The sequence below is a fragment of the Celeribacter arenosi genome (assembly GCF_039539485.1).
Taxonomy (GTDB): Bacteria; Pseudomonadota; Alphaproteobacteria; order Rhodobacterales; family Rhodobacteraceae; genus Celeribacter; species Celeribacter arenosi.
The window spans coordinates 108,008-163,652 of record NZ_BAABDF010000005.1 but is presented as its reverse complement, the minus strand read 5'-3'; the positions used below and the strand labels follow the sequence as shown (position 1 = coordinate 163,652).

Annotated in this window: 51 protein-coding genes and 1 tRNA gene; 24 read left to right on the top strand and 28 right to left on the bottom strand. The window is 62.1% G+C overall.

The window, feature by feature from the left end; all coding sequences use genetic code 11:
* Positions 1-284 precede the first annotated feature (284 nt).
* The 6 genes from ABD815_RS05875 (at position 285) to ABD815_RS05850 (ending at position 7,260) form a co-directional block, all read left to right on the top strand.
* Entirely contained in the window at positions 285-542 is a 258-nt protein-coding gene (locus ABD815_RS05875) for a DUF4212 domain-containing protein (RefSeq protein ID WP_344844857.1), read from the top strand.
* A gap of 12 nt (positions 543-554) precedes the next feature.
* Positions 555-2,294 (top strand): sodium:solute symporter family protein, encoded by a 1,740-nt coding sequence (locus ABD815_RS05870; protein ID WP_344844854.1) that lies wholly within the window; start codon positions 555-557, stop codon positions 2,292-2,294.
* A 102-nt stretch (positions 2,295-2,396) separates the two neighbouring features.
* Positions 2,397-4,214, top strand: coding sequence for a putative nucleotidyltransferase substrate binding domain-containing protein (locus ABD815_RS05865; RefSeq protein ID WP_344844851.1), 1,818 nt, complete (start codon positions 2,397-2,399; stop codon positions 4,212-4,214).
* A gap of 9 nt (positions 4,215-4,223) precedes the next feature.
* Positions 4,224-4,739, top strand: a complete 516-nt coding sequence (locus tag ABD815_RS05860) for a hypothetical protein (protein ID WP_344844849.1) — start codon at positions 4,224-4,226, stop codon at positions 4,737-4,739.
* Between the two features lie 45 nt (positions 4,740-4,784).
* Positions 4,785-5,174 carry a response regulator transcription factor gene (locus ABD815_RS05855; protein WP_344844847.1) on the top strand — a complete coding sequence of 130 codons (390 nt, stop codon included), beginning with the start codon at positions 4,785-4,787 and terminating at the stop codon, positions 5,172-5,174.
* Positions 5,164-7,260, top strand: coding sequence for a 3'-5' exonuclease (locus ABD815_RS05850; RefSeq protein ID WP_344844845.1), 2,097 nt, complete (start codon positions 5,164-5,166; stop codon positions 7,258-7,260). The genes ABD815_RS05855 and ABD815_RS05850 overlap by 11 nt, the downstream gene beginning before the upstream one ends.
* Here ABD815_RS05850 and ABD815_RS05845 read toward each other — a convergent pair.
* Positions 7,257-7,832, bottom strand: coding sequence for an NUDIX hydrolase (locus tag ABD815_RS05845; RefSeq protein WP_344844842.1), 576 nt, complete (start codon positions 7,830-7,832; stop codon positions 7,257-7,259). The two genes, ABD815_RS05850 and ABD815_RS05845, sit on opposite strands and share 4 nt — an antisense overlap.
* Positions 7,833-7,978: 146 nt before the next feature.
* Between ABD815_RS05845 and ABD815_RS05840 the strand changes: the two genes are divergently transcribed.
* The 4 genes from ABD815_RS05840 (at position 7,979) to ABD815_RS05825 (ending at position 11,090) form a co-directional block, all read left to right on the top strand.
* Complete coding sequence (locus ABD815_RS05840; protein ID WP_344844839.1) at positions 7,979-8,179, top strand: heavy-metal-associated domain-containing protein; 201 nt, start codon at positions 7,979-7,981, stop codon at positions 8,177-8,179.
* A 94-nt stretch (positions 8,180-8,273) separates the two neighbouring features.
* A complete protein-coding gene (locus tag ABD815_RS05835; RefSeq protein ID WP_344844836.1) occupies positions 8,274-9,170 on the top strand; it encodes a 2-dehydro-3-deoxygalactonokinase in 897 nt (298 codons plus the stop codon).
* 100 nt (positions 9,171-9,270) lie between these two features.
* Positions 9,271-10,107 carry an SMP-30/gluconolactonase/LRE family protein gene (locus ABD815_RS05830; protein ID WP_344844834.1) on the top strand — a complete coding sequence of 279 codons (837 nt, stop codon included), beginning with the start codon at positions 9,271-9,273 and terminating at the stop codon, positions 10,105-10,107.
* Positions 10,104-11,090 (top strand): aldose epimerase family protein, encoded by a 987-nt coding sequence (locus ABD815_RS05825; RefSeq protein ID WP_344844831.1) that lies wholly within the window; start codon positions 10,104-10,106, stop codon positions 11,088-11,090. The genes ABD815_RS05830 and ABD815_RS05825 overlap by 4 nt, the downstream gene beginning before the upstream one ends.
* Here the strand turns inward: ABD815_RS05825 and ABD815_RS05820 are convergent, their stop codons facing one another.
* On the bottom strand, positions 11,091-12,323 hold the full coding sequence (locus ABD815_RS05820; RefSeq protein WP_344844828.1) for a urate hydroxylase PuuD: 1,233 nt from the start codon (positions 12,321-12,323) through the stop codon (positions 11,091-11,093). It lies immediately after the preceding gene.
* Between the two features lie 2 nt (positions 12,324-12,325).
* Positions 12,326-12,685: a hydroxyisourate hydrolase gene (uraH, locus tag ABD815_RS05815; RefSeq protein WP_344844825.1), complete on the bottom strand. Its 360-nt coding sequence runs from the start codon at positions 12,683-12,685 to the stop codon at positions 12,326-12,328.
* A gap of 146 nt (positions 12,686-12,831) precedes the next feature.
* On the opposite strand from uraH, the gene puuE reads away from it, so the two are divergent.
* The 4 genes from puuE (at position 12,832) to ABD815_RS05795 (ending at position 15,862) form a co-directional block, all read left to right on the top strand.
* Positions 12,832-14,250: an allantoinase PuuE gene (puuE, locus tag ABD815_RS05810; protein WP_344844823.1), complete on the top strand. Its 1,419-nt coding sequence runs from the start codon at positions 12,832-12,834 to the stop codon at positions 14,248-14,250.
* A 13-nt stretch (positions 14,251-14,263) separates the two neighbouring features.
* A complete protein-coding gene (locus ABD815_RS05805; RefSeq protein WP_344844820.1) occupies positions 14,264-15,094 on the top strand; it encodes a bifunctional allantoicase/(S)-ureidoglycine aminohydrolase in 831 nt (276 codons plus the stop codon).
* Positions 15,091-15,570, top strand: coding sequence for an ureidoglycolate lyase (locus ABD815_RS05800; RefSeq protein WP_344844818.1), 480 nt, complete (start codon positions 15,091-15,093; stop codon positions 15,568-15,570). Before ABD815_RS05805 ends, ABD815_RS05800 begins: the two co-directional genes overlap by 4 nt.
* 215 nt (positions 15,571-15,785) lie before the next feature.
* Positions 15,786-15,862 (top strand) — tRNA-Met (locus ABD815_RS05795).
* 70 nt (positions 15,863-15,932) lie between these two features.
* Here ABD815_RS05795 and ABD815_RS05790 read toward each other — a convergent pair.
* Entirely contained in the window at positions 15,933-16,589 is a 657-nt protein-coding gene (locus ABD815_RS05790) for a DUF2238 domain-containing protein (protein ID WP_344844815.1), read from the bottom strand.
* A gap of 41 nt (positions 16,590-16,630) precedes the next feature.
* On the opposite strand from ABD815_RS05790, the gene ABD815_RS05785 reads away from it, so the two are divergent.
* A complete protein-coding gene (locus tag ABD815_RS05785; RefSeq protein ID WP_344844813.1) occupies positions 16,631-17,326 on the top strand; it encodes an endonuclease/exonuclease/phosphatase family protein in 696 nt (231 codons plus the stop codon).
* A gap of 65 nt (positions 17,327-17,391) precedes the next feature.
* On the opposite strand, the gene ABD815_RS05780 is transcribed toward ABD815_RS05785, so the two are convergent.
* From ABD815_RS05780 to ABD815_RS05755, 6 genes are all read right to left on the bottom strand, one after another.
* Entirely contained in the window at positions 17,392-19,443 is a 2,052-nt protein-coding gene (locus tag ABD815_RS05780) for a DEAD/DEAH box helicase (RefSeq protein WP_344844810.1), read from the bottom strand.
* A gap of 182 nt (positions 19,444-19,625) precedes the next feature.
* Positions 19,626-20,582, bottom strand: a complete 957-nt coding sequence (locus ABD815_RS05775) for an ABC transporter permease (protein ID WP_344844808.1) — start codon at positions 20,580-20,582, stop codon at positions 19,626-19,628.
* Positions 20,579-21,622 carry an ABC transporter permease gene (locus tag ABD815_RS05770; protein ID WP_344844804.1) on the bottom strand — a complete coding sequence of 348 codons (1,044 nt, stop codon included), beginning with the start codon at positions 21,620-21,622 and terminating at the stop codon, positions 20,579-20,581. The genes ABD815_RS05775 and ABD815_RS05770 overlap by 4 nt, the downstream gene beginning before the upstream one ends.
* Positions 21,619-23,148 (bottom strand): sugar ABC transporter ATP-binding protein, encoded by a 1,530-nt coding sequence (locus ABD815_RS05765; protein ID WP_344844799.1) that lies wholly within the window; start codon positions 23,146-23,148, stop codon positions 21,619-21,621. Before ABD815_RS05765 ends, ABD815_RS05770 begins: the two co-directional genes overlap by 4 nt.
* Before the next feature lie 65 nt (positions 23,149-23,213).
* Positions 23,214-24,350 carry a sugar ABC transporter substrate-binding protein gene (locus ABD815_RS05760; protein ID WP_344844795.1) on the bottom strand — a complete coding sequence of 379 codons (1,137 nt, stop codon included), beginning with the start codon at positions 24,348-24,350 and terminating at the stop codon, positions 23,214-23,216.
* Positions 24,351-24,463: 113 nt separating this feature from the next.
* Positions 24,464-25,177 carry a FadR/GntR family transcriptional regulator gene (locus tag ABD815_RS05755; RefSeq protein WP_344844790.1) on the bottom strand — a complete coding sequence of 238 codons (714 nt, stop codon included), beginning with the start codon at positions 25,175-25,177 and terminating at the stop codon, positions 24,464-24,466.
* A gap of 264 nt (positions 25,178-25,441) precedes the next feature.
* On the opposite strand from ABD815_RS05755, the gene ABD815_RS05750 reads away from it, so the two are divergent.
* Positions 25,442-26,347 (top strand): SMP-30/gluconolactonase/LRE family protein, encoded by a 906-nt coding sequence (locus tag ABD815_RS05750; RefSeq protein ID WP_344844785.1) that lies wholly within the window; start codon positions 25,442-25,444, stop codon positions 26,345-26,347.
* Positions 26,348-26,355: 8 nt separating this feature from the next.
* On the opposite strand, the gene urtE is transcribed toward ABD815_RS05750, so the two are convergent.
* The 6 genes from urtE to urtA form a co-directional block, all read right to left on the bottom strand.
* A complete protein-coding gene (urtE, locus tag ABD815_RS05745) occupies positions 26,356-27,054 on the bottom strand; it encodes an urea ABC transporter ATP-binding subunit UrtE (protein WP_344844782.1) in 699 nt (232 codons plus the stop codon).
* A gap of 4 nt (positions 27,055-27,058) precedes the next feature.
* Positions 27,059-27,799, bottom strand: coding sequence for an urea ABC transporter ATP-binding protein UrtD (gene urtD, locus ABD815_RS05740; RefSeq protein WP_344844779.1), 741 nt, complete (start codon positions 27,797-27,799; stop codon positions 27,059-27,061).
* Positions 27,796-29,028 carry an urea ABC transporter permease subunit UrtC gene (gene urtC / locus ABD815_RS05735; RefSeq protein WP_344844776.1) on the bottom strand — a complete coding sequence of 411 codons (1,233 nt, stop codon included), beginning with the start codon at positions 29,026-29,028 and terminating at the stop codon, positions 27,796-27,798. The genes urtD and urtC overlap by 4 nt, the downstream gene beginning before the upstream one ends.
* The gene (locus tag ABD815_RS05730) at positions 29,028-29,507 is read right to left on the bottom strand and encodes a GNAT family N-acetyltransferase (RefSeq protein WP_344844771.1); all 480 of its coding nucleotides are present in this window, start codon (positions 29,505-29,507) and stop codon (positions 29,028-29,030) included. The genes urtC and ABD815_RS05730 overlap by 1 nt, the downstream gene beginning before the upstream one ends.
* A gap of 3 nt (positions 29,508-29,510) precedes the next feature.
* Positions 29,511-31,463 (bottom strand): urea ABC transporter permease subunit UrtB, encoded by a 1,953-nt coding sequence (urtB, locus tag ABD815_RS05725; protein ID WP_344844766.1) that lies wholly within the window; start codon positions 31,461-31,463, stop codon positions 29,511-29,513.
* A gap of 66 nt (positions 31,464-31,529) precedes the next feature.
* On the bottom strand, positions 31,530-32,864 hold the full coding sequence (gene urtA / locus ABD815_RS05720; protein WP_344844763.1) for an urea ABC transporter substrate-binding protein: 1,335 nt from the start codon (positions 32,862-32,864) through the stop codon (positions 31,530-31,532).
* A 556-nt stretch (positions 32,865-33,420) separates the two neighbouring features.
* Between urtA and ABD815_RS05715 the strand changes: the two genes are divergently transcribed.
* Entirely contained in the window at positions 33,421-34,797 is a 1,377-nt protein-coding gene (locus ABD815_RS05715) for a bifunctional enoyl-CoA hydratase/phosphate acetyltransferase (protein ID WP_344844876.1), read from the top strand.
* A 3-nt stretch (positions 34,798-34,800) separates the two neighbouring features.
* Entirely contained in the window at positions 34,801-35,967 is a 1,167-nt protein-coding gene (locus tag ABD815_RS05710) for an acetate/propionate family kinase (RefSeq protein WP_344844760.1), read from the top strand.
* Here ABD815_RS05710 and ABD815_RS05705 read toward each other — a convergent pair.
* Together ABD815_RS05705 and ABD815_RS05700 are read right to left on the bottom strand one after the other, a co-directional pair.
* Positions 35,964-38,486, bottom strand: a complete 2,523-nt coding sequence (locus ABD815_RS05705; RefSeq protein WP_344844756.1) for an ABC transporter permease — start codon at positions 38,484-38,486, stop codon at positions 35,964-35,966. The genes ABD815_RS05710 and ABD815_RS05705 overlap by 4 nt on opposite strands.
* Positions 38,483-39,169 (bottom strand): ABC transporter ATP-binding protein, encoded by a 687-nt coding sequence (locus tag ABD815_RS05700; RefSeq protein ID WP_344844751.1) that lies wholly within the window; start codon positions 39,167-39,169, stop codon positions 38,483-38,485. Before ABD815_RS05700 ends, ABD815_RS05705 begins: the two co-directional genes overlap by 4 nt.
* Here ABD815_RS05700 and ABD815_RS05695 point away from each other — a divergent pair.
* Positions 39,168-39,875: an arylesterase gene (locus tag ABD815_RS05695; RefSeq protein WP_344844748.1), complete on the top strand. Its 708-nt coding sequence runs from the start codon at positions 39,168-39,170 to the stop codon at positions 39,873-39,875. The two genes, ABD815_RS05700 and ABD815_RS05695, sit on opposite strands and share 2 nt — an antisense overlap.
* Here ABD815_RS05695 and ccoS read toward each other — a convergent pair.
* The 8 genes from ccoS to ccoN all read right to left on the bottom strand — a co-directional run bounded on the left by ccoS (position 39,866) and on the right by ccoN (position 47,852).
* Positions 39,866-40,027, bottom strand: a complete 162-nt coding sequence (gene ccoS / locus ABD815_RS05690; protein WP_344844744.1) for a cbb3-type cytochrome oxidase assembly protein CcoS — start codon at positions 40,025-40,027, stop codon at positions 39,866-39,868. The genes ABD815_RS05695 and ccoS overlap by 10 nt on opposite strands.
* Entirely contained in the window at positions 40,024-42,213 is a 2,190-nt protein-coding gene (locus ABD815_RS05685) for a heavy metal translocating P-type ATPase (RefSeq protein ID WP_344844741.1), read from the bottom strand. The genes ccoS and ABD815_RS05685 overlap by 4 nt, the downstream gene beginning before the upstream one ends.
* Before the next feature lie 15 nt (positions 42,214-42,228).
* The gene (locus tag ABD815_RS05680; protein WP_344844737.1) at positions 42,229-42,705 is read right to left on the bottom strand and encodes a FixH family protein; all 477 of its coding nucleotides are present in this window, start codon (positions 42,703-42,705) and stop codon (positions 42,229-42,231) included.
* Position 42,706: 1 nt separating this feature from the next.
* Positions 42,707-44,155 carry a cytochrome c oxidase accessory protein CcoG gene (gene ccoG / locus ABD815_RS05675; protein ID WP_344844735.1) on the bottom strand — a complete coding sequence of 483 codons (1,449 nt, stop codon included), beginning with the start codon at positions 44,153-44,155 and terminating at the stop codon, positions 42,707-42,709.
* A 286-nt stretch (positions 44,156-44,441) separates the two neighbouring features.
* Positions 44,442-45,293 (bottom strand): cytochrome-c oxidase, cbb3-type subunit III, encoded by an 852-nt coding sequence (gene ccoP / locus ABD815_RS05670; RefSeq protein ID WP_344844731.1) that lies wholly within the window; start codon positions 45,291-45,293, stop codon positions 44,442-44,444.
* The gene (locus tag ABD815_RS05665; RefSeq protein WP_344844729.1) at positions 45,290-45,499 is read right to left on the bottom strand and encodes a cbb3-type cytochrome oxidase subunit 3; all 210 of its coding nucleotides are present in this window, start codon (positions 45,497-45,499) and stop codon (positions 45,290-45,292) included. The genes ccoP and ABD815_RS05665 overlap by 4 nt, the downstream gene beginning before the upstream one ends.
* A 13-nt stretch (positions 45,500-45,512) precedes the next feature.
* A complete protein-coding gene (gene ccoO, locus ABD815_RS05660; protein ID WP_344844727.1) occupies positions 45,513-46,238 on the bottom strand; it encodes a cytochrome-c oxidase, cbb3-type subunit II in 726 nt (241 codons plus the stop codon).
* A 15-nt stretch (positions 46,239-46,253) separates the two neighbouring features.
* Positions 46,254-47,852: a cytochrome-c oxidase, cbb3-type subunit I gene (gene ccoN / locus ABD815_RS05655; RefSeq protein WP_344844725.1), complete on the bottom strand. Its 1,599-nt coding sequence runs from the start codon at positions 47,850-47,852 to the stop codon at positions 46,254-46,256.
* 289 nt (positions 47,853-48,141) lie between these two features.
* Between ccoN and ABD815_RS05650 the strand changes: the two genes are divergently transcribed.
* The gene (locus tag ABD815_RS05650) at positions 48,142-48,981 is read left to right on the top strand and encodes a universal stress protein (RefSeq protein ID WP_344844721.1); all 840 of its coding nucleotides are present in this window, start codon (positions 48,142-48,144) and stop codon (positions 48,979-48,981) included.
* Positions 48,982-49,065: 84 nt separating this feature from the next.
* Here the strand turns inward: ABD815_RS05650 and fnrL are convergent, their stop codons facing one another.
* Positions 49,066-49,806 (bottom strand): transcriptional regulator FnrL, encoded by a 741-nt coding sequence (fnrL, locus tag ABD815_RS05645; RefSeq protein ID WP_344844719.1) that lies wholly within the window; start codon positions 49,804-49,806, stop codon positions 49,066-49,068.
* 66 nt (positions 49,807-49,872) lie between these two features.
* Between fnrL and hemN the strand changes: the two genes are divergently transcribed.
* From hemN to ABD815_RS05630, 3 genes are all read left to right on the top strand, one after another.
* The gene (gene hemN, locus ABD815_RS05640) at positions 49,873-51,228 is read left to right on the top strand and encodes an oxygen-independent coproporphyrinogen III oxidase (RefSeq protein WP_344844716.1); all 1,356 of its coding nucleotides are present in this window, start codon (positions 49,873-49,875) and stop codon (positions 51,226-51,228) included.
* 68 nt (positions 51,229-51,296) lie between these two features.
* Positions 51,297-52,697, top strand: coding sequence for an FAD-binding oxidoreductase (locus ABD815_RS05635; protein ID WP_344844711.1), 1,401 nt, complete (start codon positions 51,297-51,299; stop codon positions 52,695-52,697).
* Positions 52,694-53,905 carry an MFS transporter gene (locus ABD815_RS05630; RefSeq protein ID WP_344844708.1) on the top strand — a complete coding sequence of 404 codons (1,212 nt, stop codon included), beginning with the start codon at positions 52,694-52,696 and terminating at the stop codon, positions 53,903-53,905. The genes ABD815_RS05635 and ABD815_RS05630 overlap by 4 nt, the downstream gene beginning before the upstream one ends.
* A gap of 1 nt (position 53,906) precedes the next feature.
* Here ABD815_RS05630 and hemC read toward each other — a convergent pair whose 3' ends face one another.
* Positions 53,907-54,851 (bottom strand): hydroxymethylbilane synthase, encoded by a 945-nt coding sequence (gene hemC / locus ABD815_RS05625; protein ID WP_344844705.1) that lies wholly within the window; start codon positions 54,849-54,851, stop codon positions 53,907-53,909.
* 101 nt (positions 54,852-54,952) lie between these two features.
* Here hemC and ABD815_RS05620 point away from each other — a divergent pair.
* Positions 54,953-55,645: uroporphyrinogen decarboxylase family protein (locus ABD815_RS05620; protein ID WP_344844700.1), on the top strand; the 693-nt coding region annotated here is incomplete at its 3' end.

Genomic DNA, 55,645 nt, shown 5'->3' with positions numbered 1-55,645 from the left:
CGACACAGGCGCAATGGGCGACATCTCAACCCTCGCCGACCCTTCCGTCGTCGAAGAGCTCATTGCGAATTCAGTCTACCAAAAATCTGCCTAGTTTTTACGCAGATATGGTATAGAAAAATGGAACCCTCACGACATCATGGGGGTGACAACAAGCCCCGGCCCCGAAAACGGGGCCGATTGGGAAGGGAAGCGCACCGGCACGAACCGGGCGCGATTTGGATGGTCCCGCGCTTCGAAGCAACAGATTCGACACGGGATCGGGGACATAAGGGAGGACCGCAATGACGGACAACTCACAATCAAATGCCTACTGGGCTGCGAACAAACGGATCATCGGCATCAGCCTCGTGATCTGGTTCATTTGCTCCTTCGGATTCGGCATTCTTCTTCGCCCGATGCTTTCAGGCATCAAAATCGGCGGCACAGACCTCGGTTTCTGGTTTGCCCAGCAGGGATCGATCCTGGTGTTCCTGGTTCTGATCTTTACCTACGCCTGGCGCATGAACCGACTCGACCGTGAACACGGCGTCGAAGAATAAGGAGCACACAGAATGGACCAGTTTACCCTCAACCTGCTGGTAGTTGGCGCGACCTTTGCGCTCTACATCGGCATCGCGATCTGGGCCCGTGCGGGTTCCACATCAGAATTCTACGCCGCAGGCCGCGGCGTCCACCCTGTTCTCAACGGGATGGCAACAGGCGCTGACTGGATGTCGGCGGCTTCCTTTATCTCGATGGCCGGTATCATCTCCTTTGGCGGCTACGACACCTCCGCCTACCTGATGGGCTGGACCGGCGGCTATGTGCTACTCGCCATGCTGCTCGCGCCCTATCTGCGTAAATTCGGCAAATTCACGGTTCCCGAGTTCATCGGCGACCGTTTCTACAGCCAAACGGCACGAACCGTGGCCGTTATCTGCCTCATCGTTGCATCGCTCACCTACGTGATCGGTCAGATGACCGGGGTTGGCGTTGCATTCTCGCGCTTCCTCGAAGTTGAAAACACAACCGGCCTGTTCATCGGCGCGGCGATCGTTTTCTTCTACGCCGTTCTGGGCGGCATGAAGGGCATCACCTACACGCAGGTTGCCCAGTATGTCGTTTTGATCATCGCCTACACCATTCCGGCGATCTTCATTTCGCTTCAGATCACAGGCAACCCGATCCCGGCTCTTGGCCTGTTCTCGGATGTCAAAGAAACCGGTGAACCTCTCCTGACCACGCTGAACGGCCTGATCACGGATCTTGGTTTCTCCGAATACACCAAACAGTCCGACACAACGCTGAACATGTTCCTGTTCACCGTGTCCCTGATGATCGGTACCGCGGGTCTGCCGCACGTTATCGTGCGCTTCTTCACGGTGCCAAAAGTGGCTGACGCGCGTTCTTCCGCGGGTTGGGCTCTTGTGTTCATCGCACTGCTTTACCTCACAGCACCTGCTGTTGCGGCAATGGCACGCCTGAACCTGGTCAACACGTTCTACCCGAACGGGACCGCCGCAGAAGCGGTGTCGCTCGAGTCGATCGAGAACGACGAACGCCTCAACTGGGTGCGCAACTGGGAGCAAACCGGACTGCTCGCGTTTGACGACAAAAACGGCAACGGCTTGATCGAATACAACGCCTCTGCCGAAAACGAACTGACGGTGAACCGCGACATCATCACCCTTGCCAACCCCGAGATCGCCAACCTTCCAGGTTGGGTCATCGCGCTCGTGGCTGCTGGTGGTCTTGCTGCAGCGCTCTCCACCGCGGCGGGTCTTTTGATGGCTATCTCGTCGGCTGTCTCCCATGACCTTATCAAGGCGCAGATCAACCCGGCCATCTCCGAGAAAGGCGAACTCCTGTCCGCCCGTATCGCGATGGGTGTGGCAATTGCAATCGCCACCTACCTCGGCCTCAACCCTCCGGGCTTTGCCGCTCAAACCGTGGCGCTTGCCTTCGGTCTGGCAGCTGCATCGATCTTCCCGGCTCTGATGATGGGCATCTTCTCCAAGCGCATCAACAACAAGGGCGCCGTTGCAGGCATGCTCGCAGGTCTGATCGTAACCATCGTCTACATCTTCCTGCACAAGGGTTGGTTCTTTGTCGCCTCGACAGCTTCCTTCTCGGACGCTGATCCGCTGCTGCTGTCGATCAAATCGACATCCTTCGGCGCTATCGGTGCGATGATCAACTTTGCGGTTGCCTATGTCGTCTCCAACGCGACCGAAGAGCCGCCGGTAGAGATCCAGGCATTGGTCGAAGACATCCGCGTGCCACGTGGTGCCGGAACTGCAGTCGATCACTAAGAACAGGGTTCGGGCTGGCCTCTGTGTCGGCCCGACGCCATAGTGAGGCGCGGCGGATTTTTACCGCCGCGCCTTTTCCATTCGACGCGTAGGAATTAGCAGATGAAGAATGCCGACAAGATCATCGCCTTCCTTCAAACCTCCCACCCCTATGACGTTCTCGCAACCGCTGAGCTGGACACGTTGGCGCGGGCCTTCTCGCGTAAAACCTATGCCGCGGGCGAGACTATCTATGCGCATGGGGACATGCTCGACGGGCTCTACCTGATCAAAGACGGCAGCGTTGAAATCACCGATGTGAACGGCGCGCAGGTATCGCTCCTGCAGAAATCCAACCATTTCGGGGAACGCGGATTGTTGCGCGATGGCTTTGCCGCGACGACGGCCCGTGCGGTCGACGCGGTGACGGTTCTGGTTCTGCCTTTGCACGATTTTCGCGCCGAGATCGATCGCAACCCCGCCTTTGCGCGCTACTTCAATCGCGGACAGGCGCGTCCCCAATCTGCCACGGGTCTCATGACGCAACGGGTCTCTGACCTGATGGCGCGCGCGCCGATTACCTGCACACCACACACCACGATTGCCGACTGCGCGCGCATTATGCGCGACCGCAAGGTCTCCTCCGTCGCCGTGCTCGAAGGTGACGAGCTTGTCGGGTTGGTGACTGTGCGCGACATGACCAGCAAAGTGCTCGCGGAGGCGCGTGACATTTCGGGTCCGGTGTCGGGCATCATGACCAAAGCGCCGATTAGCGTGGAGTCCGCCGCGCTCGGCACCGACGTCATCCACATCTTGCTTGAAAACCAAATCGGCCACCTCCCCGTCGTCGATGGGGGCGCACTGGTCGGCATGGTGACCCAATCGGACATCACCCGCTATTTCGGGTCATCGCAAACGCAGATGATCTTTGATCTGAGCACAGCTGAATCCGTGGCCGACCTCGCCGCTGTGACGGCGCGTCTGCCGGAATTTCTCATGCAACTCGTCGGGGCGCATCTCGCCCATGATGTGGTGACGCGTAAGGTGACCGACGTCGCCGATATCGTGACGCGCCGCCTGATCGCCTTGGCCGAGCGTGAATTCGGCCCCGCCCCCGTTCCCTTTCTGTGGGCCGCTTGCGGCAGTCAGGGCCGGCGCGAACAGACCGGCGTTTCCGATCAGGACAACTGCCTGATCTTTGACAACGCTGCGACGGCTGACGACATGGTGTATTTTCGCAAACTCGCACGCTTTGTCTGCGATGGCCTCGACACCTGTGGCTACGTCTATTGCCCCGGCGAAATGATGGCGATGACCGAGCGGTGGTGCCAACCTCTGTCGGTTTGGGAAAGCTATTTCGAGGGCTGGATCCGCGCGCCCGACAATCAGGCGCAGATGTTGGCCTCTGTCATGTACGACCTGCGCCCCATCGCGGGCGACGAGCGCCTGTTCCGCCCACTACAAGCCGCCGCTTTAGACGCCGCATCCAAAAATTCGATCTTCGTGGCCCATATGATTGCGAACTCCCTCAAACACACGCCGCCTCTGGGATTGCTGCGCGGGTTTGCCACAATCCGCTCGGGTGAACACCGCAATACGATCGATATGAAACACAATGGCGTCGTGCCGATTGTCGACCTCGGGCGGGTTTACGCTCTGCAGGGCAAACTCGATGTTGCCAACACCCGTGCGCGCATCGATGCGGCCATTGAGGCCGGTGTGGTGTCCCAAACCGGCGGGCGTGATCTTTTGGCCGCCTATGACATGATCGCCGCTGCGCGCCTCGAACATCAGGCAGCACAGGTGCGTAGTGGCGAAAAGCCGGACAATTACCTCACGCCATCTTCACTACCCGCCTTTGAGCGGTCCCACCTGCGCGACGCATTCGTCATCGTGCGCACCATGCAATCCTCGCTCAGCTCATCTGCTGCGCGCACCTAGGACGGTCATATGCTCGTTGAATTTCTAGCCACCATTTCGCTGGGCGCCGGCGCCGCCGGCATCGTCATGTTGCTGCGCCATCTGTTGCGGATCGATCTGCCCAAATGGGCGATGCCTGCGGCGGCGGGTGTGGCGATGCTCGCCTTCACGATCTGGAGCGAAATGACGTGGTTTGATCGCACGACTGCCGCGCTTGGCCCCGACAAAATCGTGGCCCAAACCGTCGAAGGCAAAACGATCCTGCGCCCATGGACGTTGATCTCCCAGCCCGTGAGCCGCTTCCTCGCGCTCGACAAAGGCAGCGCAGTGATCAGGGACGGGATGGTTCTGACAGACATTTACGCCGTTGCCCGCTGGCAGGATGGCGCCATCGTGCCCGCCGCCTTTGATTGCCTGTTGGCGCGGCGCGCGGACCTGTTCGCGGGGCGTGAGGGCGATGTGGATGACGTGCTCGAAGGGGCCGATTGGATATCCGTGGGGCGCGACGATGCGCTGCTGCGCGTGGCCTGTGACGACATAAGATAGCGGGCAAAAACGGGCGCCGCACCACAAGAGAGGAGGAATGAGAATATGCAAGAATTGCCGCGCATCCTGCTCGTGGAGGACGAAGTGAACATCGCGCTCGCGATCGAGCATCTGCTCACGCGGGACGGCTATGATGTGACCCGGGTGAGCAATGGCAGTCAGGCATTGCCCAACATCCGCGCGCTCTCGCCTGCGCTCGTGGTGCTCGATGTCACCCTGCCGGAAATGTCGGGCTACGAGATCTGTCAAAGGCTGCGCCGTGATCCCACGCTGCCCGATACGCCCGTGTTGATGACCTCCGCGCGTGCCTCCGAGGCCGAGCGGCGCAAAGGCATGGCGATGGGCGCGAATGCATTTCTCACCAAACCCTTCGCAACCAAAGACCTGCGCGCCCTTGTGCGGCTCCTGCTCGGAGGCACGGCTGATGAAAATTGAAAACTGGTCCCTACGCCTTCGGGTTTTCTTGTTTTTCGCCTTTCTCGCGGCTGCCTCCATCGTCGCGATTTGCGCGGGGCTTTATGTCGGGTTCCAACGGCTCGACAGTGCGACCGCGCGGGACGGGTTCGTCTTTGCCGGTGCGCTGTCCAGTTTCGCAATCCTCGGGCTGACGGTCTGGATTTGGCTGATGTTTGACGAAAACGTCGCCAAGCCGATCCAGAACCTCGCGGGGGCCATGCTTGCGCGCGCCCATGCGGATGTGGATGAGCACCTCGACGAAGGCACGGCCAAATACCTCGGCGATCTGGCGCCTGCCGCACGTGCGGTCACCGAAAACCTCAGCGCGACACGCAACAAGCTGGCGGAAACGGTTGCTGCCGAGACGACGCGGCTGGTTGAAGAGAAGGCGCGACTGGCCGCGCTGGCCGCCGAAATGCCCCATGGTGTTGTGCTGCTTTCGGGTTCGCACAGGATCGCATTTTACAACGGGGCGGCGGCGGAAATCCTCGACACTGACCATGCGCCGGGTCTGGATCATCCGGTGTTTGACTTTCTGCGGCCTGGTCCGATCCTGTCAGCTTACAACAGGCTCTGTGCGGGTGAAGGCGGGGCGGGGCATGTCCTGCCACTGACAATTTCGACGGTGCAGGGAGGCACGACCTTGGCTGCGCGCATGCGCCTGATGCGCGCGCCGAGCGAGGCCGATGAAAACCCCGCCTATGTGCTGACGCTGGACGATGTGACGGCCGATCTGGAAACCCACGCGGAACGTGAGGCCCTGCTATCGCGCCTCTTTGCCCGCCTGCGCCCGTCCATCGCGGCGATCCAGACCCTGAACGATGCGCGCTCTGCGGTGCCGAAAGACGATATCGAACGGTCGCTCGAAAAAGAGATCAATACGCTTTTTGTCGAGGTCACGGGATTGGCCGATGCCTATGAAGTGGCCAAGGCCGATTGGTGGCCGATGGATCGCGTGCTCGCCTCCGATCTGTGTGAAGCTCTCAGCGCGCGGTTGCAAGGCTCGGGCATCGCGTTGACCGCCGATGTGATAGACCCGATGGAACTTACGCTCGACAGCATTCAGATCGTCGCCCTGCTCAACCACATCAGTGAGCGGTTGACGGGTGAGAATGCGCGCGGGTTGTCGTTTTTGATCTCGCGCGACGACGTCGGGGGGGCGATGCTCGCGCTCGGGTGGTCGGGTGAGCCATTGTCTGTCGACACGCTCGAAAGCTGGCTCGACGAACCTTTGGAGTCCGGTTTGGCCAATCTGACGGGGCGTGTCATTCTGGATGCGCATGGCACGGATATCTGGCCGGAGTTCGGGCGCGGATCGCGGGCGGTTCTCAAACTGCCGATCCGCGATGCCCACCGGATCAGGAAGTCTCCCACCAAACGCAAGGGCAGTGCGACCTACGACTTTGATCTGCTCAGCAAGACCCCGCCCGCCGCGCTGTTGGACACGCCGCTCACCGATCTGACCTATGTCGTGTTCGATACCGAAACCACGGGGCTGCTGCCGTCGCAAGGTGACGAGATTTGTCAGGTCGCGGCCCTGCGTGTCGTGAACGGTCGGGTGGTGGAAACCGAACGGCTCGACAAACTCGTCAACCCCGGCCGCCCGATTCCGGCGATGGCGACAGAGGTCCACCACATCACCGACGAGATGGTGCGCCACGCGCCGCGGATCGACGTGGTCGGGCGTGAACTGCACAGCTTTGCGCGCGGATCGGTCTTGGTCGCCCATAACGCACCTTTCGACCTCGAATTCCTGCGCCGCCACGAAGACGACATCGGTCGAAGCTTTTCCAATCCGGTGATTGATACCGTGCTGCTCTCGGCGATTGTTTTCGGGCAGAGCGCGGAACATACGCTCGATGCGATCAGCGTGCGGCTCGGCGTGACGATCCCGCCAGAGGCGCGTCACACCGCGATGGGGGACACGATTGCCACGGCGGATTGTTTCAACAAGATGCTGCGCATGGCGTCCGAAAGGGGCCTGCTTACCTTTGGTGATTTGCTCGCCGAAATGCGCAAACACAAACGCCTGTTGAAGGACGCGAACGCCGACCACATCGCCTAGGTCAGGGCGCGCACCCGTCCCACCGATCCGCGATGGTCGTAAAACGGGACGTGGTCGGGTGCGCCGGACGTCGCCTCTATCTCCGCCAAAACGATCCGCGTCACAAAGGGCAAATCAAACGCACGGGCCTCAAGGGGTGACAACCATTGCAAATGCGACAGCTCGTCCTCCGCGCGGGAGAAATCGTCGGGGTCTGTTTCGAGATGGGCCGCGTCCGCGAGGAAGAAACGCGCATCGAAGCGGCGCGGGCGACCAGGCGGGGTGACGGCGCGAAACACGAAACTAAGCGCGGCGGCGTCTCTCAGGACCAATCCCGTCTCCTCACGAAGTTCACGCAGCGCCGCGACTGCAAGCGCGCCTGCCACCGCCCGATCGGCATCGATGCACAAACGGCGCAGACACGCAGGCGCGAGCGTGCCGATGGGCGTGGCCTCGAAATCCGCCGCATCAACCGCACCGCCCGGAAAGACAAATTTGCCCGGCATAAATACCGCGCCATGCCCCCGTTGGCCCATCAACACGCGCCCGTCGTCGCGTTGGAGAACCACTGTGGCCGCGTCCCTGATCTGCATCGCTTTGTCCATGGGACCAGACTAGTCGTGTGTGCGGTCAGGAAAAAGCCGCCATGCGCAGGTGCGCCTTGAAAGTTGCCCATCGCGGGTTCAATTTGGGTGAGAGGCCCCGATGTGGGCTAAAACGACCGGCGAAGGAGCCACAGATGTCCGTTTTTTCCGTACCCGACATGAGCTGCAGCCACTGCGTGACCACGATTACCGAGGCTTTGGAAGCTGTGGATGATGCGATCGAGGTGACACCCGATCTCGAAAAGCGGTCGATTTTGATCAGAACGCAGGCGGGCGACGAAGCCGTTATGAAAGCCCTTCTGGACGCAGGCTACCCCGCGCAAAAACAGAGCTAATCACCCTCTGCGCGTGGATGGACGTTGCGTGGGAGCCCTTCGCGCGCCATAACTCGTCCCGCTTACAAGGACCGCGTCGATCGGAAGGGGCCGCATGAAAACCGAGTGGATCGCTGTGGATTGGGGCACGACTGCGCTGCGCGCTTGGGCCATGGTCGGGGGTGCCGTCGTTGACCTCCGCCACTCCGACCGTGGCATGGGCCGGTTGCAGCCGAGCGAATTCGAAGCCGCGCTCCTCGATCTGGTTTCCGACTGGCTCGGCGCAGAGGCGACGCCCGTGGTTGCCTGCGGTATGGTGGGGTCGCGGCAGGGGTGGGTCGAGGCGCCATATTCCCGTGTGCCCTGCAAACCGCTGACCACCACCGTCACAGCCCCCACCACCGACCCCCGTCTGCGCGTTGACGTGATTTCGGGACTGGCGCAGGACACGCCGCCCGATGTGATGCGCGGCGAAGAAACCCAGATCGCTGGTTTTTTGGCGCTGAACCCGTCGTTTGACGGTATCCTATGCCTGCCCGGCACCCACACCAAATGGGTTCACATGAGCGCGGGCGAGGTGGTGTCATTTCGCACCGTGATGAGCGGCGAAGTCTTTGCCGCGATTTCCACACAGACGGTTTTGCGCCATTCGCTCGACACGCAGGAAATGGACCGCGAGGCCTTTGATGCGGCGTTATCCGAAACCATGACAAGACCCGAAACCTTTGCGCGTGATCTCTTTGGCCTGCGCGCCGCGGACCTTCTGACCCAAGCGCCCCCGCAGGTCGCGCGGGCGCGGTTGTCGGGCGGGTTGATCGGGCTCGAACTCGCCGCGACCAAGCCCTACTGGCTCGGCCAACCGGTGGCCATCATCGGCGCACCGGCACTCAGCGCGCTCTATGAGCGCAGCCTGCGCGCGCAAGGCGTCATTTGTGAGCAGGCGGACGCTGATGAGGTGACCCGTGCGGGCCTTCATGCCGCCTACCTGCGCATCCAAGGCATAGCGTCGTGACCCTATCCCGCATCGCCAAATCGCGACACACACGAAACCACAGTACCCGCGTCGGCGGCACATAGCCCCGTCCCGACGGCGGTCCAAGAGGAGACAATACGTGACCTACGAAATTTTCGATGACCGCGTCTGTGCGTTGGGCGAAGGCCCTTTGTGGCATCCCGAACGCGAACAGTTTTTCTGGTTCGACATCATCGGGCACAAATTGCTGACGCGCGAGAACGGCGAAGCCAATGAGTGGCAGTTCGACGAATTCATTTCCGCCGCAGGATGGGTTGATCGTGAGACACTGCTGGTGGCCTCGGAAACCTCGCTCTCGACGCTCAACTTGGAAACCGGCGAGACGTCCTTTGTTGCGTCTCTGGAATCCGACAATCCGGTGACGCGCTCCAACGACGGGCGCGCGGATCCCTATGGCGGGTTCTGGATCGGCACCATGGGCAAGAACGCCGAAGCCGGTGCAGGCGCGATTTACCGCTACTATCGCGGGCAGCTGCGCAAGCTGTTTGACAAGATCACCATCTCAAATGCGATCTGTTTTTCTCCCGACGGAAAGACCGCCTATTTCACCGACACCAGAGTGGGCGACATCATGTCCGTGCCGCTCGGCGACGAAGGTTGGCCGAGCGCAAAGCCGCAAGTGTTTATCAAAGACGCAGCCCACCCCGACGGGGCCGTCGTGGATGCGCAAGGCAACCTTTGGAATGCGGTGTGGGGCGGGCACGGTGTGAGCGTCTACTCCCCACAGGGCGAGAAACTGCGCCACTACGATCTACCCGCCGCGCAGACCACCTGCCCCGCATTTGGCGGCGCGGATGGCACAACGCTCTACGTAACCTCGGCGGCGGTGGGCCTCGAAGAGGGCGGCGATCAGGGCAAAACATTCAGCATCGAAACCGGCATCAAAGGCCAGAAAGAACATCGGATCATCTTATGAGACATCCATTCGGTAAAACCAAAAGCGGGCATGACGTGGAAGCTCTGTCGATCCACGCAGGCGACATCACGGTGACGATCCTGACCCTCGGCGCAATCGTGCAGGACGTGCACCTCAAGGGCGTGCCCCATTCCGTCACGCTGGGCAGCGAAGACCTCGCGGCCTATGACGGTGGGGAGCTGACCTATTTCGGCGCTCTCGTGGGGCCGGTGGCGAACCGCATCGCCAATGCCCGCGCTCCTCTGGGCGGGGACGTTCTGAGCCTCGTGGCGAACGAAGGCACGACCTGTTTGCATGGCGGTCCCGATGGAATGGAGACAGAAATCTGGACCGTGGAGAGCCTGTCGGAAAGTGCGCTGACGCTGACCCTCGACTTGCCGGATGGCAAGGGCGGGTTTCCCGGCAACCGGCAATTGCGGGTGCGCTATTCGGTCGACGCGCCGGCGCATCTGCGCATGAACGTGGAGGCCACGAGCAACAAGGACACGTTGCTCAACATCGCCAACCACTCCTATTGGAACCTCGACGGGCGGTCGACCAATACCGGCCATACGCTACGCGTGAATGCCGACCGCTATCTGCCGGTCGATGCGGCCTCTATCCCGACGGGTGTGGTTGATGTGTCGGGCGTCTACGACCTGCGCGAGGGGCGCGAATTCACCGCGGGCACGCCGGTTTACGATCACAACTACTGCCTGAACGGCGCGCAGGGGACGCTCAAACATGCCTGCACGTTGACCGGCAAATCCGGCCTATCGATGCGTATGGACACCACGGAAGTGGGCCTGCAGGTCTTTGATGCGGGTCATGTGTCGAGCGGGAAATTCATCGGCCACGGTGGGCATCCCTACCCTGCTTTTGCGGGGATCGCGCTAGAGGCCCAAGGGTGGCCGGACGCGCCAAACCATTCCGATTTCCCGTCGATTGAAGTCTCTGCAGGCAAGACCTACCGTCAGGAAACGGTGTGGTCGTTTAGCCACTGATCACCCTTCCACACCTGCCGCGTACCATGCGCGGATTGCGGCGCGGGCCTCTTCCTCCATGTAGGTGAGGTTCGCGGGTGGCATGGCGTGGGTGACGCCCGACTGCAGCCATATCTCTTTGGCGTGGGTGGCCACCTGCGCGGCTGTTTCCAGACGCACGCCTTTGGGCGGGGATGCCATGCCATCCCAAACGGGCTCGCGCGCGTGGCACATCGAACAGTTGATGGTGATCAGCTCGTGGATGTCCTCGAACCCTTCTGCGCTGGCAAAACGCTGCGCGACGGGGCCCAGAGACGACAGGTCTTCATCCATATCGTCCTGCCCGTAAATGCCCGCCGTGGAGAGCCACATGACGGCCGCAAAGAGCGCCGCCGTTGCCCCCCAAGTCCACCACAACATGCCACGGCGCGCGTGCATGGTGTTGAAGAAATGACGGATTGTGACCCCCATCAGGAACACCAGCGCCGCGATGAGCCAGTTATACTCGCTCGCGAAGGCCAGCGGGTAGTGGTTGGCCAGCATCATGAACAGAACCGGCAGGGTGAGGTAGTTGTTATGGGTCGAGCGCTGCTTGGCGATTTTGCCGTATTTCGCATCCGGCGTGCGATCGGCGCGCAGGTCCTGCACCACGATCTTCTGGTTCGGAATAATGATCAGGAACACGTTTGCCGTCATCACCGTGGCGGTAAATGCACCCAGATGCAGGAAGGCGGCGCGCCCTGTGAAGACCTGCGTGTAGGCCCAGGCCATGACGACGAGGATGATGTAAAGAAAGATCATCAGCCGTGTGTTGTCGTCGCCGAATTTCGATTTGCAGATCAGGTCATAGGCGACCCATCCAAAGACCATGGACCCCAGCGATATCGCGATACCCGCCCAGATGGGGATGTCGAGGATGTTGGGGTCGATGAGGTAGAGTTCGGCCCCGAGGTAATAAACGAGGATCATCAGCGCAAAGCCCGACAGCCACGTCGAATAGCTTTCCCATTTGAACCAGATCAGGTCGTCGGGCATGCGGGCCGGCGCGACCATGTACTTCTGGATAAAGTAGAAACCGCCGCCGTGGACCTGCCATTCCTCGCCCGACACGCCTTTGCGGCGGTCACTGGAGGCACGCAGCCCGAGGTCGAGTGCGATGAAGTAGAACGACGACCCGATCCAGGCGATCGCGGTGATCACATGGACCCAGCGGACGGCGAATTCGAGCCATTCAAATAGTATTGCGCTCAGCATGATTAGCTTCCCCGATAGGTAGAATAGCCGTAAGGCGACAGCAGCAAGGGCACGTGGTAATGGGCCTCTGGGTCGTTCATGCCAAACCGGATCGGGATGGCGTCGAGGAACAGGGGCTCCTGCGCATCAAGACCGCATGCGCGCAGGTAATCACCGGCGGAAAACACCAATTCGTACTGCCCGGTTTGAAACGCCTCCCGCGGCAGGATCGGCGCATCTGTGCGCCCGTCCTCATTGGTCACGCTCTGCGCGATTTTTTGACGCTCTTCGCCAACCAAGCGATAGAGTTCGATGGTCAGCCCCGCTGCGGGGCATCCGCGCGCGGTATCCAGAACATGCGTTGTCAGGTATCCCTCGGCCACGTTGGTGCCTCTTTTTGATGCAGGTTGAATGCCACGCTGCCGGAAAGAGGCGGTCGACGCAATCGCAACGGTACTTTGAGCTTAACGAGACTTGTGGTTTTTTAAGCAATTGGTCAAATTTCCATCGCAAGCAAAGGAATTCGCCCATGTCCCCGCCCCGTTATCCCCGCAACATGATCGGCTATGGTGCCCATGCGCCGCACCCGAAATGGCCCGGAAATGCGAAAATCGCGGTGCAATTCGTGCTGAATTACGAAGAGGGCGGCGAGAATAACGTGTTGCACGGCGATGCGGGTTCGGAGGCGTTTTTGTCCGACATCGCGGGCGCCGCGCCTTGGCCCGGGCAGCGGCATTGGAACATGGAGAGCATCTACGAATATGGCGCGCGGGCGGGGTTTTGGCGGCTGCACCGACTATTCACACAGGCGCAGATTCCGGTGACGATTTACGGCGTGGCGACGGCTCTTGCCCGCTCGCCCGAACAGGTTGCGGCGATGCAGGAAGCGGATTGGGAAATCGCCTCTCACGGCCTCAAATGGGTCGAACACAAAGACATGCCCGAGGCCGAAGAACGCGCCGCGATTGCCGAGGCCATCCGCCTGCACACCGAGGTCACAGGTGAGCGTCCGCTCGGGTGGTACACCGGGCGGTGTAGCGAAAACACCGTGCGTCTGGTCGCCGAAGAGGGCGGGTTTGCCTATGTTTCGGACACCTACGACGACGATCTGCCCTATTGGCTGGAGGTCGGGGATCGCGACCAGTTGATCATTCCCTATACGCTGGAAGCCAACGACATGCGCTTTGCCACCGCGCCGGGATATATCACCGGAGAGCAGTTTTTTACCTACCTTAAGGACGCCTTTGACGTGCTCTACGCCGAGGGCGAAACCGCCCCCAAAATGATGTCGATCGGCCTGCATTGCCGCCTGATCGGGCGGCCGGGGAAATTGGCGGGACTGAAGAAGTTTATCGAATATATCCAAGGGTTTGAGGGGGTATGGAAGCCGCGCCGGATTGATATCGCGCAGCATTGGGCGCAGGCCCATCCCCACACCCGCCGCGAGCGTGCGTCGCAGATGGATCGCGCGCGATTTGTTGACCGCTTCGGCGGTATTTTCGAACATAGCCCATGGGTCGCCGATCGTGCCTATGACCTCGAACTGGGGCCCGCGCATGACACGTGGCAGGGGGTGCATTCCGTGCTCTGCCGTGCCTTTCGAACCGCCAGCGAGGACGAACGTCTGGGCGTTCTGACCGCCCACCCCGATCTGGCGGGGAAACTCGCGCAGGCCAAACGGTTGACGCGCGAAAGCACCAGCGAACAGGCCTCGGCGGGGCTCGATATGCTCAGCGATGAAGAGCGGGCGACATTCGAGGATCTGAACGCGCAATATGTTGCGCGATTTGGCTTCCCCTTTATCATCGCGGTAAAAGACAATACCAAGGCGTCGATCATGCACGCCTTCAAAACCCGTCTGGAACATGCGCGCGACGTCGAGTTTGCGGCGGCCTGTGCGCAGGTCGAACGGATTGCATGGCACCGTCTAAAAGACGCAGGTCTATGAAAAGAAAGAACAAATGAGCCACGAGTTCACCTATTACGCGCCCACAGGGGGCTTGCCCGATCAAAACCAGAACGCACGCGAACGGGCGGTTTTCACCAACGCCTATACCGTGATCCCGCACGGCGTTCTGTCCGACATCGTGGTCAGCTATCTGCCCGGTTGGGAGCGCACGCGGACATGGGTTCTGGCCCGCCCGCTCAGCGGCTTTGCCGAAACCTTTGCGCAGTTGATTGTCGAGGTTTCGCCGGGGGGTGGATCGTCCAACCCCGAACCGGACCCGCTGGCGGAATGTGTGATCTTTGTTCTGGCCGGACATCTGCGTTTGACCATCGGGGCGCGGGCCTATGAAATGGACCCGGGCGGCTATGCGTTTATCGCGCCGGGCGAGAAATATACGGTCTCCAACGATTTTGACACACCGGCAACTTTCGTATGGATTAGAAAGCGTTACGAGCATGCGCCGGGTATTGATGTGCCCGAAAGCTTTGTCACCGCGGATAACGAAAAGCCGCCTGTGGAGATGCCGAATACCTCCGGTTACTGGTCCACTTCGCGCTTCGTTGACCCCCATGATTTGCGCTATGATTTCCATGTGAACATCGTCACTTTCCTGCCCGGCGGGACCATTCCCTTTGCCGAAACCCATGTGATGGAACACGGGCTATATGTGCTGCAGGGGCGCGGTGTTTACCTGCTCAATCAGGACTGGGTCGAGGTGACGGAGGGCGATTTCCTATGGCTGCGCGCGTTCTGCCCGCAGGCCTGTTATGCCGCCGGACGCAGGCCGTTCCGCTACCTCCTCTATAAGGATGTGAACCGCCATCCAAAGCTACATCTGGCATGAGCCGCCGGATCCCGATTTCGCCCCTGAGTGCGCAGAGCTTTGCGCCCTATGGGGATGTTCTGGAGGCCGAGGGCGCGCCCGATAAACTGATAAACGACGGAAAATGCAGGCGTTTTCACGATCGCGCAGATTTGGATTTCGGGGATGGCGGGCGTGCGGGCGTGTCGATTTTTCACGCCGAGCTGCGCGCCCTGCCGTATGAATTCGACCTGATCGAGCGCCATCCCGACGGCTCTCAGGCCTTTGTCGCGATGAGCGCGGACCCGTTTCTGGTGATCGTCAGCGATGGCCCAGAGGCGCAGCCGAAGGCGTTTTTGACCAATGGAAAACAGGCGATCAATTTCCATCGCGGCACGTGGCACGGGGTTTTGACGCCTCTGTCGGGCAGCGGGATTTTTGCGGTGGTCGACCGGATCGGGGACACCGCGAACCTGCAAGAACACCGGTTCGACGCGCCGTGGGTCGTGGTCGCCTGAGGCCCGTTTTTAGGGGCGTGTTGGTCGTGTTTTAACGACTTTGTGGCGCGTCTTTGCAGGGTTTTACATCCCGCGAATTTGCCGTTTTACATCTTTTACATGTTTTAAAACATCCCATCCGCGCGCGGCGGTGATGGCGGCGCGGATGGTGGCGCGAAAAGGTCCAGATTTCCTCTTGACCCCCTGCCCACGAGCGACTACCTACGCGGCACTTCGGCGGAGTAGCTCAGTTGGTTAGAGCAGCGGAATCATAATCCGCGTGTCGGGGGTTCAAGTCCCTCCTCCGCTACCAAATCCCCCCTTTTTGTTTAATGTGACCGCGATATCGCGGGGCGCCTGTGGCGTGGCCCGGCGCTTTGGCGTCACTTTTTGCGGCGTAGTTTGCGGTAGAAGCGTTTGTTGGCTTCTACGAATTGGTCGGTGATGCGGCCGAGGCCTCGGATTTGGAGGCCTTTGAGGTAGAGGAAGCCCGAGAGGGCGCCGATGGCGGCGCCGATCGTGTCGATGATGAGGTCTTTCATCGTGTCCACGAGGCCGGATTTCTGCATGTTCATGGCAAAGAGTTGGTCCATGGTGAACTCGAAGACCTCCCAGAGCGCGCCGATGGACAGGCCGACGCAGAAGGCGAGCACGCCCAGCGCCCAGGGCGGGGCTGCGTAACGGTCGCCCTCAAACAGCATGAAGATCAACAGGAACCCCATCAGGCCGAAGCTGAGCGCGGAGATGAAGTGGAGGACCACGTCCCACCACCAGAAGCGTTCGTAGAAATCGGAGACCTCGCCCAGAAACAGGGCCGCGAAGATGAAGACGACGATGGCGGAGAGCAGCGCGCGCGGCAGGTTGATGCCGAGGTAGCCCGCAAAGCGGCGCGGCAGGAGCGTCAACACGAGGGTCGAGAGCGCCACGAAGACGGCGGACCATGTCTGGGTCGCGATGCCGGTCACGGCCTCTACCGTGAGAATGGCCTGAATGACCAGAACCACGATGGGGCTTTTGAGGCGGTGTTTGAGGTTTACCATGGGGCCTTCTAAAGTGGGGGTCTTAACCCAATATAGGTCTCATGTCCGCCATCACACCCCTTCGTCTGGCCAGTTACAACATCCGTGCCTCTCTGGGCACAGATTTGCGGCGCGATCCGTTGCGGGTGTTGGAGGCGATTTCGGCGCTGCAGGCCGATGTGGTGGTCTTGCAGGAGGCCGATCACCGGATGGGGGCGCGCCCTGCCGCCCTGCCCCGCGACATGATCGAGAGCCACACCGGATTGCGCCCCGTGCCCGTGGCCGAGAATGCGGTGAGTTTGGGGTGGCACGGGATCGCTGTGCTCGCGCGGCCCGATTTGGAAGTCAGCGATATCCACCGCTATCCCCTGCCCGGATTAGAGCCGCGCGGGGCGGTTGCGGTTGATCTGGCGCATCTGCGGGTGGTGGGGGTGCATCTGGGGCTGTTGCGCCATTCGCGCCGGATGCAATTGGACCGGATCCGCACGGCGCTGGCCGATTTGCCGCAGCGCCCGACGGTGATTTTGGGCGATTTCAACGAGTGGTCGCGCAAGGTGGGGTTGGGTCGGTTGGCGCGCCATTACACGATCCTGACGCCGGGGCGGACCTATCCCTCGACGCTGCCTCTGGGGGCGCTCGACCGTGTGGCGCATTGTGATGCGTTGCAGGTGCGCATGTTGCCCGCGCCGGTGAAGGCGAAGGGCAGTCATCCGTCCGATCATTTGCCGATTTTGGCCGAGGTGCGCGCGCAGCCCTAGGAGCTGTCTTTGCCTGCGCGGGGCGGCGGCCCCCCTATGTGGGGCCGCGCGCCTTATAGGTGTGGTCAGGCTTTCGGTTTGCCGCCCTTATGGGGGGCACCGGCGGATTTGGCGGCGGCGCGGGCGCGGTTCTTTTTGCTGTTGGGCTTACCGACCGGCGTTTTCGGGGCGCCTGAGCGGGGGGCGTCACCGCCCGTCGAGGTTTTGCCCGACTTTGAGTGACGTGGCTTTTTCGCCTTTGCAAAGACCGCGCCTTCGTGGCTTTCGTTCAGGCTTTGCGGTTTTTTGGCGTATTTGGGCTTTGCCGCGCCGGATTTGGGTTTTTTGGCGCGCGGGGTCGGATCGTCGTTCCAATCGACGGGCGTGGTGGTGCCCGGTGTTTTGGCGCGCGGTTTGTCGAAGTTGGGTTTGTCGCCGCGCGGTTTGTCGTAGCGCGGTTTGTCGCCACGGGGTTTGTCGCCGCGGGGACCTTTGTCGTAGCGCGGTTTGTCGGGGCGCGGTTTATCGGGGCGCGGGCCATCGTCACGGCGTGGACCGCCGCCGCCCAGATTGGGGGCAGAGTCCAGTTGCGTGAGTTTGGCGTCGTCTTCGAGCGTCATCGCGGGACCGACGGCGGCGAGGAAACCGGCGACCGAGCCCTGACGGATTTCGATCATCGAGGCATCAGGTTGGATGCGGATCGCGCCGATGTCTTCCTTGGTCAGGTTGCCCATTTTGCACAGCATCGGCAGGAGGCGGCGGGGTTCTGCGCCGGCGGCACGACCGCCTTCGAGGGAGAACCACACGCTCGGGCCGAAGGGTTCGCGCGCTTTGGCGGGTTCGTTGGCATCCGAGAGCTCTTCAGGCGCCGAGTGGCGTTCGTGATAGAGGCGCAGGTAGGCGGCCGCGATTTGTTCGGTGGTGAATTGTTCGGTGAGTTTGGCGACGGTTGCCTGATCGGATTCGGCAATCGGCTCCAACCAGTCGGGGTTGGCGAGCATGCGCTCTTCGTCCTTGGCGGCCACATCTTCGGCGCTTGGTGCGGCGTCCCAGACGGCGGAGAGTTTGGCCCAGCCGAGCAGGCGTGATGCCTTTTTCTGTGCCGCCAGAGGGGCGATCAGGACGCTGACGCCTTTGCGACCGGCGCGGCCTGTGCGGCCCGAACGGTGCAGGAGGGTTTCGGCGTTGGTGGGCAATTCGGCATGCACCACGAGGTCGAGGTTTGGCAGGTCGATCCCGCGCGCGGCCACGTCGGTGGCCACGCAGACGCGTGCGCGCCCGTCGCGCATCGCCTGAAGCGCGTGGGTGCGTTCGTTTTGCGACAATTCGCCAGAGAGCGCGACGACCGAGAAGCCACGGTTCGACAGGCGCGTGGTGAGGCGGTTCACCATGGCGCGGGTGTTGCAGAACACGATGGCGTTCGGGGATTCATAGTAGCGCAGCACGTTGATGATGGCGTTTTCGCCGTCGCGTGCGGAGACTTTGAGAGCGCGGTATTCGATGTCGGCGTGCTGGGAGGCGCCCGATGTGGTGGCGATGCGCAGCGCGTCGTTCTGATAGCTTTTGGCGAGCTTGGCGATGGCGGCGGGCACGGTGGCCGAGAACAGCAGGGTCTGGCGCTCTGCGGGGGCGTTTTCGAGGATGAATTCGAGGTCTTCGCGGAAACCGAGGTCGAGCATTTCGTCGGCCTCATCAAGGACCACGGCCTGCAGGCCGCTCAGGTCGATCGAGCCGCGCATGATGTGGTCGCGCAGACGGCCCGGTGTGGCCACGACGATATGGGCACCACGGCCCAGAGCACGGCGTTCGTCGCGCATATCCATGCCACCCACGGTGGAGGCGATGACGGAGCCTGCCTTTTCAAACAGCCATGCAAGCTCGCGTTTGACCTGTAGGGCCAACTCGCGGGTCGGGGCGATGACGAGGGCCAAAGGCGCGCCGGCGGTGTCAAAGCGGTCGCCTTCGCCCAGAAGGCGCGGCGCGATGGCCAGACCGAAGCCGATGGTTTTACCCGACCCCGTTTGCGCGGAGACGAGGAGGTCTTTGCCCTCTGTCTCAGGGTTGGTCACGGCCTCTTGGACTGCCGTGAGGGATGTATATCCGCGCGCTTCCAGCGCATCTGCCAGAGTTTTCTTCACAGCCGTACCTCGAGTTTCATGACGAATTTGGTGGCCCAGTGGGGTCACAGTCGCGTCGTCTGCCGCCAAGAGAGCGCATGTAACGGGTCGGGAGGCGGATGTATAGGCTATCAGAATCTTTGTGAGCGGTGAATGGCGCCCATCGCCCCGATTGGGGGCGATAGGGGAGGGAATGAGGGGGATTATTGCCGTCTTTGGCCTTCGCGGCCGTAAATCAGCAGCATGACGATGATCACCACGCCGTAGATGATTTGGCGGTAGGCCTCCGACATTTGCATGATCGAGAGCACGGAGTTGAGGAAGACGATCAGGATGACGCCGACGAGTGTGCCCAGATAGCGCCCGCGCCCGCCCAGAATATGGGTGCCCCCGAGGACCACGGCGGCGATGGCGGGCAACAGGAAGGGGCCGCCCATGCCTTGGTAGGCTTTGGCGGAGTAGCCGGCGAGCAGCACGCCCGCTGTGGCCGCGCAGAGCGAGGAGGTGACAAAGGCGCCGATCACCACGCGGCGGGTGCGGATGCCCGACAGGTAGGCTGCGCCTTCTTTGGCCCCTGTGGCGTAGATCGATTTGCCAAAGCCTGTGCGGGTCAGCATCACGGTGATCAGGATCGACACCGCGGCCCACACGAAGATCGCGACCGGCAGGCCGAGGATGCGGTCGGCGGCGAGGAAACGCATCAGCGGCGTTGCTTCGGTTTGGGGGGCAAAGCCGCCGGTATGGGCGACCATGAGACCGCGCAGCACGGAATCGACCCCGAGGGTGAAGATCATCGAGGGGATGCGCAAATAGGACACGCCCAGCCCGTTCACGACGCCCACGAGCAGCCCCACCGCGAGGCCTGCGGGAATGGCCCATGGACCGCCCACGGTTGTGGCCATCATTGCCGCCGCCGTCAGGGTCCATGGCACGGAGAGGTCGATATGGCCCATCAGGATGACCACCATCATGCCCGCCGCGCAGATGCCGAGGAACGATCCGATCTGTAGCTGTTGCAGCAGGTAGTTGGGTTGCAGCATCGGCATCGTGCCTTGGGTCGCCAATGTATAGGCGGTGCCCACGAGGATGATGGCAAAGGTAAAGCCGATGGCGATGGCGATGGGGCGGTTTTGCGGCCCGATGCGATTGATGAGGGTCACCGGAAGAGCTCCATCATGTTTTTGACGCGGAAGGTTCGAAGCGCGCCGAGGCTGACGGCGCCGAGCAGGACCAGGCCTTCGATCAGCGGTTGCAGGAGGGGGTCGATGGACAGGATGCGGAAGTAAAACGAGATCACGCGCAGGATGCCTGCCCCGATGAGCGACCCGATGGCGCCCCCGATCCCGCCGAGCAGCGATGTGCCGCCCAGCACCACGGCGGCGATGGAATTGAGCGTATAGGCCCCTGCCTGTGAGATGTCCGCGTTGCCCGAGGAGGTCTGGATCGCGAGGTAGAGCCCGCCGCAGGAGGCAAAGAAGCCCGCCATGGTGAAGGCGGCGATTTTGGCGCGCGCCACGGGGAGGCCGGACATATAGGCGGCCCCTTCCGAGGATCCGATGGCGTAGATGGTGCGTCCAGTGACGGTGCGTTTAAACGGCAGCCACACGCCCACGCCGACCACAAGGATGATGATGAGCGGCACGGGGATATTGGCGATGGGTTGCAGCCATGCTGCGTTACCGTTGTCGGCAAAGCCGAAGGTTTCGGCCATGTCAAAGACCGCATTGGTCAGCGCCCAGTTCAGGTCGGGGTCGATTTCACCCCCCGGAGAGGGGCGGATCAGCAGGGCGAGGCCGATGGCGATGGCCCCTGTGGCCAGCGTGGCGATGATCGGTTGGATGCGCCCGTAGACCACGATGAGCCCGTTCATCAGCCCGAAGGCGGAGCCGATCAGCAGCGTGGCGATCATGCCCAGCACCATTTGCAGCGGCGTGCCGGTCACAAGGTGGGAGGCGATGGTATTGGCCAGCGTCATCACCGCCCCGACCGACAGGTCGAGCCCGCCGAGCAGCACCGGAATGGTCTGGGCGATAGCGACAAAGCCGATGGCGACGCTTTCATTGGCGTTCTGGATGAAGACGGCGGTGGAAAAGCCGCGCGGGTGGAGCATCTGGTAGGAGATGAAGAACACCAGAAACATGGCGAGGGCGGCACTAAAACCGCCGTTGCGCAACACGAGGGTGCGGAGTTTGTCGATCATGCCGCATCTCCTGCGTGGATGTTGAGGGAGGCGCTGACGATGGCTTCCTCGGTGAGGGTTTCGCCGGATAGGTCGCGCACGACCGCGCCGTCATACATGACCGACACGCGGTCGCAGCAGCCGATCAGTTCGGCGTAATCGGTGGAGTAGAACAGGATCGCTTTGCCCGCGTTGGCGAGGTCGCGCATCAGGCGGTAGATTTCCTGTTTGGTGCCCACGTCGATCCCGCGCGTGGGGTCGTTGAGAAGGATCACATCCGGATCGAGCATCAGCCATTTGGCGATCACCACCTTTTGCTGGTTGCCCCCCGAGAGGGTTTCGACCGCGATGCCGGGGTCGGAGGTTTTGATCTGCAGTTTGGTGATGGCGCGTTGGACCACGTCGGCGGCGCGGGCCGGATCGACGAGCGGTCCGCGCGACACGCCCGGGTAGTTGGGCAGCAGGATGTTGTCGGCAATCGAGAGTTGCAACATCAGGCCTTCGGTTTTGCGGTCCTCCGGGACCAGCGCAATGGAGGCTTTCTTGCAGGCCGCCGGAGAGAGGGGGCGAAAGGGTTGGCCGTTCAGTTCGACCTGACCCTGTACGCCTTTGAGAACACCAAAGAGGGCGAGCAGCAGTTCTTTGTGCCCCTGCCCGTCCAGCCCGCCCAGCCCGACGATTTCGCCCGCGCCGACGTCGAGATCGACGCCTTTGAGGCGGTTTTCCCATGTCAGGTTGGTGATTTTCAGCGCCGGTGCGCCCGCGTCATGATCGACATGCGGGGCGGTCGGTTTTGGCGGGTAGTGGGCCGTGATGTCGCGTCCGATCATCAGTTTGACGATTTCGGATTCGCTCAGCTCGCCTTTGGTGAAGGTGCGGATGTGTTGGCCGTTCCGGAACACCGAGAGGCGGTCGCAGAGCGCTTCGACCTCTTGCATGCGGTGGGAGATGAACAGGCAGGACACCCCGTCGTCGCGCAATTTGTTGAGCAGCCCGTAGACGGTTTGCACATCGCGGCTGGTGAGGGCCGAGGTGGCTTCGTCGAGGATCAGCACGCGCGGGTTTTTGGAGATCGCTTTGGCGATTTCGACCATCTGGCGTCGAGACAGGCTAAGATCGCGCACGAGGGTATCGGGATCGACATCGGCGCATTTGATCCGCGCGAGGACGTCGATGGCCATGCGCCGCTGGGCGCGCCGGTCGATCATCCCCATCCAGCGGGGCGGGTTGTCGATGAAAATATTGTCGGCCACCGAGAGGTCGGGGGTCAGCGAAAGTTCCTGAAAGATGCACACGATGCCGTCTTTGGTGGCCTGTGACGGGGTGCGGTAGGCGACGTCATTGCCATCGACGGACATGCGGCCTTCGCTGGCTTCGAGCACGCCCGAGAGGATTTTGATGAGGGTCGATTTGCCTGCGCCGTTTTCGCCCAGAATGCCGTGAACGGATCCGGGGTGGCAGGAAAAATCCACGTCTTTGAGCGCTGTGATGCCGCCGAAGTAGCGCGACACACCTCGCAGTTGGACGAGTCCATTTGTCTCGGTCATGGGCCTGTTTTCTCTTTGGGTGACGAATGGGGCGCCCGCGTGGGGCGCCCCGGTAACGCGGGAGTTTAGTTCACGTCCGCTTCGTCCTGAGACATGATGGCGGGACCCGAAATATTCACATCACAGGGTGGAAATTCGTTTACTGTGAAGAAGTTATCGGGAAGGTCCGACCAGTAGTTCACGCCGTCCTCAAGCTCGTCATAGGTTGCCGTCGGCAGTGGCACGGAGATCAGTTGGGGCATGACTTCGCCTTCGAGCGCGCTCACGGCGGCCTTCATGGCGATCGCGACCAGACCCGGGGACTGACCGATGGAGATGCCTGTGAGGCCCTCGTCGGAGTGTTCGGCCATCAGTTTGCGATAGCCGTTTTCGGCCTCACCGGAGACAGGCACCATCGGGTGACCTGCATCGAGCATCGCGCGCACAACGCCGGTGGTGCCGCCCTGTGCGAGGATGGCGTCGAATTCACCGTGCACGGCGATGGCGTCGGCCACGACTTTTTGCGCGGTGCCGTCATCCCAGTTGCCCACAACGCTCACGCGTTCCCAGTCGCCACCCGATTCATCGAGCACCGTGTTGATGCCGATGGAGCGGTCACGGTCCACGGAGTTGCCCGCCAGACCGCGCACTTCGAGAACCTTGCCGGAGGTTTTGCCGATTTTGGCAAGTTCGGCGACAACATGGGTCGCATAGGCGCGTCCCATGGCGAGTTGGTCTTCGTTCACCTGCATGACCGCGTCGGTGTCGAGCACGTTGTCAAAGGGCACGAGCACGACGTTTTCGCGGTCGGCCAGACGGATCACACGGTCAAAGCCATCGGGGCTGACGGCGATGGTGATGATGGCGTCGTAGCCTTGGTTGATGAAGTCCTCGATCGCGCCGAGTTGGGCGGGGGCATCCGTGCCTGTGGAGACGACTTTGAAGTCGGAGATCTTGTCAGCGATCGTGGGGTCCTGGGCGAATGCCTTGGCCGTTTTGATCATCTGGATGCGCCATGTGTTGCCCACAAAACCGTTGACCACGGCGATGCGGAACGGGCCTTCGCGCCCCTCCCATTGCATGTATTTGGTGCCGTCATCCCATGGCACGAAGCACGCGGGGTTGGCGCCGGGGCCGTCGACGATGGCGGGACCTGCGAAGGCTGCAGAGGTCCCCAGTGCCGCGGCGGTCGCCAGGGCGATAAGTGAAAGTCCAGTTTTCATTCGATTTTCCTCCCATTGGAAATCTGTTGTGCGAGTGGGCAAGACGTGGCGTCGAGCCCGTGGGCGCTTTCCCTGCACGGCAGGCAGCGCCTTCTTGTCAGGTCCAAGTCTCCCTAAAATGTCTCGACCTGAGTGAATTGCGCGAACCCCATTTCGAGGTGGCTTTTGAGCCGGTACTGGTAGGCAATGCGGTCGCGTGCCTCCAAAGCATCGAGCACCTGTTCGTGTTCGTTGTAGGTGGAGGTTGCGAAGGTGTGGCGGGTTTTGCCCTTTCGCATGATCCTCACGATGACGGGTTTCATCAGGCCGTAGACGTCCAGAATCGCCTTGTTGTGCAGGACGCTGATGAGGCGGGTGTGAAACCGGAAATCGCATTCGGATGCGTCTTCGATGCCCACGGCGTTGACCATTTCGGTGTTGATCTCGCGCAGGGCGGCAATGTCTTCGGGGCGGATGTTGTCGAAGATCTCCTCGACCGAGGAGACTTCGAGCAGGCTGCGGAACCGTTGGATGTCCGAAAACGTGTCGCGCGAGATGTCCATGACGTTGAAGGAAAACATGTCCATCGCCGAGGACATGCGGTTGTCCACGATGGTGGCCCCGACTTTGGGGCGCACTTCGACGACACCGTAGGCTTTGAGGATGCGCATGGCTTCGCGCACGGTGTTGCGCGAGCTTTTGAAGGTTTCGCATAATTCGCGTTCGGTGGGCAGTTGGTCCCCGACCCTGAGGCCGCGTTCGCTGATCAGTTGGCGCATTTGTCCAACCACGATGTCCACGGCCGAGCGCGTGTCGATTTCCCCGTCTGTGTGGACCTCATCGGCCATTGGCACCCCCTGCCTTTTTCGGTGGTCGGGGGCGAATTTCCCCGTCGACCGCCCTCATCCATCTCGCCCTAACGCTAATTTGTCCCACAAATAGAAGTCAATACCCCAGTTAAGATTCATTTGCGGGTCAAATATTGCTGTATTGACCCACAAATAGACCTCGTGCTTTAAGCTAACGTGTTGACGCAACGGCACTTCCTGCGCGCATTGGTTGGACCACGCAGGAGCGGGTCACGCAGGAACGAAAGGCGCGAGGGAGAGACCATGAGCACCGAAATCTATGAAATTCACGATCCCCGCTTTGGCGGACTCATCCATACAAACGCGCGTCTGGAGACGTTGTGGAATGCGGGGCGATGGTGCGAAGGGCCGGCCTATTTCGCGGCGGGGCGCTATGTGGTCTGGTCGGACATTCCCAACGATCGGGTGATGCGATGGGACGAATGCAGCGGCTATGTGACGACCTTTGAAAAACCGTGTCAAAATCACAACGGTCATACGGTCGATCTGGAGGGGCGATTGGTGTCTTGCGAGCATCGCGGGCGCTGTGTGAGCCGGATCGAACATGACGGCAGCTACACCGTTCTGGCGGACCGATTCGAGGGTGCGCGGTTCAATTCGCCCAATGATGTGGTGGTGAAATCGGATGGCTCGATCTGGTTCACCGACCCCTCCTATGGCATCGACAGCGACTATGAAGGCGACGCGGCCGAGAGCGAGATCGGCGCGCGCAATGTCTATCGCATCGACCCGTCAGGCGCGGTTTCCATGGTGGTTTCCGACATGGTGCAGCCCAACGGGTTGGCGTTTTCGCCCGATGAAAGCCTGCTCTATATCGCCGATACGGGGCAGACCCATGAACCCGATTGCGACCCTGTGATTCGCGCCTATGAGGTGCAGGGGGACGGCGTCGGTGCGGGGGTGGATTTTGTCAAAAGCGACGCGGGATTGTTTGATGGATTCCGTGTCGATACGCAGGGCAACATCTGGACCTCTGCGGGTGACGGGGTGCATTGCTACGGGGCCGACGGGGTGCTGTTGGGCAAGATCAGGATCGAGGAAACCGTGGCCAATCTGGTATTCGGGGGGCCTAAAAAGAACCGCCTTTTCATCTGCGCGACCACGACGCTGCGCGCGATCTACGTCAACGCGACGGGCGCGGCGCGCTAGGGGGCGGATCAGGCGATGCGGAAGACCTTGGCGGCGTCTTCTTTGGTGATGTCGGCCTTGGCGTGGCGTGAGGTGACGCGGCCGCGTTCCATGAAGACGAGGCTGTCGGCGAGGTCGTAGGCGAAGTCGAAATATTGTTCGACCAGCACGATGGCCATGTCGCCGCGTTCGCGCAGGAGCGAGATCACCCGCCCGATTTGTTGGATGATGTTGGGCTGGATGCCTTCGGTCGGTTCATCGAGCAGCAGGAGTTTCGGTTTGATGATCAGCGCGCGGGCGATGGCGAGTTGTTGTTGTTGGCCGCCCGAGAGATCCCCGCCGCGTCTGTGCAGGAAGTCTTTGAGGATCGGGAAGAGCTCGTAGACCTCGTCGGGGATGTGGCGTTCCGAGGCGGGCAGGCAGGCGAATCCGGTCTCCAGGTTTTCTTTGACGGTGAGTAGCGGGAAGATCATCCGGCCCTGCGGGACCACGCCGACGCCCTGTTGGGCGCGCGCGTTGGCGGAGGCGCGCGAGATGTCGGTGTCGCCGAGGTGCAGTGAGCCGCCGGAGTGGGGATGGGTGCCACAGATCGCTTTGAGCAGCGAGGTTTTGCCCACGCCATTGGTGCCCATGATGCAGGTGACTTCGCCGGTTTTGGCGGCGAGATCAACGTCGTAGAGGATTTGCGAGCCGCCGTAGTGCAGCGTGAGGTTTTTGACGTCCAGCATCGGATTATCTCCCCAGATAAACGTCGATGACGTTCTGGTTTTGGGTCACGTGGTCGAGCGATCCTTCGGCGAGGACCGAGCCTTCGTGGAGCACGGTGACTTTGCATTCGAGGCGGCGCACGAAGTCCATGTCGTGTTCGACGACGACCACGGCGCGGGTTTTGGCGGCCTCTTTGAGGATGTCGGTGGTGTGTTCACGCTCGCCAAGTGTCATGCCCGCGGCGGGTTCATCGACGAGAAGGAGTTGGGGGTCCTGGGCCAGTAGCATCCCGATTTCGAGCCACTGTTTCTGGCCGTGCGAAAGTTCGCCCGATTTGCGCGACAGGTGGTCGGTGAGGCCGATTTCGGAGGCCAGTTCTTCGACCTTTGCGAGGTCTTCGAATTTGGGGCGAAAGAACAACACGGCGAGCGGGCTGCGGTCATTTTTCACCGCCATCAGCAGGTTGTCAAAGACGCTCTGGTCCTCGAACACGGTGGGGCGTTGGAATTTGCGGCCGATGCCGATGCGGGCAATTTTGGCTTCGTTCATGCCGATGAGATTGCGCGAGAGATCGCCCCAGAGCACCGTGCCTTCGTCGGGTTTGGTTTTGCCGGTGACAATATCCATGAAGGTGGTTTTGCCTGCGCCGTTGGGCCCGATGATGGCGCGCATTTCGCCTTTGCCGATGGAAAAGGACAGGTTGTTGATGGCTTTGAACCCGTCAAAGGAGACGGAGATGCCGGACACTTCGAGGAGGGTTTTCATTCGTTTGCCTCCTTTTCCCGTAGCGCGCCCTGATCGGGGCCGAGGGGGGCGCCGTGGCGTTTGGGGGCCAGTCTGTTGGCGATCACATCAAAGATGCCGCCGATGCCTTTGGGCGCGAAAAGCGTGACGAGCACGAAGGACAGGCCGAGCAGCACGGTCCACCAGTCGACCCATTTGATTGTGTAGAAGCCGAGGTTGATGTCGGGGGCCTGACCGCCGGTGAAATAGGTGGAGACCAGCGAGACGAAGACCGCGCCGATGACCGCGCCGTAGATGCGCCCCCTGCCCCCGATGGCGACCCAGACCGCGAGGTAGATCGACGCGATGGGGGCGATTTCGGCGGGGTTGATGATGCCCGCCTGCGGGTAGTAGAGCGCGCCGCCAATCGCCGCGATCACTGCCGTGAGGACGAAGACGAAGAGTTTGAACCCCTCCACCGAATAGCCGAGGAAGCGCACGCGCGCCTCGTCGTCGCGGATGCCGCGGATGACCGAGCCGAATTTGCCCGATACCACGAAGGCGGCGATGAGGTAGGTGAGCAGGAGGGCAGCCGCCGAGGCCCAGAAGAACCAGATCGAGATGTAGTCCTGAGAGATGGCATCCGCGCCGGGCAGGTTTTGCAGGCCTGAAAGGCCGTTGTTGCCGCGCAGACCGCTGTCGTTCTGGAACAGGTAGAGCGCGAGGGCGAGGGTCATGGCCTGTGTCAGGATCGACAGGTAGACGCCGGTCACGCGCGAGCGGAAGGCGAGCCAGCCGAAGACCAGTGCGAGCACGCCGGGGACGAGGACGACGAGGGCGATTTGCGCCCAGAAGCTATGGGCGAACATCCACACCAGCGGGAAGTCGGAGGATCCCACGACGCCGAAAATCTGTGTGCCGATGGCGTCGGAGATTTCCGCAGATGTGGGGGGCAATTCGGCGGCGGCCATGGAGCCTGCGACGATCAGTTTGGTGCGCGCATACATCAGCCACATGCCGATCATGTAGCCGCCCAGCCCAAAGAAGGCGAAATGGCCGAGCGACAGGATGCCGGTGTAGCCCCACACGAGGTCCATCGCGATGGCGACGAGCGCGAGGCAGAGCGTTTTGCCCAGTGTTTTCACGAAAGATGTGGAGAGCGCGCCGGAGCCGTAGGCCTCCGAGAGGAAGGTAATGGCGAGGGTGAAGACCACGAGCACCGCGATGAAGGTGACCATCGAGGGGTTTTTCTTGAGTGCGGCAAATCCCATCAGGAGGCCTCCTGCGCGGTCAGTTGCTTGGAATAAAAGGCGCTGTTCGGGTCGGGTTTGTAGTCGCCAAAGGGCGCGCAGGGTTCAAATCCGTGGCGTTCGTAGAGGGCGCGGGCGGGGGCGAATTGGTCCATGGATCCGGTTTCGAGCCAGAGCGAGGTGTAGTGTCGCGCGCGCGCCGATGTTTCGATTTGCGTCAACAGTGCATCGGCCACGCCACGGCCACGGGCCGGTGCGGCGGTGTGCATGGATTTGATCTCACCGGCCTCGTCGGGGAGGCGTTTGAGCGCGGCGATGCCGAGCAGGTCGCCACCCTCGCGCGCCGCCCAGAGTGTGACGTCGGGACTGTCGAGGCCGGAGGCGTCGAGGAAATGGCAGCTCTCGCGCGGGCTGGTGGCCGTGCAAAAGGCGGTATGGGCCGCGATCAGGTCGAGGACGCCTGCGCCATTGAGACCGGTCGGGGTGATTGTCATGGCCATCGCTTAATCTCCTGCCGCGCGGCCTTTGAGGGCGATGATGCCTTTGGGCCGGAATTGGATGAAGATGATGATGAAGACGATCATATAGGTTTGGGCGGCCAATGTATTGGACGGGTTCAGCCACTCGATGCCTTTTTGAAGGAAACCGATCATGCCCGCGCCCAGAAGCGTGCCCCAGATGTTGCCGACGCCGCCGACCACGACGGTCATAAAGCTCTGCACGATGTAGTCGGAGCCGAGTTCCGAGGTGACTTTCGCATAGAGCCCGATGGCCACGCCCGCGATGCCCGCGATGCCGGAGCCAAGGCCGAAGGTCATCATGTTCACGCGGTCGGGGTTGATGCCCATGGAGGCGGCCATGCGCGGGTTCTGGGTGACCGCGCGGGTTTCAAGGCCGAGGCGCGTGCGTTTCATGATGAAGAGGAAGACACCGAGGAAGATCAGGGCGAGCACGAAGATCGCGATGCGGATGTAGGAGATCGCGAGCACGTCGTTGAACACCAGCGCGCCGTCGAGCCAACCGGGTGATGTGAGCGGGCGGGCCTGAGTGCCGAAGATGTTTTTGGCGATTTGTTGCAGCGCGATGGAGACCCCGAAAGTGGCGAGCAGCGTTTCCAGCGGGCGGTTGTAGAGCCAGCGGATGATGAGCCGTTCCATCGCCACACCGGCGGCGAAGGTGACGGCAAAGGCCATCGGGATCGCGACGATGATGGAGAGGGTGTAATCGGGGATGATCTGTTGGACGACGTAGCCTGTGTAGGCGCCCATCATGATGAATTCGCCATGCGCCATGTTGATCACGCCCATCACGCCGAAGGTGATGGCAAGCCCGATGGCGGCGAGGAAATAGATCGAGGCGAGCGAGAGGCCGTCGAGTGTCAGATCGAGGAACTGGTTGATCGACACGGTGCGTTTGATCGAGGTGAGCGTGGCCTCGGCGGCGGCCGTCACGGCGGCTGAGGGTTCGGTGTAGATTTCCACGAATTTCGCGGCGCGTGCGGCGCCTTCGATCGAGAAATCGGGATCAAAGGACGGGACGGTTCCCGCCGCGGCGAGGCGTTGGTAGGCGCTGTCGCGGGCCTCTTGGGTGTTCAGCGTGGCGAGCGCGACACCGGCGATGGTGCCGTCTGTGCGATTGGCGAGCAGGGCGGCTTTGCGTTCATCGATGGTCGGTTGCGGGGTGATGCGCCCGTCATCCACGAGCAGCGCGTAGGCGGCATCAAAGCCGAGCGCATCGGTGCCCGGGCGCACGTCGCCTTTGACATTGGCGTTGTCGGGGACGTTTTCGGCGAGCATCACGCGGGTGACCACGAGCGGGTTGAGGGCACCGCGCGCTTCGACGGACAGGGCGCCTTCGAAGTAATTGATCGCGGAAACCCGTTCTTCGTCGCCTTCGCCATAGGTGATGGTCAGGATGCGTTCGGTGCGGGTTTTGATCGCCTTGATATCGGGGTCGGTTTCGCCGTCGATGGAGGCGCGCAGCGGGGCGAGGTGGGCGGCTTCGCCATCGCGCGAAATCGCGTCGAGCGCGGCGCGGCGCACGGCCGGATCAGGGTCTTCGAGTTGGAATTTCACCAGCGCGGCGGCGAGCATCGCGCGCACACCGGAGTTCGGTTTGATCTGTTCGAGCTCGGCTTTGCTGGCCTGCCCTGCGGGGTCGCCGGTGATGATATCGGTGAGGGCATAGGTGTCGCCCTCGGCCTTTGTCGCGTAGTAGAACTGGCCGTCGGTTTCGTTGAACCACAGCTCCTTTGCCTGCCATTTTTCAAGAACGGACTGCGCGCCCGGCATGTCCGAAAAGGCGACCGCTTCGATGGCGGGAGCGATGGATGTGCGCGAGGATTTGACGATCACCTCGGCATTGTCGCTCAGAATGCTTTGAAGGGTACGGTCCTGCGCCATGGAGGCCAGGCCGAAGGTCGCAAACAGCACAAGCGCTGCGAGAAAGCGGATCATGGGGATCTTCTTGTGGTCAGGGGGTCGAAGGGCGGCAGGAGCGCCGCCCTTCTTTTTCAGGTTGGATTAGTAGTTCGAACCAAGCTGGACGCAGGTTTTGGTTTCGGTGTTGTACATACCGCAACCGAGGTCTTTCCAGTCGGACATCAGCACTGCGGATTCCGGCAGGAAGTCGGTCCATGCATCGCCGGGAACCGGATCGGTTTCGGAGATGATGTCGAACTGGCCGTCGGCGAGGATTTCACCAATCAGGACCGGTTTGGACAGGTGGTGGTTCACGCCCATCACAGCTGTGCCGCCGGTGAGGTTCGGGAATTCCTGACCCCACATTGCGGCGCGCACGGCGTCGACGTCTGTGGTGCCTGCGGCTTCGACCGCGTTCACCCACATGTTGAAGCCGATGTAGTGTGCTTCCATCGGATCGTTGGTCACGCGGGCTTCGTCACCGATGAAGGCGTGCCATTGGTCGATAAACTCGGCGTTGGCTTCGGTGTCTGCGGACATGAAGTAGTTCCATGCGGCGAGGTGACCGACGAGGTTGGAGGTGTCCAGACCCGACAGTTCCTCTTCGCCGACCGAGAAGGCCACGACGGGGATGTCATCGGCGGAGACGCCAGCGGCGGCGAGTTCTTTGTAGAAGCCGATGTTTGCGTCGCCGTTGATGGTGGAGATCACGCCGACTTTTTTACCGTCTGCGCCGAGGGCGACGACGTCAGCGACGATTTTGGACCAGTCGGAGTGACCGAAGGGTGTGTAGTTCACGAAGATGTCTTCTTCGGCGATACCTTTGGATTGCAGGTAGCTTTCGAGGATGTTGTTCGTGGTGCGCGGGTAGACGTAGTCGGTGCCGAGCAGGGCGAATTTTTCAACGCCGAGTTCTTCGAGGTAATAGTCGGTGGCAGGGATCGCCTGCTGGTTTGGTGCAGCGCCTGTGTAGAAGACGTTTTTGGAGCTCTCTTCGCCCTCATACTGGACCGGATAGAACAGCAGGCCGTTGAGTTCTTCGATCACGGGCAGGACGGATTTGCGCGACACGGAGGTCCAGTTGCCGAACATCACGTCGACGTTGTGCACGGTCAGGAGTTCGCGTGCCTTTTCGGCGAACAGTGGCCAGTCGGAGGCAGGGTCGACGACCACGGCTTCGATTTCACAGCCAAGCACGCCGCCTTTGGCGTTCTGTGCTTCGACCAGCATCAGCATGGTGTCTTTCAGCGTGGTTTCGGAAATGGCCATGGTGCCGGAGAGAGAGTGCAATACGCCGACTTTTACAGGGCATTCGGCCTGAGCCGCGCCTGCAATCGCGGTGGTCGCGAAGAGTGCTGTGGCCAGCGATGCTTTGAGATTGGTTTTCACTTTGACGTTCCCTTGTTGGGACGCTCGCAAAAGGTGGCAGTTCGCCATGACAGGGCGATCGCAGAATTGATTCCACGACCTCAAACCCCTATATCCCCCTAGCAGCGTCTTCGTTGCTTTTCGCGCGGTGGCAGCAACCGCCAAGTCAGTCTGCCCCGCGCACCTTCCACCCCCGGCCGGTCAGTTGTGCGAACCGAGATCGAGTGCGCTGTGACTGTGCAAACCGGACCCCCCTTGAGACAAGCCGACAGAGGGCACGCGCGCTTACCTAAGGGGAGGCGACACGGGTTTGGGCATATGGCGGGCAGTTTTTTGGGCGTTTGCTCAATAATGCGACACAATGCAAAGGCACGGGCGCCCGGAGGGGTGCGAATCCCTGCACAGGTGGCGCACAATTAGGCCATTGGTGCATTCATGGTCGTTCGCTGCACCGCGCGTCTGCCCTCTGGGGCGCGGATCGGGGGGCTGGGCTGTGCTGCAGTGCCGCAATGGCTACAAATCCGGTTTGAAAACCTGCTAAAGAGTTGATGTGGCTCATGGAGTGGCGCCGTTTGCGGGGTCATCACGGGTCGAACGCGCAAAAGCAGGACAGATCGACGTGACCATTTTCAAGAACATCCCCTTTGACCAGCTGACCGTCGGTATGGAGGCAGAGGTCAAACGGCTCTGCGTGGCCGACGATCTCTATGTCTTTGCCCATGCATCGGGCAACCTGAACCCGATGCACCTGCCCAAGGAAGACGGGGACGCCGATGGCACGCCCGAGGCCATTGCGCCGGGTGCTTGGATCGCCTCGCTGATTTCGGCCGCTTTGGGCAACCAGTTGCCCGGACCCGGGACGCTCTACAAATCGCAGACCATCCGGTTTGTCGGGCGCGCCATGGCGGGGGATGAATTGGTCGCGCGCGTGAAGCTGATCGAGAAGAAGACCGACAGGCGCGCGGTTTTTGAGACCACGGTGAGCCTCGCGGACGGGACGTTGGTTGCCGAGGGCGAGGCCGAGGTGGTCGCCCCGCTTAGTGAGCAGAGTTTCGACATCCACGACGTTCCCGGTCTGGTGGTGGGCAGTCACCTTCATTTCGAACGACTTTTGGAGATGGCACAGCCCCTGCCCCCGATCCCCACCGCGATCATCGCGCCCGAGGATGTGAGCGCCCTGCGCGGGGCCATCATGGCCGCAGAGCACACGATCATCGATCCGATCCTGATTGGCGACGAGGCCCTGATCCGCGCGACGGCGGTGGAGGCGGAGGTGTCGATCGAGGGCTACACGATCGTGCATGCCAAGACCCACAGCGAGGCGGCGGCGATGGGTGTGGCGATGGTCAATGAGGGCCGTGCGCGCGCCATCATGAAGGGGCATTTGCACACCGACGAATTGCTGCGCCCGATCCTGCGCTCCGAGGGCGGTTTGAAGACCGGACGGCGGTTGAGCCATGTGTTCGTGATGGATGTGCCGGGGCTCGATCACCTGTTGATGGTGACGGATGCGGCGATCAACATTGCGCCGGATCTGAAGACCAAGGTCGATATTGTCCAGAACGCCATTGATCTGGCGATCAGCCTCGGCATCGAGGTGCCCAAGGTGGGGGTTCTCTCGGCGGTGGAGACGGTCAATCCGGCGATCCCTTCGACGCTGGACGCCGCTGCCCTGTCGAAGATGTCCGAGCGCGGGCAGATTACCGGCGGGATCGTCGACGGGCCTTTGGCGATGGACAACGCCGTGAGCCTCGCGGCGGCGCGCACCAAGGGGATCAAATCCGTGGTGGGCGGACGGGCCGATATCCTGATCGTTCCGAATTTGGAGGCGGGCAATATGTTGGCCAAGGAGTTGACGTTCATCGCGCGCGCCGAGGCGGCGGGTGTGGTGATCGGGGCGCGCTGTCCGGTGATTTTGAATTCGCGTTCTGACAGCGACCATTCGCGGCTGGCCTCCTGCGCGGTGGCGGCGCTGCATGCGCATCGCACGGGAACGATGTAGGCCATGTCCGAGGTGATCCTGACGCTAAACGCGGGCTCTTCGTCGATGAAGTTCGCAGCCTACCGCAGCGCGGCGGATGCGCCCGAGCGGATCATGCGCGGGCAGGTTGCCGGATTGGGGACAGAGCCGACGTTGGTTTTGAAAACCGGCGGGCAGAATGAGACGCGCGCGATTTCTGCGGGCACCCATGCAGAGGCCATGCCGGTGATTTTGGACGCGATTGCGCCGTTTATTGACGGGGCGCGGGTCGTCGGGGTCGGGCACAGGATCGTGCATGGCGGGCCCGATGTGGCGACCCATCGCAGGCTCGATGCGGCGCTCATGGAGGAGCTTGCGGGCTACGAACCCCTCGCCCCGCTGCACCAGCCCCATAACCTCGCGGCGGCGCGTGCGGCGATGGAGGTGTTTCCCGATGCGGTTCAGGTCGGGTGTTTTGACACCGCCTTTCACCGCACCCACGGCTGGGTCAACGATGCCTTCGCGATCCCGCGCAAATATTACGACCGCGGGGTTCGTCGCTACGGGTTTCACGGGCTGAGCTATGACTACATCACCCGCAGGCTCGCCACCGATTACCCGACCCTCGCCGGACGGCGGATCGTGATTGCGCATCTGGGCAACGGGGCGTCGATGTGCGGGGTGCGCGACGGGAAATCGGTCGCCACGACCATGGGGTTTTCGCCGCTCGACGGGTTGCCCATGGGCACGCGCAGCGGGCAGATCGATCCGGGTGTGTTGCTCTACCTGATGGAAACCGAATGCATGGATGCCAAAGAATTGGCGCAGATGCTCTATCGGGAGTCAGGGCTGCTCGGGCTGTCGGGGATCAGCAACGACATGCGCACGCTTTTGGCCAGTCACGACCCCCATGCCGCGCAGGCGGTGGACTACTTTGTGTTTCGGGTGCGCCGCGAGATCGGCGCGATGTCGGCGGTTCTGGGCGGCATTGACGGTGTGGTGTTCTGCGGCGGCATCGGGGAGAACGCGCCAGTCATTCGCGGGCGCGTTCTCGACGGGCTGCAATACCTCGGGATCGAGGTCGACGCGGGCGCCAATGATCACAACGCGGTCGAGATCGGGCGCGGCGCGGTGCCGGTTCTGGTCATTCCAACAGACGAGGAATTCGTCATCGCGGATGCGGTTCAGGACACGTTGCGCAGCTACGACTAGCCTGCGTCACGCAGCACGCGGGCGGGGCGCACCCGCATCGCGCGCCACGAAAACCACAGCGATGTGACCAGCGTCAGGAGTACACCGCCCACCACGATGGCGATGGCCGATCCTGTGGCGAGCACGAAGTCCGTTTCCATGACGTAATGCATCACGGCCCATGCGGCGGCGATACCCGCCAGCAGCGCCACGAGACCCGCCGCGAGGCCGAGAAGGAGCGAGCGCAGTGCAAAGCTCCACAGGATGCGCGCGCGGCTCGCGCCCAGCGTTTTGAGGATCGCGGCCTCGTAGCGGCGTTTGGGTTCCCCCGCCGCCGCCGCCCCGATCAGCACCACCGCACCGGTCAGAAGGGTGGCGAGCGCGCCGAGCGTTGTGGCGGCTGCGATGCCTTCGAGGATGGAGACAACGCGGTCGATGGCGTCGCGCACGCGGATGGTGGTGATATTGGGATAGGCGCGGCTGAGATCGCGGATCAGGGCGCTTTCGGCCTCGGCGTCCGCATAGATCGTGGCGATATGCGTATGGGGCGCGCCCGCCAGCGCGGCGGGATTCATGGTCAGGACAAAGCCCATGCCCGCGCCGGAGAAATCGACGTTTCGAAAGGATGTGATCTCGCCGGTGATGTCGCGCCCGAGCACGTTGACGGTGAGGGTATCGCCGAGGTTCAGGCCGATTTCGGCGGCCTCTTCGGCGGCAAAGCTGATCTGGGGCGGGCCGGTGTAATCGTCGCTCCACCATGTGCCGTCGGTGACTTTGGTATTGTCGGGTTTGGCGGCGGAATAGGTGATGCCGCGGTCGCCACGGATGACCCAGTGATCGCCTGCGACCTCGTTTGCGTCCTGTCCGTTGATGCGCGAAATGACCCCGCGCAGCATCGGGGCGCTTTCATAATCGCTCACACCGGGGTCGGATTTGAGGCGGGTGAGGAAGCCGTCGATCTGGTCGTTTTGAATGTCGACGACGTAATAGGAGGGCGCGCGTGAGGGCAGGTCGCGGGTAATCGCCCCGCGCAGGTTGCTGTCGATCTGGCCCACGGCGGAGAGCACGGTGAGGCCGAGGCCGAGCGACAGGATGACCGATGTCGCCTCCGATCCGGGGCCGCCGACAGAGCCGAGCGCGAGGCGGGCCGCGATGCGACCCCGCAGGGATGTCGCGCGCGCGCCCCGTCGTGCAAGGCGCACGGTGAGGGCGGAGACGATGACGAGAAAGGCAAACGCCGCCGCGATGCCCGCGAAGGTCCACAACACAAGGCGGGTGCTTTCAGAGAACAGAACCGCAGCGCCGACAAGTGTCGCAATCAGCACCGCCAGCACGATGAGGTAGCGCGCGCGGGGCAGACCGCGCAGGCCGAGGGCCGCGTCACGATAGAGGGCGGCGGGGCGGATTTGTTCGGTGCGCGCCAGCGGCCAGAGCACAAAGATCGCCGCCGCCAGAAAGCCGAACAGCGCCGATTGCGCCAAGGGACCGGGGTAGAGGCCGATGTCGATGGGCACCGGAAGGGCGGAGGTGATCAGGGGGGCGGCGAGCACGGGGGCGAGGCCGCCGAGGATCAACCCGAGGATGATGGCCACCGTGGTGAGCACGGCCATTTGCAGAAGGTAGACCATGAGCACCGTGCCGCGCTCTGCGCCGAGCGTTTTGAGCGTCGCGATGACGCCGGTTTTACGGTCGAGATAGGCGCGCACGGCAGAGGACACTCCCACCCCGCCAACGGCGAGGCCCGCAAGCCCGACGAGCACGAGGAAGGAGGAGAGGCGGTCGATGAACTCGCTCACCCCCGGGGCGCCATTGCGGCTGTCGCGCCAACGGAAACCGCCGTCGCTGAGCTGCGATTTGGCCAGATCTTCGAAGGCGTCGAGGTCGGTGCCATCGGGCAGATCGAGGCGGTAGGCGGTTTCGAAAAGCGTGCCGGGGGCCAAGAGGGCCGTGCCGCGCAGCGCATCCAGCGACACGATGGAGCGCGGACCGAGCGAGAAGCCCGCGGAGGCGTTGTCGGGTTCGCGCAGCAGTTCGGCCATGACGATGAAATCGACCCCGCCGATGGCGATGGTGTCACCTGTGGTCAGGCCGAGACGTTGCAATATCATCCCGTCCAGAACCGCGCCGGGCATGCCATCACGCCCTGCCAGAGCGGTGGCGAGCGTCATGCCGTCGGGCAGGCCAACGGTGCCGATCAGGGGATAGGCGCCGTCGACGGCTTTCACTTGGGTCAGGGCGCGTTCATCGCCCACGGTGACCATGGAGCGGAAGTCGGCGATTTCCGACACCGCGTCGGTATTGGCGTCGATCCACGCGCGTTCTTCTGGGGTGACAAAGCGGTAGGTGAATTCCATCTCCGCATCCCCGCCGAGCAGGGCCGCGCCTTCGCGTTCGAGGCCGCGTGCGATGCTTTCGCGCACCGAGGTGACGCCTGCGATTGCCGCCACGCCGAGGGCGAGGCAGATGATCAGGACGTTAAAGCCCCGAATGCCGCCGCGCAGTTCACGGCGGGCGATTTTCCACGCAACAGAGAGGTTCACGCAACGGCCTCGGCGGTATCAAGCAGGCCATCGCGCAGGCGGATAGAGCGGTCACAGCGCGCCGCGAGTTCGCGCGAGTGGGTGACGAGGACGAGCGTTGCGCCATGGCGGTCGCGCAGGGACATCAGGAGGTCCATGATCGCCGCGCCATTCACGCCGTCGAGGTTACCGGTCGGTTCATCGGCGAGCAGGATTTCGGGACGCGGCGCGGCGGCGCGCGCCAATGCGACCCGTTGTTGTTCGCCCCCCGACATCTGCGCGGGGTAATGGTCGAGCCGGTCTCCCAGACCCACCGCGACGAGTTCATCGCGCGCACGATCGAATGCATCCGCCACACCGGCGAGTTCCAGTGGGGTTGCGACATTTTCGAGCGCCGTCATTGTCGGAATGAGGTGGAAAGACTGAAAGACCACGCCCATATGATCTCTACGGAAGCGGGCCAGTTGATCTTCGTCCATCGCTGTGAGATCGCGGCCCAGCACCTTGACCGTGCCACCGCTGGCCTGTTCAAGTCCGCCGAGCAACATGAGGAGTGATGATTTGCCCGACCCCGAAGGCCCCACCAATCCGACGGTTTCGCCCCGTTCGACCTCAAGCGTGATGCCGCGCAGGATGTCCACGCGCCCCGCGTTGCCGTCGAGGGAGAGACGCGCGTCGTTCAGCGCGATGATCGGGTCGCTCATGGTCGGAATCCTTTCGGGTTTGTCCTTTGGATATGGCGTTTTAGGTCGCGTGAACAAGCGGGTCGCGACGATTTTAGCGGTTATGGGACTAATTGCCTTCACCGCGGGGGCGCAGGCGCGTGACGTGCGGATTGCAGCGCTCGGCGATAGTTTGACCCAAGGCTACGGGTTGATGCAGGCGGACGGGTTTACCGCGCAGTTGCAGGCGTGGCTCGATGCGCGCGCGATCGGCGCGACGGTGGTGAATGCGGGGGTGAGCGGCGATACGACCACGGGCGGGTTGGCGCGGGTTGATTGGACCCTGACGCCCGATATCGATGCGATGATCGTGGCGCTCGGCGGCAATGATGTGCTGCGCGGGATCGACCCGGAGGTGGCGCGTGCGAACCTGACAGGCATTATGGAGGCGGCCAAGGCGCGCGATATTCCTGTGCTCATCATCGGGATCGGCGTGCCGGGCAATTACGGCGAAGACTACCGCGCCGCTTTCGAGGCGATCTACCCCGATCTCGCGGCGCAATATGATGCGCTTTATGTGGAGAATTTCCTCGGCGCCCTGGTCGAGAAAACCGATAGTGCGGAGACTTTGGCGCGGTTCATGCAGAGCGACGGCATTCACCCCAATGCGGCGGGCGTGCGGGTGATTATCGACGCGATCGGGCCGGTGGTGGGTGAACTGGCCGCGCGTGTCGAGGGTCATTCCTGACGGGGATGATCGTCGTAATCGCCGGTCAGGATGCGGTTGGCGTCCCCGTCGGGGTCATCGTATTGGCGCGCGCGGATCGACCAGAAAAACGCCGCGAGGCCGAGCCCGCCGAGAAAGATCGACACCGGAATAAGGTAGACGAGTACGTTCATTTTGGACCTCGGTTTCTGGCCCGTAGGCGCAGGGCGTTCAACGACACCGTAATGGAAGAGGCGGACATTGCCAGTGCTGCGGCGAGCGGTGTGGCAAAGCCTGCCAGCGCGACGGGAATGGCGATCATGTTGTAGCCCGCGGCGATGGCGAAGTTTTCCTTGATCCGGCGGGTTGCGGAAACGGCGACCTGTGCGGCCTCGCCCAGAGGGGCGAGCGATTTGCCCAAAAGCACCATGTCGGAGACCACGCGGGTCGCTTCTAGCGCGGAAGCGGGCGAGATCGACACATGGGCGGCGGCGAGTGCGGCGGTGTCGTTCAGCCCGTCCCCCACCATCAGGACGCGACGCCCCGCGCGGGTCAGTTCGCCCACGCGCATGGCTTTGCCTTCGGGCAGGCATTCGGCCTCCCACGCGTCGATGCCCAGACGCGCGGCGAGATCGGCGACGGCTGCAGGCGCGTCACCGGAGAGCAGCACCACGTCTTTGCCTTGGGATTTGAGGCCCGCGATGGCCTCAGCCGCGCCGTCGCGCAGGTGGTCGACAAAGGTGAAGGCGACGGGGGCCGCATCGCCGATGCTGAGGTAGGTTGCGGTCATCGGGCGCGGATCGGCACCCACCCATGCGGCGCGCCCCAGTCGCACGAGCGTGCCATCGAGGCGGGCCTGCACACCGTGGCCGGGCACTTCGCTGATGTCACTGAGGGTGGCGGGGGTGACGTTTTGCGCGCGCGCGGCCTCGTAAAGCGCGGTGGAGAGCGGATGCGCGGACCCCGACGCGAGCGCCATGGCGATGGCCAGATCGGCGGGGGCGATTTGATCGAGGTTGGCGGGTTCGGGGCGGCCCTCCGTCAGGGTGCCGGTTTTGTCGAAGACCACGGTGTCGACCTCGGCGAGGCGTTCCAGCGCGGTGGCCGATTTGATCAGCAGGCCGGCGCGAAACAGGCGACCGGAGGCGGCGGTGGTCACGGCGGGCACGGCGAGGCCGAGGGCGCAGGGACAGGTGATGATCAGCACCGCGACCGCGATGTTGAGCGACAGGCGCGCATCACCCGAGGCGATCATCCAGCCCACGAAGGCCGCGAAGGCGAGGATATGCACGAGGGGAGCGTAGATTTGCGCCGCGCGGTCGGCCAGCGACGTGTAGCGGTTGCGCGAGGTTTCGGCCATGGCGACGAGGTCGGCCATGCGGTGGAGAGAGCTGTCTTCGCCCGCCGCCGTGACGCGCACGGTGAGCGGGCCGGTCAGGTTCACTTCGCCCGCGCTGACGATGGTGTTTGCGGAGGCTGCGACAGGCAGGCTTTCACCGGTTAAAAGCGAGCGGTCGAGTTCGGAGGACCCGTCGGTCACGATCCCGTCCACGGGAACCCGCGCGCCGGGCACGACGCGCACGAGGGTGCCTTTGGCGATCTCGGAAATCGGCACCACGGTGCCATCGACGAGCGTGACACGGGGCACTTCGAGGGCGGCGAGTTCTTCGGCGGCCGAGCGCGCCACGGAGCGGGTGCGATAGTCGAGGTAGCGCCCTGCGAGCAGGAAGAAGGTCAGCGACAGCGCCGCGTCGAAATAGGCGTGGTGGCCCGACTGCGTGGTCTCATAGACCGACATGGCCGCCGCCAGCAGGATGGCCAGCGAGATCGGCACGTCCATGTTGAGGCGGCGCACGCGCAGGGCCGACCATGCGGAGGTAAAGAACGGCTGGGAGGCATAGGCGATAGCGGGCAGAGCGATGGCCGCCGAAATCCAGTGGAACATGTCGCGGGTCGCATCCGCAGCGCCCGACCAGACGGCCACGGACAAAAGCATCACGTTCATCATCGCAAAGCCCGACACCGCGATGCGGGTCAGGATCGCGCGGCCCTGCCGGTCGGTTTCGGTGGCGGCAATCGCGCCTGCGTCGAGTTCATAGGCCTCAAACCCGATCCCTGCGAGCACATCGACGAGCGCCTCTGCGGTTACGGTTTCATCGGCCTCTACGAGGGCGCGTTTGAGGGTGAGGTTCACCCGCGCCGCATGCACGCCGTCCTGTTTGCCGAGCGCCCGTTCGACCGAGGATATACAGGCCGCGCAATGGGCCGTGGGCAGGGACAGGATGATACGCGCCTCGCGCAGGTCGCGCGCATGTGCGGCCTCTTGCGCGGCGGGGGCGGCCACGCAGGCAGGGCAGGCAGAGATCTGGACCTCGGACATCGCGCGCGCTCGCCCCTATTGCTGTTTCACGTAGAAAATGACGCGTTGTTTGAATTCGGTCCCGTCGGCGGCTGTGGCCACCATCCGGTAGTTCCAGTTCCCGCTCTCCAGAGCGCCGGTGTTGGCCACAAAGTCGGTGCCGTCAAAGGTGAATTCAGGGGTCTGGTCGTCTTTGACAGAGGTCGGGCGTCCGATGGTGCCGGTGAGGGTTGCGGCCTGAACGGGCGCGCCCTCTGCGTCACGGATTTGCACGCGCACGATGTCGCCCTCTGGCACGGCGCGCACGGTCCACCCGAGCGCCTCCTGCGCGTCGCGTTCCACATCGAAGGTCTGCGAGGCCACGTAGGAGTTTTTGACCTCCAGCCCCGGGAATGTGCGCACGGCCTGAAACGCCATGAAGAAGTTGACGCCGATGATGACGGAGAAGGCAGCGACGGTCCCGATGAGGACGTGTTTGCCGGTGATCTCGCGGGGTTTTGCAGTTTGCGCCATGTTACTGACCTCGTCCGTTAAAGACCGTCTCCACGCTGGCGCGGTCGTTGTTTGTCATATCCGTCACCCAGAACGTGAATTCGGTGCGGTCCGAAGTGGCAGGGGTCGAACCCGCCGGCGCCATGACGTAGACGCGTTGGATTTTCATCTGGTCGGCGGGCACGGTGACGACTTCGTAGGGGGTGCCTTCGACCTGAACGCTCAGGGTTGGATCCCCTGCCACTGTAACGCGGAACGGGCGGTCGTCGCCATGTTTGTTGCGCAGGCGCACGTCGTAGATGTTGCGGATCGCCCCGTCCGAGAGCGTCACGAAGGTCGGATTGCGCACAGGGGCGACGGTCATGTCGATGTCCGAGCGGATGAACAGCGCGAACACCAGACCCAGACCCACCGCAGACCAGAGCGCCGTGTAGAGGATCGTGCGCGGGCGCAGGACGTGTTTCCAGACCGACTTCGGGGCGGCACCGGCGGTTTCGGCAGGTTCGTCGGCGAGCGACATATAGTCGATCAGCCCGCGCGGTTTGCCGATTTTGTCCATGATGTCATCGCAGGCATCGATGCACAGCGCGCAGGTGATGCATTCGAGTTGCTGCCCGTCGCGGATGTCGATGCCCATCGGGCAGACGTTGACGCAGGCCATGCAGTCGATGCAGTCGCCCAATTCGACTTTGTTTTCGCCGGCGTTCTCGCCTTTGCGGTGTTTGCCGCGCGGTTCGCCGCGCCAGTGGCGGTAGGCGACGGTCAGGGTATCTTCGTCCATCATCGCGGCCTGAATGCGCGGCCACGGGCAGGCGTAGATGCAGATTTGTTCACGCGCGAAACCGCCAAAGAAGAAGGTCGTCGCGGTGGCGATGGCCACGGTGAGATAGGCCGCCGGATGGGCGTTCAGCGTAAAGAGGTCGCGCAGCAGGGTCGGCGCATCGGCAAAGTAGAACACCCACGCGCCGCCGGTGGCCAGCCCGATCAGGAGCCATGCGATGAATTTGGTCATCCGCAGGCGGAATTTGCGCAGGTCCATGCGTTTCTGTCGGTGCAGGCGCAGGCGGGCGTTCCGGTCGCCTTCGATCCAGCGTTCAACGAGGATGAAGAGGTCGGTCCAGACGGTTTGCGGGCAGGTATAGCCACACCACACGCGCCCTGCCGCAGAGGTAAACAGGAACAACCCGAGACCGGCCATGATCAGAAGGCCCGCGATGAAGTAGAATTCATGCGGCCAGATTTCGATCCAGAAAAAGAAGAAACGGCGGTTGGCGAGGTCGACGAGGACGGCTTGGTCCGGGAGGTTGGGACCACGGTCAAAGCGGATCCACGGGGTGAGGTAGTAGATACCCAAAGTGACCGCCATGATGATCCATTTGAGCGTGCGGAATTTGCCGGTCACGCGGCGCGGAAAGATGGGTTCGCGGGCCGCGTAGAGATTGTCGTTGGGTGAATTATCCGTAGAGCTCATGATGAGCGGACCTCGTCTGTTCGCTGGTTCCCTTTAATGGGCGGGCCACGCAAAGGGGGCTTTGATGTGGATCAAGCGGCTCTGCGGGTGCGACATTAAAGATGAGTTTCGCGCATAGGTTTCGCTCTGGGGTTTGGCTCTGACCCGCAGGTGGGAAACGAAAACCGCGCCATGCGATGTGACGACATGGCGCGGTCTGCAGAATGGCACCGATCCTCAGGAAACGCGCGAACAGGATCAAGGATCGGTGCCTTATCCGGGCGTTTCCGCCCGAATTCGTGTGACGTTATTCGCCACCGCCCAATTGGTGGACGTAGAGCGCGGCTGCGTTGACCTCGGCCTGGCTGAGGCGTTCACCCCATGCAGGCATCACGCCAAAGCGCGCGGCATGGACGGTTTCATGCACCGCCTCGCGCGAGCCGCCGTAGAGCCAGATCGCGTCGGTGAGGTTGGGGGCACCTTGGTAGATGTCGCCCGTGCCGTCTTCGGCGTGGCATGCGGCGCAGTTTTCCTCGAACACCAGAGTGCCTGCCGAGGCGAGTGCGGCGTCGTGGTCCTGACCGGAGATGGCGAGGACGTATTCGACGACCTGATTGATCTGGTCGTCCTCGAGCAACTCGTCGACGCCGAATTTGGGCATTTCCGAGTAGCGCGCATCGTCGGTTTCGTTGCGGATACCGTGTTGGATCGTATAGGCGATTTCATCCACGGTGCCGCCCCAGAGCCAGTCGTTGTCGAGCAGGTTCGGGTAGCCGACGTTGCCCGCCGCGCCCGAGCCGTGACACTGCGAACAGTTGGCGCGGAACACGGCGGCACCGGCGTTGACGGCGTAGCTGTGCACGTCCGAGCCCAGCGCCACTTCGGTCACGTCCGCGGCGGCGAGTTCTGCCTCCACGGCGGCGTTCATCTGTTCGAACTCGGAGATCTTGGCCGCCACGTTTGCGCGTGTGGACCACCCCATGAGGCCGCTGGTCGCTTTGGAGACCATGGGCCATGCCGGATAGGCGATCGAATAGGCGACGCCCCAGATGATGCAGGCGTAGAAGATATAGAGCCACCATTTGGGGAGCGGATTGTTGAATTCCTCAATCCCGTCCCACGAATGGCCTGTGGTTTCGACGTCTTGTTTCTTGCTCATGTCCTCGCCTCCTTAACTTCGGCGTCGTCGGGATCTGCGGCATCTGCGGCGGGTTTGTCTTCGTTGCGAAAGATGCTGTTGGCGGTGTCGCGGTGTTCGGCGCGTGATCCGGGGCGAAACGCCCATGCGATCACGCCGATGAAGAACACGAACATTGCCAGAAGCACCCAGCTGTCGGCGATTTCACGCAGGATGTGATAGTCCATGTCGATCCCTCCCCTAACGGCTCGCATCGGGCGTGAAGGTCGAGAAATCGACCAACGTGCCGAGCATTTGCATGTAGGCGATCAGAGCATCCATTTCGGTGATGCCCTCCTGCCCGTCGAAGTTACGCACCTGAGCGCCGGGGTAGCGTTCGACGAGACCGTCGAAATCGCTCCATGGATCGGCCTGGTCGGTGAAGTCCGCGGCCGCGAGTTCGATCATCTCGTCGGTATAGGGGACACCGACGATGCGATGGGTTTTCATCAGGTCCTGCGTGTATTCAGGATCGATGTAGCGGTTGGCGAGGAAGCCGTATTTCGGCATCACCGATTCAGGCACCACCGATTGCGGGTCGGTGAGGTGGTCCACATGCCACTCGTCCGAATAGCGCCCGCCCACACGGGCCAGATCGGGCCCTGTGCGTTTGGAACCCCATTGGAACGGGTGGTCATATTTGGACTCCGCGGCGAGCGAGTAGTGGCCGTAGCGTTCCACTTCGTCGCGCATCGGGCGGATCATCTGCGAGTGGCAGACATAGCAGCCCTCGCGGATGTAGATTTCGCGCCCTGTGAGTTCGAGCGGCGAATAGGGTCGCACGCCCTCCACGTCCTCGATGGTGTTTTCGAGGTAAAAGAGCGGTGCGATTTCCACGACCCCGCCGATGGTCACCACCAGCAGCGAACAGACCAGAAGCAAGGTTCCGTTTGTTTCAAGGATCTTGTGTTTGTCGATAAGAGCCATTGTTCAAGACCCTCCTTATTCGGCCGGAGCCATGACGGGTGTGTTCGCGGCGATAGCGGGCGAACGGCGGACCGTCATGATGAGGTTGTAGACCATGATGAGAGAGCCGGTGAGGTACAGGACCCCGCCCAGACCGCGCACCACATACATCGGGAACTTGGCGGACACAGTGTCTGCGAAGGCGTTCACGAGGAAGCCTTGGCTATCGACTTCGCGCCACATCAGGCCTTCCATGATGCCGGTGACCCACATCGATGCCGCGTAGAGCACGATGCCGATCGTGGCGAGCCAGAAGTGCCAGTTCACGAGGCTGAGCGAGTAGAGGCGTTCGCGGTTCCACAGCTTTGGTGTGAGGAAGTAGAGCATCCCGAAGGTGATCATACCGTTCCAACCCAAGGCGCCGGAGTGCACGTGGCCGATGGTCCAGTCGGTGTAATGCGACAGCGAGTTGACCGCGCGGATCGACATCATCGGACCTTCGAAGGTCGACATGCCGTAGAAGCCCACGGAGATGACCATCATGCGGATGATCGGGTCGGTGCGCAGTTTGTCCCATGCGCCCGAGAGCGTCATCAGACCGTTGATCATGCCACCCCAGGACGGCATCCACAGGATCACCGAGAACACCATGCCGAGCGTGGAGGCCCAATCGGGCAGCGCGGTGTAGTGCAGGTGGTGGGGGCCGGCCCAGATGTAGAGAAAGATCAGCGCCCAGAAGTGGATGATCGAGAGTTTATAGGAGAACACAGGGCGTTCGGCCTGTTTGGGGACGAAGTAGTACATCATCCCGAGGAAGCCCGCGGTGAGGAAGAAGCCCACGGCGTTGTGGCCATACCACCACTGCGTCATCGCGTCCTGAACGCCGGACATCACCATGACCGAGCGCGACCCGAGGAAGGATACCGGGATCACGAGGTTATTGACGATGTGCAACATTGCGATGGTCACGATGAAGGACAGGTAGAACCAGTTGGCAACGTAGATGTGCTTTTCTTTGCGGTTCAGCAGCGTGCCCATGAAGACCAGCAGATAGGCCACCCAGACGATGGTGAGCCAGAGGTCCACATACCATTCCGGTTCGGCGTATTCTTTGGATTGGGTCACGCCGAGCAGATAGCCCGTGGCCGCCAGAACGATGAACAGGTTGTAGCCCCAGAACACGAACCACGCGAGGTTACCGCCCCAGAGACGTGCGGCCGAGGTGCGTTGGACCACGTAGAAGGAGGACGCGATCAAGGCGTTGCCGCCAAAGGCAAAAATCACCGCCGAGGTGTGCAGCGGACGCAGGCGTCCGAAGTTGCCGTAGCCCTGCAGGAACTCGAAGTTGAGCTGCGGGAAGGCGAGCTGGAAGGCGATGAACGTCCCTGCGAGGAAGCCCACGACGCCCCAGCCTGCGGTGGCAATGACACCCGCGCGCACAACGCCGTCGAGATAGCCGGTGTCTTTGACTTTCACGTCGCCTGTGTGGCGCAGGGTGTAGATGAATGTGATGGCAGCGGCGGCCATAAACATGAGCGCGTGCACCTGATAGGCAAAATCGCGCCCGAAGTTGGCGGCGAGGCCCGCAAGGACGATGAACGTCCCGAGCACCGCCAGTTTAATATAGTTCCACATGTAGCGTCCCTTCGTTCTGTGCCTTTTTTGCGTAGGCATAGTCGCCCCCTGTTCGCACATGGGGATCTGATAGTTTGCGGTTTGAACGAGGACGCGGTCACGATCCTTGATCTGGGTCAAAGCGTTTGAATTTACAGAACGCGTGCCCGCGCGACGACAGGATGCCGGTTTTCCGGGGTAATCCGGCGATCGGCCTGAAAAGACGGGTGAGTGTTGATCCTAATCAATGCCGATGGCGGCGCGAAGGCGCAGATTCGGGGCAGAAACATATTTCCCCATGGAGGAAGACATGCCCTTCAAAACCATCACAACTATCGTGTGCGATCTGCAAGCAGACCGTCACGCCCTTGACGCCGCCGTTGGACTTGCCCGGCGTGAAAACGGGCATCTGGACGTCATTTGTCTGGGCCTCGACCGCACCCAGCCCGGGTTCTATTACGCAGGCACCAACGCCATGGCATTGCAGGACAATCTCCAGCAGGCACAGGCCGATAGCCTCAAGATCGAGGAGGCTGTGAATGCCCATCTCGCCGGCACGGAAATCCAGTGGGTGGCCAACCCGCTGACCGCGCAAATGGCCGGCCTGACGCCGCAGCTGTCGCATTACCTGCGATTCTCCGATGTGGTCGTTCTGCCCCGCCCCTACGGGCAGGGTCGCGGTCACGAACAGGAGGAAATCCTCGAAGCGGCCCTTTTCTCCAGCCACGTTCCCGTGCTGGTGATGCCCGACATCGCGGACCTGCCTGAGTCCTTCGACCGGATCGTAGTTGCATGGAACGAAAGTGCCGAAGCGCTCGGTGCGGTGCGGGCGGCTTTGCCGATCCTTGAAAAGGCCGATCTGGTCGATGTAACGATCATCGATCCGCCCCAGCATGGTCCCGACCGCTCCGACCCCGGTGGATCGCTGTGCCAGATGCTCGTGCGCCACGGCGTGCGTGCGGAGGTGTCGGTTCTGGCCAAAACGATGCCGCGTGTGTCCGATGTTTTGACACGCCAGTTGCGTGACAAGGATGCCGATCTACTTGTGATGGGGGCCTACGGGCATTCGCGGTTCCGCGAATCGATCCTGGGTGGCGCGACACGTCATATGCTCGAAGTTGCGGAATTGCCGATCCTGATGTCGCATTGACGGATCAGGCCGAGAAACAGGAAACGCCCCGGTTTGCGGGGCGTTTTTCGTGTCGGGGATCGGGTTGGGCGACGGGCGCGCCGATCAGATCATCAGACCGCCATCCGCATCATCGCCGGTTTCGATCATCAAACGGTCGAAGTCGGGCACCAGAATGCGACGTTTGCCTTCCAGCGATACGATGCCTTCGCGTTTGAGCGCGGAGATCTGGCGCGACACGGTTTCGAGCGTTAGCCCGAGGTAGTCGGCCATCGCTTCGCGTGTCAGGGGCAGTTCGAACACCATCCCGTCCGAGGTCGAGCTATGGGCGAGAGAGGCCTCGCGTTGGGCAATAATGGCCAGAAGCGAGGCGATTTTTTCGCGCGCGGTTTTGCGCCCGAGGATCAGCATCCATTCACGCGCCGCATCGAGTTCGTCGAGCGTCATTTCCAACAGGCGGGCGCCGATATGCGGCGTGCGGCCCATCAGTTGTTCGAACGGTTTGCGGCGGAAACAGCACAGCGTGAGGTTGGAAACCGCAACCACGTCATAGGGCGCAAATTCGCGACCCGGACGGCCCAGAAAATCGGAAGGCAACAGGAGGCCGACCATTTGGGTGCGACCGTCTTCCATAGCCTGACTGAGCGAGGCAACGCCGGTGACCACAGAGGCCACGAAATCCATGCGGTCGCCCGACCAGATGATCGGCTGACCGGCCTCATAGGAGCGATAGTATTTTATGACATCAAGTTCGGCGAGTTCATCGGTATCACAGCGAGCGCAAACAGCACGGTGCCGGATGGGACAGGTACCGCAGTCTTTATGATCAAAAGAGGTATCACTCATATAGTCCGCCCAGCTAATTGATCTGCGTCAATGCACAGATGCTATGTGCGTCTAGAACTTACGCCCATGACAACGCACACGCAACTCCGCAAGCTCGGGCTTTTTGACGCTCGTGTCCCCCGCTACACCAGCTATCCGACCGCGCCGAATTTTTCCAAAGCGGTTTCGGCGCAGGATGTTGAGGCCTGGCAGCGTTCATTGGATCCTGCACAGCCGATTTCGCTCTATATACATGTGCCTTTCTGCCGCAGGTTGTGTTGGTTTTGTGCGTGTCGAACGCAGGGAACGAGCACTCTGAGCCCCGTTGCGGCCTATGTGGAGACATTGAAGGCGGAATTGGCGCTGTTGAAAGACCGCCTGCCCGACGGGATTCGCATTGGCCATCTGCATTGGGGTGGCGGCACGCCGACGCTGCTGAGCGCCGAAATGATCACCGATCTGTCGGGGGCGATTGCGCAGCTTGCACCTTTTGCACAGCCTTATGAATTTTCGGTCGAAATCGACCCCAATGAAATCGACGATGCGCGTCTGGATGCACTGGCGCGCGCGGGTATGAACCGCGCCTCTATCGGGGTTCAGGACTTTGATCCCGGCATTCAGGAAACTATTGGGCGCATCCAGTCCTATAAAACCACCAAGAAAGCGGTGGACGGATTGCGCGCGCATGGCATCCGCTCGCTCAACGCCGACATCCTCTATGGCCTGCCCGGTCAGACGCCCGAAAAGATTGCCCAGAGTGTGCAGCAGCTATTGTCGCTCTCGCCCGATCGCGTGGCACTGTTCGGCTATGCGCATGTGCCGTGGATGGCGCGGCGACAGGCGATGATCCCGACCGATGAATTGCCCCGCCCCGAAGAGCGGTTGCGCCTGTTCGATGTCGCCCGCGAGCTGTTCGTATGGGACGACTACGCCGAAATCGGCATCGACCATTTCGCGCGCAAAGGTGACGGCCTGCAGGTCGCGCAGCAGACAGGCAAACTACGCCGCAATTTCCAAGGCTACACAGACGATAAATGCCCGACGATGGTGGCCGTTGGCGCCTCCTCCATCGCGCGCTACCCGCAGGGCTATGCCCAGAACGCGCCCTCCACTTCGGAGTATCAGAAACTGGTCCGTGCGGGCGGATTGCCGATCACCAAGGGCCATGTCTTTAGCGATATGGACCGGTTGCGCGGGCGCATTATCGAGGCTTTGATGAGCGACTTTTGCATCGAGCGTGACGAGCTTACGCAGAGCTTCGGGTTGACGGTTGCGGAGTTTGTCGCCTTTGGCAAAGGGGTTGCGCAGGCCTTTGAGGGGATGGTCGATGTGGACGCTGACCGGATCGCCATTCGCGACAGCGCCCGCCCCCTCACACGGATGATCGCGCGCCATTTCGACGCCTACCATATGACCCAGTCGCAGCATTCCACCGCGGTTTGAGGCCGCGCGCCCCTTGCTCTCGCCGTGCTTTTTGAGCAAAGCAGAAGACGAGACATGCGGGGGGTGACATGGATTTTCTGGAACGGCTTGGTGAGATCACCGGCGATATCCTGACCGGTGACGATGCGGCGCGCTATGGGCGCGACTGGGTCGGCACCTATGTGACGACACCTCTGGCGGTTGTGCGCCCCTCCAATACCCCCGAACTCAGTGCGATCATGGCGCTTGCCCATGAGATGCGCGTGCCTGTTGTGCCCTTGGCGGGCAATACCGGATTGACCGGTGGCGGATCCGCCGAGGGGGCATTGGTGGTGTCTGTGGAGCGGATGAACCGTGTGCGCGACATCAATCCCTCCGCGCGGGTTGTGACGGTTGAGGCGGGTGTGATCCTGTCCGATTTGCACGATGCGGTGGGCGACGTGGGCATGATTTACCCGATGACCTTTGGCGCAAAGGGATCGGCGCGCATCGGCGGGACATTGGCGACCAATGCGGGGGGATCGAATGTCCTGCGCTATGGCAATACGCGCGATCTCTGCCTCGGGATTGAAGCAGTTCTGACCGATGGTCGGGTGGTCGATCTGATGGGCGAATTGCACAAAGACAACTCCGGATACGACCTGCGTGATCTGTTGATCGGCTCCGAGGGGACGCTCGCCATTATCACCGCGGCGGTTCTCAAACTCTATCCGGCGCCGCGCGCGCGGGCCACGGCGATGGTGTCTGTGCCCGATCTGGACGCGGCTCTGGCGCTATTGAACCAGCTGCAGGAAGACACCAGCGGCGCGGTTGAAGCCTTTGAATACATGCCGCGCGACTACATGGTGCAGCTGCGCCAGCACCGTCCCGATTTGACGCCGCCTTTGGGCTATGACGTTGATCACACGGTGTTTTTGGAGATCGCCACCACGCGGGCGGGTGATGCGCAGATGAACAGCGATGGGGTTGTGCCGCTGAGCGCGCGGTTGGAGGAAACGCTCGGCGCGATGTTCGAGGCGGGGCACGTGATTGACGCCGCGATGGCGACATCGGAAGGCCAGCGGTTGCAGATGTGGGAAATGCGCGAGGCGGCCGCCGAAATTACCACGGCGACCAAGCCGTTGATCATCTGCGATCTGAGCCTGCCGCGGGACCGTGCGGCGGATTTTCTGCGCGAGGCGAAAGAGCGCCTGTCCAAACGTGATGAGAATATCCGCAGTTGCACGGTTGCACATTTGGGCGATGGCAACATCCATTTCACCCTTTATCCTTCATCGGGAGCGCCCGATCATTGTGATGCGCTCGTCGAGATTGTGGAGGATATTGTGCGCGAGATGGGGGGATCGTTTTCCGCAGAGCACGGGATCGGGGTGGCCAAGCTATCCTCGATGCGTCGCCGCAAGGATCCCGTGGCCCTCGATATGATGCGCGCGATCAAAGCCGCGCTTGATCCCAGAGGTATTCTGAACCCCGGAAAAACCGTGCCATGATTTCGGCTCTGAAGGTCATATATGCCTCACGGCGTCTGCGGGCCTGCGCGATCACGATGTTTTTCATCGGTGCAATCGCGGCCTCTATTGCGCCTTATCAGGGCCTGATCGCGATCAAATATTTCGGGTTCTCGGATGCCCAATTCGCGGCAATCATGATTGCGGGGGCGGCCATGTCGGTCGCAGCCTCGCTCTACGTCGGGATCATCACCGACCAATGGGCGTCGCGCTATAACACCGCGCTGGTCTGTGCGTTGATCGTGTCGGGCGCCTTCGCGTTGGTCTATGTGACCCGCGCGCCATGGGCCTATTTGTTGGCGGCGTGCCTGTTGATCCCCATCGGGTTCTCTCTCATGGGGCAGGTTTTTGCCATTGCGCGGGTCGCGGTCAATGAACGTGCGCCTTTCGAACGCGATGCGGTGATGGCGGTGATCCGTGCGGGATTTGCGGTGCCGTTTATCGTGATCCTGCCGCTCTGGTCGCTGTTCATCACCGAGGACGCCGATCTGATCACGCTCTATCTGGCGATGGCGGTGGCGGCGGCAGGCGCGCTTTTGACGTTGATATTCGTTTTGCCAAAGGATGGCACCGAGGGCGGTGTGGAGACGAAAAGCGGGCTGACATTTCGCCAATCCATGGCGGAGCTTTTGCATCCGCGTGTGACGCTGCGCCTGTTGCTCATCGCCACGCTGGTGGCGGCGAATACGGCCTATATGCAGACGATGGGGCTGATCTTTGACCTCGCCCACCCCAATGGCACGGCGCGCACAGCGCAGCTTGCCGCGCTTATCGCGGGGTTGGAAATCCCGTTCATGGCTCTGATCCCGCTGGCCACAGCGCGCGCGTCCAAGAGCACGGTTCTGCTCGCGGCGGCGCTGATCTATTCGATCTTTCTGTTCGGGTTTCCCCTGCTCGCGGGCACGGATTTCGTGTGGCTTCTCGCCCTGCCTGCCGCGATGGGGGCGGCGGCGCTTTTGACCCTGCCGATTGCCTATTTTCAGGACCTTCTGGCGCACAGGCCGGGGGCGAGTTCGTCGTTGCAGACCGTCAATCAGGTCACCAGCCAACTCATCGCAGGGTCGGTGTTCTGGGTCGGCACCGCGCTGGCGGGCTATAGCCTCGTGATGATACTCGCGGCTGCTTTGGCCATTGGCGCGGGCGTCATCCTACGCGCGGCAGATGCGCGCGCAGGGGTGGTGCAGGGCTAACTCAGGTCCAGTCAAAGAACCCCTCGCCCGCCTGCGCGAGCAATTCGCGCGCCAGGTCGCGGCCCATCTCGGGGCCATCATCGACGGGACCGGATTTCTCGCCCGACAGGGCCTCTGATCCGTCGGTGCGCAGGATTTCTCCGCGCAGGCGGATCGTGCCATCGGTGATCTCGGCAAGCCCCGCGATCGGGGTTTGGCAGGAGCCGTCGAGTTCGGCCAGAAACGCGCGTTCGCAGGCCAGCGCCAATCCGGTTTGCCTGTGGTGGATCGCGGCCAGAAGGGTTGCGATGTCTTCGTCACCGGTGCGCCGTTCGATGGAAATTGCACCCTGCGCGACGGCGGGCAGCATTTCTTCGGCGCTCACCGCGACGCGGGCCACATCGTCGAAACCGAGACGGTTGAGACCGGCGAGCGCGAGGAAGGTAGCATCCGCCACGCCCTCTTTGAGCTTGTTGAGACGGGTCTGCACCGAGCCGCGGAATTCGATGACCTTCAGGTCGGGACGTTTGTGCAAAAGCTGGGCTTTGCGGCGCAGCGAGGAGGAGCCGACCGTGGCGCCCTGTTCCAGTTCCGCCAGCGGTTTGCCGTCGAGCGTGATGAAGGCGTCAAACGGGTTCTCGCGCGGCAGATAGGTATCGAGCACGAGACCATCGGGTTGGGTCACCGACATATCTTTGGTGGAATGCACGGCGATATCGACCTCACCTGACAGCAACCGGTCCTCGATTTCCTTGGAGAACAATCCTTTGCCGCCGAGGTCGCGCAGGGCACGGTCCTGAACGCGGTCGCCGCGGGTCGACACGGCCACGATTTCGAAGGCCTCCTCGGGCAGGTCGTGGGCTGCCATCAGGCGCGCGCGGGTTTCATGGGCCTGCGCGAGCGCGAGCGGGGAACCACGGGTGCCGATTTTGAGCGGCTTGGCGGGGGTGGGAAAGGTCACTGTCATGGGGCAGGCTTACCTGCGGCGGATGCGCCTGACAAGACATGGTGCGCTTGACAAATCAGCGCGGGAAGAGGACCACGGGCGGCAACGAACGGGAGGCCTGCATGACCGAGAAAACCATCCTCAAGGCGCTGAAGGGCGAACGCCAATCCGTGCCGCCGATTTGGATGATGCGCCAAGCGGGCCGGTATTTGCCCGAATATCGCGCGACGCGGGCGCAGGCGGGGGATTTCCTGTCGCTGTGCTACAACCCCGAATTGGCCGCCGAAGTGACGCTGCAACCGATCCGCCGGTTCGGGTTCGATGCCGCCATTTTGTTTGCCGATATTCTGTTGCTGCCACAGGCTTTGGGTGCGGATTTGTGGTTTGTCACCGGTGAGGGGCCGCGGTTGTCGACCGTGACCAGCGAGGCGGATTTCGCCAAACTGAGCGGTAAGGATGACATCCACGACACGCTCGCACCCATCTACGAAACGGTGTCGATCCTGTCGCGCGAATTGCCATCCGAGACGACGTTGATCGGGTTTGCGGGTGCGCCGTGGACGGTGGCGACCTACATGATCGCCGGTCGCGGCACGCCCGATCAGGGACCTGCGCATGCCTTGCGCGAAGAGAACAATGCGCTGTTCGAGAGCCTCATCGATCTGCTTACCGAAGGCACCATCGAATATCTTGATCGTCAGGTTCAGGCCGGTGCGGAAGTGATTAAAGTTTTCGACAGTTGGGCAGGAAGCCTGAAGGGCGATGATTTTGAGAAATACGCCGTGGCCCCCGCGCGCCGGATCACGCAGGAACTA

Coding starts and splice junctions, on each gene's coding strand:
- ABD815_RS05845 (WP_344844842.1), bottom strand. CDS start 7,832: ATGCAGATCAGGGACGCGGCCACAGTGGTTCTCCAACGCGACGACGGG.
- ABD815_RS05635 (WP_344844711.1), top strand. CDS start 51,297: ATGGATTTTCTGGAACGGCTTGGTGAGATCACCGGCGATATCCTGACC.
- ABD815_RS05760 (WP_344844795.1), bottom strand. CDS start 24,350: ATGAAAACTGGACTTTCACTTATCGCCCTGGCGACCGCCGCGGCACTG.
- ABD815_RS05695 (WP_344844748.1), top strand. CDS start 39,168: ATGGTCGGAATCCTTTCGGGTTTGTCCTTTGGATATGGCGTTTTAGGT.
- ccoG (WP_344844735.1), bottom strand. CDS start 44,155: ATGAGCTCTACGGATAATTCACCCAACGACAATCTCTACGCGGCCCGC.
- ABD815_RS05700 (WP_344844751.1), bottom strand. CDS start 39,169: ATGAGCGACCCGATCATCGCGCTGAACGACGCGCGTCTCTCCCTCGAC.
- puuE (WP_344844823.1), top strand. CDS start 12,832: ATGTCCCCGCCCCGTTATCCCCGCAACATGATCGGCTATGGTGCCCAT.
- ABD815_RS05755 (WP_344844790.1), bottom strand. CDS start 25,177: ATGGCCGATGAGGTCCACACAGACGGGGAAATCGACACGCGCTCGGCC.
- ABD815_RS05650 (WP_344844721.1), top strand. CDS start 48,142: ATGCCCTTCAAAACCATCACAACTATCGTGTGCGATCTGCAAGCAGAC.
- ABD815_RS05855 (WP_344844847.1), top strand. CDS start 4,785: ATGCAAGAATTGCCGCGCATCCTGCTCGTGGAGGACGAAGTGAACATC.
- ABD815_RS05710 (WP_344844760.1), top strand. CDS start 34,801: ATGTCCGAGGTGATCCTGACGCTAAACGCGGGCTCTTCGTCGATGAAG.
- urtA (WP_344844763.1), bottom strand. CDS start 32,864: ATGGCGAACTGCCACCTTTTGCGAGCGTCCCAACAAGGGAACGTCAAA.
- ABD815_RS05850 (WP_344844845.1), top strand. CDS start 5,164: ATGAAAATTGAAAACTGGTCCCTACGCCTTCGGGTTTTCTTGTTTTTC.
- ABD815_RS05875 (WP_344844857.1), top strand. CDS start 285: ATGACGGACAACTCACAATCAAATGCCTACTGGGCTGCGAACAAACGG.
- hemN (WP_344844716.1), top strand. CDS start 49,873: ATGACAACGCACACGCAACTCCGCAAGCTCGGGCTTTTTGACGCTCGT.
- hemC (WP_344844705.1), bottom strand. CDS start 54,851: ATGACAGTGACCTTTCCCACCCCCGCCAAGCCGCTCAAAATCGGCACC.
- ABD815_RS05665 (WP_344844729.1), bottom strand. CDS start 45,499: ATGGACTATCACATCCTGCGTGAAATCGCCGACAGCTGGGTGCTTCTG.
- ABD815_RS05630 (WP_344844708.1), top strand. CDS start 52,694: ATGATTTCGGCTCTGAAGGTCATATATGCCTCACGGCGTCTGCGGGCC.
- ABD815_RS05825 (WP_344844831.1), top strand. CDS start 10,104: ATGAGACATCCATTCGGTAAAACCAAAAGCGGGCATGACGTGGAAGCT.
- ABD815_RS05770 (WP_344844804.1), bottom strand. CDS start 21,622: ATGATCGACAAACTCCGCACCCTCGTGTTGCGCAACGGCGGTTTTAGT.
- ABD815_RS05860 (WP_344844849.1), top strand. CDS start 4,224: ATGCTCGTTGAATTTCTAGCCACCATTTCGCTGGGCGCCGGCGCCGCC.
- ABD815_RS05800 (WP_344844818.1), top strand. CDS start 15,091: ATGAGCCGCCGGATCCCGATTTCGCCCCTGAGTGCGCAGAGCTTTGCG.
- ABD815_RS05685 (WP_344844741.1), bottom strand. CDS start 42,213: ATGTCCGAGGTCCAGATCTCTGCCTGCCCTGCCTGCGTGGCCGCCCCC.
- urtC (WP_344844776.1), bottom strand. CDS start 29,028: ATGGGATTTGCCGCACTCAAGAAAAACCCCTCGATGGTCACCTTCATC.
- ccoP (WP_344844731.1), bottom strand. CDS start 45,293: ATGAGCAAGAAACAAGACGTCGAAACCACAGGCCATTCGTGGGACGGG.
- ABD815_RS05730 (WP_344844771.1), bottom strand. CDS start 29,507: ATGGCCATGACAATCACCCCGACCGGTCTCAATGGCGCAGGCGTCCTC.
- urtB (WP_344844766.1), bottom strand. CDS start 31,463: ATGATCCGCTTTCTCGCAGCGCTTGTGCTGTTTGCGACCTTCGGCCTG.
- ABD815_RS05840 (WP_344844839.1), top strand. CDS start 7,979: ATGTCCGTTTTTTCCGTACCCGACATGAGCTGCAGCCACTGCGTGACC.
- ABD815_RS05820 (WP_344844828.1), bottom strand. CDS start 12,323: ATGCTGAGCGCAATACTATTTGAATGGCTCGAATTCGCCGTCCGCTGG.
- ABD815_RS05835 (WP_344844836.1), top strand. CDS start 8,274: ATGAAAACCGAGTGGATCGCTGTGGATTGGGGCACGACTGCGCTGCGC.
- ABD815_RS05790 (WP_344844815.1), bottom strand. CDS start 16,589: ATGGTAAACCTCAAACACCGCCTCAAAAGCCCCATCGTGGTTCTGGTC.
- ABD815_RS05680 (WP_344844737.1), bottom strand. CDS start 42,705: ATGGCGCAAACTGCAAAACCCCGCGAGATCACCGGCAAACACGTCCTC.
- ABD815_RS05805 (WP_344844820.1), top strand. CDS start 14,264: ATGAGCCACGAGTTCACCTATTACGCGCCCACAGGGGGCTTGCCCGAT.
- ABD815_RS05870 (WP_344844854.1), top strand. CDS start 555: ATGGACCAGTTTACCCTCAACCTGCTGGTAGTTGGCGCGACCTTTGCG.
- ABD815_RS05750 (WP_344844785.1), top strand. CDS start 25,442: ATGAGCACCGAAATCTATGAAATTCACGATCCCCGCTTTGGCGGACTC.
- ccoS (WP_344844744.1), bottom strand. CDS start 40,027: ATGAACGTACTCGTCTACCTTATTCCGGTGTCGATCTTTCTCGGCGGG.
- ABD815_RS05785 (WP_344844813.1), top strand. CDS start 16,631: ATGTCCGCCATCACACCCCTTCGTCTGGCCAGTTACAACATCCGTGCC.
- ccoN (WP_344844725.1), bottom strand. CDS start 47,852: ATGTGGAACTATATTAAACTGGCGGTGCTCGGGACGTTCATCGTCCTT.
- ABD815_RS05865 (WP_344844851.1), top strand. CDS start 2,397: ATGAAGAATGCCGACAAGATCATCGCCTTCCTTCAAACCTCCCACCCC.
- urtD (WP_344844779.1), bottom strand. CDS start 27,799: ATGAAAACCCTCCTCGAAGTGTCCGGCATCTCCGTCTCCTTTGACGGG.
- ccoO (WP_344844727.1), bottom strand. CDS start 46,238: ATGGCTCTTATCGACAAACACAAGATCCTTGAAACAAACGGAACCTTG.
- urtE (WP_344844782.1), bottom strand. CDS start 27,054: ATGCTGGACGTCAAAAACCTCACGCTGCACTACGGCGGCTCGCAAATC.
- ABD815_RS05765 (WP_344844799.1), bottom strand. CDS start 23,148: ATGACCGAGACAAATGGACTCGTCCAACTGCGAGGTGTGTCGCGCTAC.
- fnrL (WP_344844719.1), bottom strand. CDS start 49,806: ATGAGTGATACCTCTTTTGATCATAAAGACTGCGGTACCTGTCCCATC.